The sequence below is a fragment of the Aquipuribacter nitratireducens genome (genome assembly GCF_037860835.1).
GTDB classification, from domain to species: Bacteria; Actinomycetota; Actinomycetes; order Actinomycetales; family JBBAYJ01; genus Aquipuribacter; species Aquipuribacter nitratireducens.
The window spans coordinates 514,882-572,552 of record NZ_JBBEOG010000002.1 but is presented as its reverse complement, the minus strand read 5'-3'; the positions used below and the strand labels follow the sequence as shown (position 1 = coordinate 572,552).

Sequence of the window (57,671 nt, the reverse complement as noted above, 5' to 3'; positions counted from 1 at the left end):
TCGATGACCTCCGGCGACGTCGACATGGAGGGTGTCGTGGTCCCTGCCCGCGTCCGCGACCCCCCGGGCCCTCGGTCGCCCGAGGTGGACGTCGCTCGAGCCATGCAGTCCCTCCCCGTCCTCACGCCCGCGGGTGAGCGCGGTGGTACGCCGCCAGGAGCCGGGCCTGCGACACGTGGGTGTAGATCTCGGTCGTCGTGAGCGTAGCGTGACCGAGCAACTCCTGTACGGAGGTCAGGTCAGCACCACCGTCGAGGACGTGGGTGGCGGCGCTGTGCCGGAGCGCGTGCGGGTGCACGTCGTCGAGGCCGGCCGCCCGCGCCACCCTCGTCACCGCGCTACGGGCCTGTCTCTGGTCGAGCCGGCCTCCGCGGGCGCCGAGGAAGAGCGCGTCCGGCGACCGTGGTCCGGCCACAGCGGGGCGACCCCTGGTGAGCCACGCGTCGAGCGCCCGCAGCGCCGGGAGACCGAGAGGCACCACGCGCTGCTTGTCTCCCTTGCCCGTCACGAGGAGGGACCGCCGGCCCCGGTCGACGTCCGCGAGGTCGGCTCCCACGACCTCGCCGACCCGGGCCCCGGTGGCGTAGAGCAGCTCGACGAGGGCGTGGTCCCGCAGGCCGAGGGGGCCGGCGTCCGCGCGGGCCTCGGCGGCCTCGCACAGACGGCGGGCCTCGGCGGCCTCGAGCACGCGGGGCAGGTGCCGGGCCCGGCGCGCCGACGCCAGTCGTCCGCCCGGGTCGCGCGGCAGCAGGCCCTGCCGCGCCGACCAGGCGGTGAACGAGCGCGCCGCGGCCGACCGCCGGGCGGTCGTCGACCGCGACCAGCCGGCGCGCTGGCCCTCGGCGAGCCACGTCCTGAGGTGCGCGGTGGAGAGGTCCCTCAACCCGGCGCACCCCTGCGCGGCGGCGTGCCCGAGCAAGGACGAGACGTCGGAGCGGTAGGCCCGGACCGTGGCCCTCGAGCGTCCCCGCTCCCACTGGAGCCAGCGGAGGAAGGCCTCGAGGGCCGCGTCGCCGCCCGCGGGGACGTCGACCCCCGCCCCGGCGTGCCGCCCGTCGTCACCGCCACGCGGCCCGTGCCCGCCCACCCGGTCATGGGACCACGCCGTCACCGGCCCCTACCGCAGCGCCACGCCGCCACCGTCCCTGCGACCGCTCCACCAGCCCGGCGAGCTCCAGCCGCCCGAGGGCCACCGCGACGTCACGAGCCGGGAGCCCGGTCGCGACGACGAGCGCGCCGACGTCCCGCCAGGCGGTGCGGCGAAGCGCCTGGAGCACCCGCTCGCTGCCCTCCCTCGCGTCCTCGTCCCGGCGGGACTGCACGGGGACGCCGTCCGCGGGCGGGACCGCGACGACGTGCTCGGCGAGGTCGAGGGACTGCTGCGACCACGGCTCGACGAGGCCCACGACGTCGGCGGCGTCCCGGATGCACGGGACCGACTCGCGGAGGAGCGCGTTGCAGCCCGCGGACAGCCCCGAGGTCACCGGACCCGGGACCGCCCCGACGTCCCGGCCAAGCGCCACGGCGGAGCGCACCGTGGACAGGGCGCCTGACCGGTGGCCCGCCTCCACCACGACCGTGGCTCTCGACCAGGCCGCGATGAGGCGGTTGCGGAGGAGGAAGCGGTGCGGGGCCGGTCGGGTGCCGGGCGGCACCTCGGCGACCACGGCCCCGCCGGCGTCGAGCACGGCCCCCAGCAGCCGCTCGTGACCCGCGGGTGACGCGCGGTCGACGCCGCCCGCGAGCACGGCGACCGTCGGGAGCCCGGAGGCGGGGTCCCCACCGCCGGACGCCGCGGCGACGGCACCCCGGTGCGCGGCGGCGTCGATGCCGTAGGCCGCCCCCGACACCACCGTCCACCCGTGCTCGACGAGCCCGGCCGCGATGTCCTCGGCGACGTGCTGGCCGTACGCGGTGCACGCGCGCGCCCCCACGAGGGCGACGGCGACCGGGGCGCGGTCGGCGCCCGGCAGCTCCCCGCGGACCCACAGGCACGCGGGCGCGGCGGACCACTCGTCGAGGTCGTAGAGCCCGGCCGGCCACGATGGGTCGCCCGGGACCACGACCCGGATCCCCTGCCGTGAGGCGGTCGCGAGCAGGTCGGACGTGGCGACGTCGAGCCGGTCGTGCCGTTCCTGCCACACCTCCGGCGCCCTGCCGTCGACGAGCCGGCGCACGCAACCGCGCCACCCGTGCTCTCCCAGCAGCCGTGGCAGCGTGACGTCGCCGGGCTCGACGACACGCGACAGGTGGGCACGGGCGGACCGCTCGTCGTCGGCGAGGGAGGCGCCGCCGGCGCGGCCGGAGCCGCTCACGCCGCACCGGCGGTCGTGCGCAGCGTCAGCGCCTCCGCCACCTCGTCCTCGCCCGGGCGGTCCCGGCCGGCGAGGTCGGTGAGGGTCCACGCGACGCGGAGCAGCCGGTCGAAGCCCCGGGCGGTGAGGCTCCCCCGCTCCACCCCCGCCAGCAGGGGCGCGAGCACGGCGCGCGAGGGCCGGTAGCGGGCACTGCGCAGCACCGGGGACGGGATCTGCGAGTTCGAGCGGACGGCCCCTCCCCAGCGGCCGACCGCCGCCGCACGGGCACCGCGGACGCGACGGGCGACGACGTCGCTCCCCTCGCCGTCAGCCGCGGCCGCCCAGCGACCGACCGCCACCGGGGGGACGTCGACCTGCACGTCGATCCGGTCCAGCAGCGGCCCCGACAGCCGCGACAGGTACCCGCGTCGCGTCTGCGGGGTGCACGTGCACCGCAGGTCGCGGACCGTCGAGCCGGCGTGGCCGCAGGGGCAGGGGTTGGCGGCGAGCACGAGCTGGAAGCGGGCGGGCAGCCGGGCCGACCCCCTGGCCCGCTGCACCTCGACCACGCCCTGCTCGAGCGGCTGCCGCAGTGCGTCGAGCACGCCCTTGCGGAACTCGGGGCTCTCGTCGAGGAACAGGACGCCGGCGTGGGCGCGGCTCGCGGCCCCGGGCCGGGGCAGCCCGGACCCGCCACCGACGACCGCCGCGACGCTGGCGGTGTGGTGGGGGTCCTCGAACGGCGGGCGGCGCAGCAGCACGGGCCCCGGCAGCGTGCCTGCGAGGCTGTGGACGGCCGTGGCGGTGAGGGCGTCCTCGTCGTCGAGGTCCGGCAGGATCCCCGGCAGCCGGGAGGCGAGCATCGTCTTGCCCGAGCCCGGGGGCCCGAGGAGGAACAGGTGGTGCCCCCCGGCCGCGCACACCTCGAGCGCCCGTCGCCCCACCGGCTGGCCGACGACGTCGCGGAGGTCGGGCTGCGAGGCGCTCGGCGCGGTGACGGGCTCCGGCGCTCGTCGGGCCGGGAGCCCGCCGCGGTGCAGCAGCGCCGCCTCGCGGAGAGTCGCGACACCGTGGACGCGCACCCCCGGGACGAGGGCGGCCTCTCCTGCGGCGGCGGCGGGCACGACGACGTCACGGACACCGGCCCGGCGCAGGCCGAGGACGGCCGGCAGCACCCCCGGCGCGGCGCGGACGCTGCCGTCGAGACCGAGCTCGCCGACGTGCCCCACGCGGGCGACGCCCTCCGGCACCTCACCCATCGCCGCGAGGACGGCGACGGCGACCGCCAGGTCGAAGGTCGTGCCGGACTTGGGGAGCCCGGCCGGGGACAGGTTGACCGTCAGCCGGGCCTGCGGCGGCGTCCAGCCGCTCGCGACGAGGGCGGAGCGGACCCGGTCGCGCGCCTCGAGCACCCCCGCGTCGGGCAGACCGACGACGACCCAGTGGACGAGACCGGGGCTGACGTGGGCCTCGACGCTCACGAGGTGCCCCTCGAGACCGACGAGGGCGGCACACACGGTGCGCCCGAGGCGGGTCACCCTACACCCCGCACGTGCTCCAGCTGCGGCACGGCGCCGGGGGCGAGCTGGACGGCCACCACGTCGATCCGGGCACCGGCCCCGCGGGGACCACGGTCGTCCGGCGGCAGGGAGGACCACCACGCCGCGAACAGCCGCCGCAGCCGGCGGACCTTGCCGGGGGTCACCGACTCCAGCGCCGTCCCGCAGGCACTGCCGCGACGCGTGCGCACCTCGACGACGACGACCGCGCCGTCCGGGTCCACGGCCACGACGTCGAGCTCGCCGGGGCACTCCCGCACGGGGCTGCGCCAGTTGCGCCGCAGCACCCGCCAGCCCTGCGAGGTGAGGAGCTCGACCGCGAGATCCTCACCCAGGCGTCCCACGGCCGCCTTCTCCGCCTGCGTCGTCATGGCAGGACGGTGCCGAACGGGGCCGCACCGGGGGGGCCGCACGGACGCTTGCCTGTGGACGACGGCGGGCCTACGGGGTCTGTGGGAACGACCTCCGCCGGCGAGGACCTGGCGTCAGCGGCCGAACCCGGCCTTGGGCACCTGCAGGTCCGACTTCGCCATCTCCTCGACGTTGACGTCGCGGAACGTCACGACGCGGACGTCCTTGACGAAGCGCGCCGGCCGGTAGAGGTCCCACACCCACGCGTCGGTGAGGTGCACCTCGAACCACACCTCCCCGTCGGCGCCGTGCGGGGTGACCTCGACGCCGTTCGCGAGGTAGAACCGGCGCTCGGTCTCCACGACGTAGGAGAACAGCCCGACGACGTCGCGGTACTCGCGGTACAGCTGCAGCTCGAGCTCGGCCTCGTACTTCTCCAGGTCCTCCGCGCTCACGGGTCCATCGTGGCACCGGAGGAGCCGGTCGTCCGTCCCGCGGTCGACCACGCCGCGCGCTCGCGTGCGACGAAGTGGCGCAGGTCCCTCGGCGACCGACCCGTGAGGCGCCGGACGTCGTCGGTCAGCCCGCCGGCCCGACCGAGCCGGGCGACCGTGTAGATGCCGGACGTCACCGCCACCATGCCCCACGGCATGCCGGAGGCCCGCGCGTGCCGGGCGTAGCGGAGCAGGCCGGGCCGCGCGTACCGGATCTCGCGCCCCAGCTCCGCCGACAGGACCGCGGCGACCTCGTCGTACGTCAGCGCCTCCGGCCCGGTCGGCGTCCACGCCCGTCCGGCGTGCTCCGTCGGGTCGAGGAGCGCCGCCGCCGCGACGTCCGCGACGTCGAGCGCGTCGACGAGGGCCGTGCGACCCGAGCCGGCGGGAACCACGAGCGTGCTCAGGTCCCGGATCTCGTCCCGGTGGGTGCCGGTGAGGTTCTGCATGAAGAAGGACGGCCTCACGAAGGTCCACGGGACCCCGCTGCCGCGCATCCACCGCTCGAGCGTCGCGTGGGGGACGACCCGGTTGCCCTCCGCCCCCTGCAGGGACAGCAGGACGAGGTGGCGCACGCCGGCCTCCCGGGCCGCTGCCAGGGCCGGCAGCATGTGCGTGCGCGGGCGGCCCAGCTGCGGCGGGCGCACGACGAAGACGGAGTGCGCACCGGCGAACGCCGGCCTCCACGTCGCCTCGTCCTGCCAGTCGAAGGGCACCTCCTCGGCAGGACCCGGCGGGACCGCCGGCCCGCCCGGTCGCACCGCCGCCCGGACGTCCGCGCCCGCGGCCACGAGCGCCCGCACCACCGGGGCTCCCACGGTCCCCGTGGCGCCGGTGACGACGAGCGGGCCGTCGGCGCGGCGCGGGCTCAGGTGCCGGCTCCCTCGTGCTCCTCGAGCCAGTCGCTCTCGGCGTCGGTGAGGAGCCGCGAGCGGATGAGGAAGCGGACCCCGCGAGGGGCCTCGACGCTGAAGCCGGCCCCGCGGCCCGGGACGACGTCGATCGTGAGGTGGGTGTGCTTCCAGTAGCCGAACTGCGAGCGCGACATCCACACGTCGACGGGCCGCTCGGCGCCGATGTCGAGCGTGCCGAGGTGGACGTCGGACGGCCCGGTGAGGAAGTCGCCGTCCGGGTAGCACATCGGGGAGCTGCCGTCGCAGCAGCCACCGGACTGGTGGAACATCAGCGGCCCGTGCTCCTCGGTGAGGTCGCGCAGCAGCGCCGCGGCGGCCTCGCTCACGTCGACGCGCCGGACGCCGTCCACCTGCCCGTCGACCTGACCGGTCCGTTCCGTCACGGTGTACCTCCCCTCCGGTCGGTGGTGCCCCCCGGCGCCGGTGACCGTCACCGGCGCCGGGGGCGTGGGTCGTCGGCTCAGAAGAAGCCGAGCTTGTTCGGGCGGTAGCTGACGAGGAGGTTCTTCGTCTGCTGGTAGTGGTCGAGCATCATCTGGTGGTTCTCGCGGCCGATGCCCGACTGCTTGTACCCGCCGAACGCCGCGTGCGCCGGGTAGTCGTGGTAGCAGTTCGTCCACACGCGCCCGGCCTTGATCTCCCGACCGGCGCGGTAGGCCGTGGTGATGTCGCGCGTCCACACGCCCGCGCCGAGGCCGTACAGCGTGTCGTTGGCGATCTCCATCGCGTGGTCGTAGTCGCGGAACGACGTGACGGACACGACGGGGCCGAAGATCTCCTCCTGGAAGATCCTCATGTCGTTGCGGCCCTCGAAGATCGTCGGGGTGACGTAGTAGCCGTCGGACAGGTCGCCGCCGAGGTCGGCGCGCTCCCCGCCGGTGACGACCCGGGCGCCTTCCTGCTTGCCGATCTCGATGTACGACAGGATCTTCTCCAGCTGGTCGTTGCTGGCCTGCGCGCCCATCATCGTGTCGGTGTCGAGCGGATTGCCCTGCGTGACGTGCTTGGTCCGCTCCGTCGCGTCGGCGAGGAACTTGTCGTAGATCGACTCCTGGATCAGGCCGCGCGAGGGGCACGTGCAGACCTCGCCCTGGTTGAGGGCGAACATCGTGAACCCCTCGAGGCACTTGTCGTAGAACTCGTCGTCGGCGCGGGCGACGTCCTCGAAGAAGACGTTGGGGCTCTTGCCCCCGAGCTCGAGCGTGACGGGGATGAGGTTCTGGCTCGCGTACTGCATGATCAGCCGCCCGGTCGTCGTCTCACCGGTGAAGGCGACCTTGGCGACCCGGTTGCTGCTGGCCAGCGGCTTGCCGGCCTCGACGCCGAAGCCGTTGACGATGTTGAGGACGCCGTCGGGCAGCAGGTCGCCGATCAGCTTGACGAGCTCCATGATCGACGCCGGGGTCTGCTCGGCGGGCTTGATGACGACCGCGTTGCCCGCCGCGAGCGCGGGGGCGAGCTTCCACGTCGCCATGAGGATGGGGAAGTTCCACGGGATGATCTGCCCGACGACGCCCAGCGGCTCCTTGAAGTGGTACGCCACGGTGTCGTCGTCCAGCTGCGACAGGTGCCCCTCCTGCGCGCGCAGGGCACCGGCGAAGTAGCGGAAGTGGTCGATCGCCAACGGCATGTCCGCCGCGAGGGTCTCGCGGACCGCCTTGCCGTTGTCCCACGTCTCGAGGACGGCGAGCCTCTCGAGGTTCTCCTCCATGCGGTCGGCGATCCTGTTGAGGATCACCGCCCGCTCCGCCGGCGAGGTCCTCCCCCAGGCGGGCGCCGCCTTGTGGGCGGCGTCGAGGGCGAGGTCGACGTCCTCGGCGGTGCTCTGGGCGATCTCGGTGAACGGCCTGCCCGTGACGGGGCTCGGGTTCTCGAAGTACCGGCCCCTGACCGGGGCGACCCACTCGCCCCCGATCCAGTTGTCGTACCGGCTGTCGTAGCTCGCGACGCTGCCCTCGGTGCCGGGCGCGCTGTAGACGGTCACGTCGGTGCCTCCCATCCGGGCCGGCGCCCTCGCCGGCCTCGCGTCGCCGACGCTAGGTGGACGTCGTTGCACAGGGGTTGCACGCCCGGCGGCAGGAGCGGCTACGGCTCGCGGCGCAGCGCCTCCAGCCGCGCGCGGGCCTGCGCCCGCCGCGGTGAGGCGTACGGCAGCTCGCGGACGAGCCGCTGCCACGCCTCGACGTCGTCGTCACCGGGCCCGCTCGCCCAGCGCCACACGGTCTCCGTCGACCCGGACGTCAGCACCGTCGCGCGGAGCGTGCCCTCGAGCTCGTGGCGTGCGCTCAGGGCCACCGGTGCCTCGCTCCCGGGCAGCAGCGGCCCGTCGTAGAGCTCGAGCGCCCGCCGGTGGGCACCGCGGGCCACGGCCGCCGCGACGTCGTCGGCGTCGCTGCGCAGGGGGACGAGCAGCCGGTAGGGCCGCGTGCCGACCGCGTCGGCACCGAGCGCCCGGCGCAGGACGACCCGCAGGCGCGAGACCTCGGCGCGCACCGTCACCGGCGACAGCAGCTGCTCGCTCAACGACGCCGCGAGGACGTCGCCGCTGACCCCCGACCGCTGCCGCGACAGCAGGAGGAGGATCTCCGCATGCCGCGGCGTGAGGGCGACGGCCCGCTCCCCCACGTGCAGCCGGGGCCGGTCGGTCCCCAGCAGCTGCAGCCACGGGGCCCGGTCCCCGGCGGCCGTGCCGCCGGGCGGGGCGGGGGGACGCTGCACGAGCCGCTCCTCGACCGCGGTCACGGCGGCGCGGACGAGCGCGAGGGCGTAGCGGGAGGCGACCTCCCGACCACCGGTGAGGTCGACGGCGCCGACGACACGGCCCTCGGCGTCGTGCACCGGAGCCGCCGAGCACGACCACGGGTGCACCGGCGTCGCCCAGTGCTCCCCGGACACGATCTGGACGGGCGCGTCGACGGCCAGCGCGGTGCCGGGCGCGTTGGTGCCGGCGTGCCGCTCGTCCCACACCGCGCCCGGCGTGAACCCGAGCGCCGCCATGCGGCGCCGGACGCCGGCGTCGCCGACGACGTGGAGGAGGCGGCCGTCGGCGTCGGAGACCGCGAGCACGTGCCCCGCGTCGGCGTCGTCGGCGAGCAGCCGCGTGAGCAGGGGCATCGCCCGGGACAACGGGTGCTCCCGGCGCAGCTCGGCGAGCGTGCCGTCGTCGATGTCGACGTCGAGGTCGGGGTGGTCGGGGTCGACGCCCAGCGCGCGGCAGCGCTGCCACGACTCCTCGACCACGGGGCGCGCGGGACCGTCGAGCGGTTCGCGGGCGGCGTCGGGCACCGGGCCTCCGGCGGAGGGGACGGGACGGGCGGCGTCGGCGCCGACCGTCGTCAGTCTCGCACGGGGTCCCCCGCCTGCGCAGGGGCGTCGGTGGCGCGCTCCGCGAGGACGCGCAGGTTCCACGAGCGCCGGTGCCGCTCGCACGGCCCGTGCACGCGCAGGGCCGCGAGGTGCTCCGGCGCGCTGTAGCCCTTGTTGGCGCCCCAGCCCCAGCGGGTGTCCTCCTCCCCCCACGAGGCCATGAGACGGTCGCGCTCGACCTTCGCCAGCACCGAGGCCGCGGCGACGGCGGCGCAGCGACGGTCCGCCTTCGGCAGCAGGTCGACGTGGGGGGCGCGGGACGCGAGGCGCTCGAGCTCCCACGGCACGTCGGGCACGTGCGGGGCGGGGATGCGCCGCGGTCCGACCGGCGCCTGGGCCGCCGCCTCGCCGAGCAGGCCGTCGAGCAGGTCGCCCTGCTCGTCGAGGGGCTGCGGCCGGTGCAGCCAGTCGTAGGTGCCGTCGAGGAGGAGCCGCTCCGGCGGCACGGGGAGGGCGGCCAGCGCGCGCAGCCCCGCCACCCGCAGCGCGAGCAGGATGCCCCAGGCGTCGATCTCCTCGTTGTCGGCGTGCCCGACGGCCCACATGGGCGCCCATCGCTGCAGGTGCGGGACAAGCCGTTCGCGCTGCAGCGCGGTGAGCCGCTTCGAGTCGTCGAGGCCCGGGGGCGCCGAGCGGGTGGCGGCGTCGACGACGACGACGCCCACCGTCACCGGACCCGCGAGAGCACCGCGACCGACCTCGTCCATCCCGCCGACCCACGTGAGGGCGTGCTCGCGCAGGCTCGCGCGCGCCAGCCGCAGGGACGGCCGGGAGCCGGGTGCCGGCGGGCGGGACGTCACGAGACGCCGTCGAGCCCGCCGACCTCGTCGAAGACGTCCGCGGGCGTCGGCAGGGTCGTGAAGCGGTCGAAGGGCCACATGACGAGGACGGCGCGTCCCACGACGTTCTGCAGCGGCACCATCCCGCCGCCGGGCTGGCCGAGCTGGTAGCGGGAGTCCTCGGAGACCGAGCGGTGGTCGCCCTGCACCCACAGGCGCCCCTCGGGGACCTCGACGGCGAACTCCAGCGACGACGGGTCGTCGCCGGGGTACAGGTACGGCTCGTCGAGCGGCTCCCCGTTCACGAGGACACGACCCTCGTCGTCGCAGCACTCGACGGTGTCGCCGGGCAGCCCGATGACGCGCTTGATGAGGTGCTCGCCGGAGTTCGCCGGGAGCAGCCCCACGAACGTGAGCAGCCGCACGTGGAGCGCGGGCTCGGACGCCTGGGGCGGCAGCCAGCCGCCCGGGTCGACGAAGACGACGACGTCGCCGCGCTCGAGCGTGCCGGGGCCCGGCTCGAGCTTGGAGACGAGGACCCGGTCGCCGACGAGCAGCGTCTCCTCCATCGACTCCGACGGGATGAAGAACGGCTGGACGAGGAAGGTCTTGACGACGACGGCGATCGCGAGGGCGACGAGGACCGTGGCGCCCACCTCGGCGAGGTCGCGGCGCACACGCGCCCCGAGACCGCGGGGCGGCTCTGCGGCGGAGCGGCGCCGGGGCCGCTCGCGCGGCGCCGACGGGTCGGGGACCGTTCCCACCGGCGCGTCCTCCCTGCCTGGCTGGTCGCCCAGCGCTCGACTGCCCCCCTCGGCGTGGCCCGTCACGCCTGCGTCCCCCCGACCGGGCCCGCCCGCCTCAGGACGTGCTGTCGCGACGCTCGCGGATGCGCGCGGCCTTGCCGCGGCGCTCGCGCAGGTAGTACAGCTTCGCGCGGCGGACGATGCCGCGGCTGGCGACCTCGATGTGGTCGATGACCGGGGAGTGCAGCGGGAACGTCCGCTCGACGCCGACACCGAAGCTCACCTTGCGGACCGTGAAGGTCTCGCGCACGCCCCCGCCCTGGCGGCGGATGACGACGCCGGCGAAGACCTGGATGCGGGAGCGGTTGCCCTCGACGACCTTCACGTGCACCTTGACGGTGTCGCCGGCGCGGAACTCGGGGACGTCGGTGCGCAGCTGGGCGCTGTCCAGGGCGTCGAGGGTGTGCATGGCTGCCTTCCCGGTCGGTGCCGCAGGCCACCGGCCTCACCGGGCGGGGCCCGGCTCAGGGTGCTGACGTGGTGTGGGTGCGGGCCACGCGGGCCCGGGTGGTGGCCGGCTCCCCCTGCGGCAGGCGGACCGGCGACCACGGAAGGATGCCACAGCCGCACCCCCTGTCGTGAATCCGCAGGTCGGCGGGGCCGCGCGCTCAGCGCGCGCGCGCGAGGACCCCGTCGACGACGTCCCAGCCCAGCTCCGCGAGCACCGCCAGGTCGTGCCGGTCGAGGTCGGCTGCGGAGCGGCCGCCGAGCAGGTCGGGGCGACGGGCGGCGGTGCGGCGCAGCGACTCGTCGCGGCGCCAGCGGGCGACGCGGGCGTGGTCCCCGCTCGTGAGGACGTCCGGGACGTCGAGGCCCCGCCACGACGCCGGTCGGGTGTAGGCGGGCGCCTCGAGGAGCCCCTCGCTGTGGCTCTCCTCCACGACGCTCGCGCTGTTGCCGAGGACCCCGGGCAGCAGCCGCCCGACGGCCTCGACGACGACGAGCGCGGCGGCCTCCCCGCCGGCGAGCACGTAGTCGCCGATGCTGACGGGCGTGACGCGGTGGTGCCGGGCGGCGTCGGTGAGGACGCGGTCGTCGATGCCCTCGTAGCGCCCGCACGCGAGGACGAGCCACGGCTCCCGGGCGAGGTCCTCGGCCATCGCCTGGTCGAAGCGGACCCCGGCGGGGGACATGACGAGCAGGTGCGGCTCGACGTGCTCGCCGAGCTGGGCGCGCCCCTCCGCGCGGACGTGGTCGAGCGCCTCACCCCACGGCGGCGGTGTCATGAGCATGCCGGCGCCACCGCCGAAGGGGGCGTCGTCGACGGTGCGGTGGACGTCGTGGGTGAAGGCCCGCAGGTCGTGGACGCCCAGACGCAGCCGCCCGCGGGCCACCGCCCGGCCGATGAGGGACAGCCGCAGCGGCTCCAGGTAGTCGGGGAAGACGGAGACGACGTCGACGCGCACGTCAGGCGTCCCCGGGTCCGTCGAACAGCCCGCCCGGCGGGTCGAGGGTGACGGTGCCCGCGTCGACGTCGACGGCGGGGACGAGCGCGGCGACGAACGGCACCCGGACCGGGGGTCCCCCGGCGACGGGCCGCACGACGAGGAGGTCCTGGGCGGGGCCGTGCTCGAGGTCGCGCACGACCCCGAGGTCGTGGCCGTCGACGTGGACGGCGCGCAGCCCCACGAGCCGCGCGACGGGCCAGGCGTCGGCCTCGGGCTCCTCGCCGGCGACGTCGACGAGGAGCGTGACGTCGCGCAGCGCCTCCGCCGCGTCCCGGTCCGTCACGCCGTCGAGGGTGAGGAGCCAGCGCCCCTGGTGGGTGCGGGCCCGCACGAGCGCGACGCGCCCCACGTCGGGGTCCGTGGCGAACTCTGCCCCGGGTGCGAAGCGGCCCTGGGGGTCGTCGGTGCGGACGAGCACCGTGAGCTCGCCCCGCAGGCCGTGGGGACGACCGAGGCGGCCGACGACGAGCCACTCGGGCTCGTGGTCGGCCGCCTCGGGCGTACCGGTGGTGCTCAGCGTCCCAGCGGCTCAGCGGCCGTCGAGGTCGACGATGTCGACGCGCACGGGACCCTCGTCCGACAGCGCGTTGACGACGGTGCGGATCGCCGTGGCGGTCCGCCCGGCCCGGCCGATGACGCGGCCGATGTCGTCCGGGTGCACCCGCACCTGGACGAGCGGACCGCGGCGGGTGCTCCGCTCGACGACGGTGACGTCCTCGGGGTGGGACACGATGCCCGTCACGAGGTGCTCGACGGCGTCGGCCAGCACGTCAGGCGTCCTCGGCCTTCGCCTGCTCCTCGGTGGCCGGGGCCTCGGCGGTCGCCTCGGCCGGCGTCTCGGCCGGCGTCTCGGCCGGCGTCGCGGCCGGCGTCTCGGCGGACGCCTCGGCGGGCTTCCGGTCCTTCGACCGCTGGGTGGTCGCCTCGGGCGCCGGCGGCTCGGCCTTGGCGTCGCGCATGGCGGCCTCGTAGGCGGCCTTCTTGTCGGCCTTCGGCGCCGCGACCCGCAGGGTGCCCTCGGCACCGGGCTCGCCGCGGAACTTCTGCCAGTCGCCCGTGATCTTCAGCAGCGCGGTGACCTGCTCGGTCGGCTGCGCGCCGACACCGAGCCAGTACTGCGCGCGCTCGCTGTCGATCTCGATGCGCGACGGCTCCTCGGTCGGGTGGTACTTGCCGATCTCCTCGATCGCGCGGCCGTCACGGCGGGTGCGCGAGTCGGCGACGACGACGCGGTAGTAGGGCGCGCGGATCTTGCCCAGGCGCTTGAGTCGGATCTTGACTGCCACGTGCGGAAGGTCTCCTGAGTCTGGTCTGGTCGCGCACCTGGTCCGCGGGTGGGGGCCGGGCCGGGTGGGCAGGTGGACTCGCACCCCCGCGGAGAGAGGGGCCGCGGGCGGGCGGGTACAGCCGACCAGTGTGCCACGCCCGGGGCCCTCACCCGGACGCGTGCCGGGTCAGCCGCGGACGACCCGGCCGCGCAGCACGACCGCGACGGGTGCGTGGAGGGTCGCCGGCTCGAGGACCGGGTCGGCGCCGAGGACGAGGAGGTCGGCCGGGGCGCCCTCGCCGAGGCCGTCCCGGCCGAGCCAGCGGCGGGCGTCCCACGCGCCGGCGCCGACCGCGACGACCGGGGGCAGCCCGGCCCCGACGAGCTCGGCGACCTCGTGGGCCACGAGACCGTGCGGCAGGCTGCCGCCCGCGTCGGTGCCGACGTAGAGGGGGACGCCGGCGTCGTGGAGGTCCCGCACGTTCTGCAGCCGGCGGGCGTGCAGCGCCCGCATGTGGGCCGCCCAGCGGGGGAACTTCTCCTCGCCGCGCTCGGCGAGGCGCGGGAAGGTCGCGATGTTGACGAGCGTCGGGACGACGGCCACCTGCTGGTCGGCGGCCGCCGTCACGGTGTCCGGGCCGAACCCGGTTCCGTGCTCGATGCCGTCGATGCCGGCGGCGAGGAGGTCGGGCAGCGCGTCCTCGGAGAAGCAGTGCGCGGTGACGCGGGCACCCTCCTCGTGGGCGGCGTCGATCGCGGCGGCGACGACGTCGCCCGGCCACAGCGGGGCGAGGTCGCCGAGGTCCCGGTCGATCCAGTCCCCGACGAGCTTGACCCACCCGTCACCGCGGCGGGCCTGCCGGCGGACCTCGGCGACGAGGTCGGCGGGCTCCACCTCGGCGGCGTAGTTGCGGATGTAGCGTCGGGGCCGCGCGACGTGCCGGCCGGCGCGCACGACCCGCGGCAGGTCGTCGCGGTCGTCGAGCCAGCGGGTGTCCGCGGGAGAGCCCGCGTCCCGGGCCAGGAGGGTGCCGGCGTCCCGGTCGGTGAGCGCCTGCTGCTCCGTCGTCGCCTCGTCGACGGCGCCGTGCGCGTCGAGACCGATGTGGCAGTGGGCGTCGACCAGCCCCGGCACCGCCCAGCCGTCGAGCACGCGTGCCTCGCGCCCCGAGGCCAGGGCGGCCGAGGGCCGCTCGAACGTCACCCGCCCGTCGACGACCCACGCCTGCCCGCGGACGTCGTCGGCATCCACCCGGACGGGACCGGTGAGGTGGAGGACGGGTGAGGCCACCCTCAGCGCCCGCGGAAGGCGTCGGGCAGCTGTGCCGGGTCGAACGCCTGGTCCTCGCCGCCGCCGAGACCGAACGCCGCACCGGAGCCGGCCGCGGGGGCGCGGGTGGCGACGCCCGCCTCCTCGGCGGCGCGACGGGCGGGGTTGCCCGACTTCGAGCCCTTGCGCTGGTTCTTCGCCTTCTTGCCCTTGCCGCGCTTGCCGGGGCCGATGCCCCCGGGCATCCCGCCGGGCATGCCGCCCATCCCCGGCATCCCCGGCATCCCACCGCCGGAGCGCATCTGGCGCATCATCTTCTGGGCCTGGGTGAACCGCTCGACGAGCCCGTTGACGTCGCTCACCTGCGTTCCGGAGCCGCGGGCGATGCGGGCGCGGCGGGAGCCGTTGAGGATCTTGAGGTCGTCCCGCTCGGCCGGCGTCATCGAGCGGACGATCGCCTCGACGCGGTCGAGCTCGCGCTCGTCGAACTGCTCGAGCTGCTCCTTCATGTCACCCATGCCGGGGAGCATCTTCAGCATGTTCTTCAGCGGGCCCATGCGGCGCACGGCCTGCATCTGCTCGAGGAAGTCCGACAGCGTGAAGTCCTCGCCGCGCTCGACCTTGCCGGCGAGCTTCGCCGTCTGCTCGGCGTCGAAGGCCTTCTCGGCCTGCTCGATGAGCGTGAGGACGTCGCCCATGTCGAGGATCCGCCCGGCCATGCGGTCGGGGTGGAACACCTCGAAGTCGGTGAGCTTCTCGCCGGTGGAGGCGAAGAGGATCGGCGAGCCGGTGACGGTGACGACCGACAGGGCCGCCCCGCCGCGGGCGTCGCCGTCGAGCTTCGTCATGACGACGCCGGTGAGGGAGACACCCTCGTCGAACTGCTTCGCGGTCTCGACCGCGGACTGCCCGATCATCGCGTCGAGGACGAAGAGGACCTCGTCGGGCTGCACGGCGTCGCGGATGTCCGCGGCCTGCCGCATGAGGTCCTCGTCGATGCCGAGCCGGCCGGCGGTGTCGACGACCACGACGTCGTGACCGCGGGCGCGGGCGTGCTCGACGCCGCGCCGGGCGACCGACACGGGGTCCCCGACCCCGTTGCCCGGCTCGGGCGCGAACACCTGGACGCCGGCCCGCTCCCCCGTGACCTGCAGCTGAGTGACGGCGTTGGGGCGCTGGAGGTCGGCGGCGACGAGCACCGGCGAGTGGCCCTGCTCCTTGAGCCAGTGCCCGAGCTTGCCGGCGAGGGTCGTCTTCCCCGCCCCCTGGAGGCCCGCGAGCATGATGACCGTCGGGGGGTTCTTCGCCAGGTGCAGGCGCCGGGACTCCCCGCCGAGGACCCGGACGAGCTCCTCGTGGACGATCTTCACGACCTGCTGGCCGGGGTTGAGGGCCTTGCTCACCTCCTCGCCGAGGGCACGCTCCCGGATCGCGGCGGTGAACTGCCGGACGACGGGCAGCGAGACGTCGGCGTCGAGGAGGGCGAGCCGGATCTGCCGGACGGTCGCGTCGACGTCGGCCGGCGAGAGCCGGCCCTTGCCGCGCAGGGTCTTGAACGTCGAGGTCAGGCGGTCGGAGAGGGAGGCGAACAAGCGGCGGTCCTCACGGCTGGGACGGTCGTGGCGTGCCCGCCAGGGTAGCCGTCGGCTACGTGCTGGCGGCCAGGTCGGGGTCGGCGGCCTCGACGAGCGCGGCGACGACCTCCCCGACCCGGGGCGGTGCGAGTGCGCCCGACCCGTCGGCCTCGGCGACGTAGAGGACGTCGACGGCCTGGCCCGCGTGGGTGGCGACGTGCGCCGAGCGGATGTCGACGCCGCACCGCACGAGCGCGCGCCCGAGGGAGTGCAGGAGCCCGGGCCGGTCCGCGGAGCGCACCTCGAGCACGGTGGCGGCCTCGCTTGCGCCGGGTGCCACCACGACGACGGGGCGGTCGTGCCCGGGCCGGCCGGTCGAGGGCCGCCGCAGGAGCGCGGAGGCGTCGCGGCGCTCGAGGCGCTGCAGGAGGGCGGTGTCGCCGTCGGCGAGGCGGTGCAGGTCGGTGCGGAGCACCGCGGTGTCCGGCACCGCGCCGGACGCCTCCACCCACCACGTGTCGACGGCCGTCCCGTCGACGGTGCGGACGAGCGCGGACCGGACGCCGAGCCGGTGCACTGCGAGCACCCCGGCGATGTCGGCGAACAGCCCCGGACGGTCCGGCGCGACGACCGTGACGGTCGTGAGGCCGTCGACGGCCTGCACGGACAGCCGGCTGCTGCCGTCGGCGGCCGTCCGCTCGACGAGGGCGCTCTCCGCCTCCGCGAGCGGCGCGGGCCCGCGGGGCGGCTCCCCGCGCATCGAGGCGAGGGCCCGGCGGACGAGGTCGTCGACGAGCCGGGCCCGCCACGGGCTCCACGCGGCCGGGCCGGCCGCCCGGGCGTCGGCCTCCGTGAGGGCCCGCAGGAGCTGGAGGACGTCGGGCCGCCCGTCGACCGCGGCGACGAGCTCCTCGACGGTGCGGGGGTCGTCGGGGTCGCGCCGGGTGGCGAGGTCGACGAGGGCGAGGTGCTGCTCGACCAGCCGCACGACCGTGTCGCGGTCGGCGGGGACCAGCCCGAGCCGCTCGACGACGCGGCGGGCGAGCGGCCCCCCGGCGCGCGCGTGGTCCTGCTCCCCCGGTCGCTTGCCGAGGTCGTGGAGCAGCGCGGCGAGCAGGAGGAGGTCGGGACGGGACACGTCGCGCAGGAAGCGCTGGGCGGCCACGCACGTCTGGACCTGGTGCCGGTCGACGGTCCAGCGGTGGACGGCGTTGCGCTGGGGGCGGTTGCGGACGGCGTCCCAGCCCGGCAGCCAGCGGACGACGAGCCCCTCGAGGTCGAGCGACTCCCACACCCCCGGCAGGTGCTCCCCGGCCCCCAGCAGCTCGACGAACGCCTCGCGGGCGGCCGCGGGCCACGGCTCGGGCAGCGGCGCGCCGTCGACGGCGAGGTGGTGCGCCGTGACCGGGCTCAGGGGCAGCCCGGCGCGGGCGGCCGTCGCGGCGGCGCGCAGCGCGAGGGAGGGGTCGTCACCGGGGTGGGTGCCGACGCCGAGCACGACCTCGCCGTCGTGCTCGACGAGCCCGTGGCCGAGCGGGCGCAGCCGCGGCCGCCGCGGCCCCGGACGCCAGCGGCGCTGCGGCAGGGACTGCCGGGCCCGGCGGACGGTGACGTCGACGGCGTAGGCCACCGTCCGCCCCGCGTCGGCCACGCGGGCGAGCAGCCGGTCGGCGTCGTCCTCCCCCACGACGGCGGCGACGGCGTCCTGCTCGGCGAGCGCGAGCCGGTCGCCGGGCCGCCCCGTGACGACGTGGAGGGCGTCGCGCACGTCGAGCAGCCACGCGTGGCTGTCGTCGATCGCGGGCCCGTGCGGGCGGTCGGTGAGCCAGCTCGCGGCGAGCGCGCGCAGCGTCGTGACGTCGCGGAGGCCCCCGCGGGCCTCCTTGAGGTCCGGCTCGAGGAGGTGGGCGAGGTCCCCGTGGCGCTGCTGCCGCTCGGCGAGCCCGTCGAGGACCTGGGGCAGTCGGCGCCGCGCCCCCTGCCGCCAGTCCTGCAGCAGGACCGTCCGGGCGTGGGAGACGAGCTGCTCGTCGCCCGCGACGAGGCCGAGGTCGAGGAGCCCGACCGCGGCGGCGAGGTCGCCCGCGGCGACCTCGCGGCACTGGGCGATGGTGCGGACGGAGTGGTCGAGGCGCAGGCCCGCGTCCCACAGCGGGTACCAGAGGGCGTCGGCGAGGGCCGCGAGGCGCTCGGTCGGCAGGCGACGGCCCTCGTGGAGCAGCAGGAGGTCGACGTCGCTGGCGGGACCGAAGTCCCCGCGGGCGAGGCTGCCCACCATCGCGAGGGCGACGCCCGGCGGGCCCTCGGGCGGGAGGTCGGTGGCGGCGAGGGCGTCGGCCCACACCTCACCGAGCCGCTCGACGACGAGCTCGGCGTGCTGCCGGCGTCGCTGCGGGCCCGGCAGGTCGGGTCGGACCGCGCGGCGCATGATGTCGCGGCCGAGGCCCCGGGCGGACGTGCCGTCCGGTCCGGGACCGGGTCGAGAAGGCGGGTCGGTGGTCGGTCTCGCGGTGGCGTCCACGTCGTCGTCCCCCGGTGGGCGGGCAGGTGCCCCCGGACGCGGGGTCCGGGGGCACCTGCTGCTGGCGGTGCGGTCGGGTGGTGCGTCTCGGTGCGCGGGTCCGGACGCCTCAGACGGCGTCCGCGCCCCGCTCCCCGGTGCGGACCCGGACGACCTCGTCGACCGGGCTCGCCCACACCTTGCCGTCGCCGATGCGTCCGGTCTGGGACGCCTTGACGATGACGTCGACGACGTCCGCCGCGCCCGCGTCGTCCACGAGCACCTCGACGCGGACCTTCGGCACGAGGTCCGAGGTGTACTCCGCACCCCGGTAGACCTCGGTGTGACCGCGCTGCCGGCCGTAGCCGGACGCCTCGGACACCGTCATGCCCTGGATCCCGAACGCCTCGAGGGCGTTCTTCACGTCGTCGAGCTTGTGCGGCTTGATCACTGCGGTGACGAGCTTCATGCGGAGACCTCCGTCTTCGACGAGGTGGCGGACTTCGGGGCGAAGCCGCCGGTGCCGATGCCGCTGAAGGTGTACGCGGCCTCGGCGTGCTCCGTCGAGTCGATGCCCTCGGCCTCGGCCTCCTCGCTGATGCGGAAACCGATCGTCTTCTCGATGAGGAGACCGATGAGGTAGGCGAGGACGAAGGAGTACGCGAGGACCGCGAAGGCACCGCCGGCCTGGCGCGGCAGGAGCTCGAGCCCGCCGCCGTAGAAGAGCCCGGCGGGGTAGCCGTCGTACGCGGCAGCGGCGGACGGCGCGGCGAACAGGACGATGAGCAGGGTGCCGACGAGGCCGCCGACGAGGTGGACGCCGACGACGTCGAGCGAGTCGTCGAAGCCGAGCTTGTACTTCAGCCCGACGGCGAAGGCGCAGACGACACCGGCGATGAGGCCGATGAAGATCGCGCCGACCGGCGTCACCGCGCCGCAGGCGGGGGTGATGGCGACGAGGCCCGCGACGACGCCGGAGGCGGCGCCCAGCGACGTGGACGCGCCGTCGCGCAGCTTCTCCACGACCAGCCAGCCGAGGACCGCGGCGCCGGTCGCGACGAACGTGTTGACCCACACGTAGGCCGCGATGCCGTCGGAGGTGAGGAAGCTCGCGCCGTTGAAGCCGAACCAGCCGAACCACAGCAGGCCGGCGCCGAGCATGACGAGGGGGAGGTTGTTGGGCCGCATGGGCTCCTTGCCGAAGCCCTTGCGCTTGCCGAGGACGAGCGCGAGCGCGAGTGCCGCCGCGCCGGCGTTGATGTGGACCGCGGTGCCGCCGGCGAGGTCGATCGCCTCGATGCCGTCGGCGATCCAGCCGCCCTCGCCGTCCTGGAACGCGAACACCCAGTGCGCGACCGGGAAGTACACGACCGTCGCCCAGATGCCGGCGAAGATCATCCAGGAGCCGAACTTCGCGCGGTCGGCGATCGCGCCCGAGATGAGGGCGACCGTGATGACGGCGAAGACGCCCTGGAACGCCGCGAAGGCGATGTCGGGGTAGGAGCCGGACGCGACGTCGCCGATGGCCTCGGCCTGCAGCTGCTCGGCGCCCGGCATGAGCCCTGCGAAGCCCCAGTACTCGGTGAAGTTCCCGATGAAGCCGGAGTTGCTCGTGCCGAACGCGACGGAGTAGCCGTAGAGCACCCACAGGACGCTGATGAGCCCGAGGGCGCCGAAGCTCATCATCATCATGTTGAGGACGCCGCGGTGGCGGTTCATGCCGCCGTAGAACATCGCGAGGCCCGGGGTCATGAGCAGCACGAGCGTCGCGCTGATCAGGATCCAGGCAGTGGTGCCTGTGTCCACCATGTGGTTGTCACCTTCCGAGTCGCGGGACGGCGGGAGGACCGCCCCGTGCCGATCAGTGGCTCCACCGTGGGGTGACGGTGTTTCCTCACCGCGCGCCGTCCGTTACAGGCACGTGACGAGCGGCCCCGTCGTGTGAAAGGTGTGTGTCGGACCGCGCGGTCGGGAACTCCGCGGCGCGGAGGGGGCGCGACGGAGCGTCTCAGCGCGGCGCGTGCTGCTCGAGGAACTCGTACACCTCGGTGTCGTCGACGCCCGGGAACGTGCCCGGCGGCAGGGTCGCGAGCAGGTGGGAGTGCGCGCGTGCGCTCGGCCACGCGTTGCCCGCCCACCGCTCCGCGAGGGCCGCGGGCGGCTGCCGGCAGCACGTGGGGTCCGGGCAGCGGGAGCGGGAGCGCTCCGTCGTCTCCCGGCCGCGGAACCACCTGACGTGCGCGTACGGCACGCCGACGGCGACGGAGAAGTCGCCGTCGGCGCCGTCGGCCCCGGGACGGCGGTCGAGGTGCGCCGTGCACCAGTACGTGCCGGTCGGGGTGTCGGTGTACTGCCGGTACGGGGCGGAGCCGTCGCTCGCGCCGAACACGACCCGGACCGTCCAGTGCCGGCAGACCGTCTGGCCCTCGATCGCGCCCGTGGCGTCCGTGGGGAAGCGGACGCCGTCGTTCTCGTACGCCTTGTGGACGACGCCGCTGCGGTGCACCCGCATGAAGTGGACGGGCAGGCCGAGGTGGCGGGTCGCGAGGTTGGTGAATCGGTGCGCGGCGGTCTCCTGCGACACCGCGAAGTGGTCGCGGAGGTCCTCGACGTCGAGCTCGCGGTGGGCCTTCGCCCCCTGCAGGAGCGGGACGGCCGTCCGCTCCGGCACGAGGAGCGCGGCGGCGAAGTAGTTGACCTCGACGCGCTGGCGGAGGAAGTCCGCGTAGCTCGTCGGCTCGGCGTGCCCGAGGACCTGGTGCCCGACGGTCTGCAGCACGACGGTGCGGGCGTCGTGCCCGGCGAGGCTGCCCTCGAGCGGCACGTAGAGCCGGCGGTGGCGCATGTCGGTGACCGAGCGCACCGACCGCGGCAGGTCCTCCACCCGGTGGACCGTGAACCCGAGGTGCGCCGCCAGCTCGCCGATCACCCGCTGGCTCAGCGGCCCGGCGCCGTGCCCGACAGCGCGCAGCAGGTCGTCGGCGGCGGCCTCGATGTCGGGGTAGTAGTTGTCGCGCCGGCGCATCTCCTCCCGCAGCTCGCGGTTGGCCCGGCGGGCCTCCTCCGGGGTGGCGGCGGTCTCGGTCGCGCGGCGGACGAGCTCGCCGTGGAGGCCGAGCAGCGCCTCGAGGACCTCGGTCGGCGTCCGCGGCCCCACCCGCACCTCCGGCAGGCGCAGCGCCGCGTACGACGGGCTGCGCTGCACGCGCTCCCACGCGATCTCCAGCGCCGCACGCCGGCTCGGCGGTTCGGCGCCCACGAGCTCCTGCACCTGCACACCGAGGGCGTCGGCGAGCGCGCGCAGGAGCGACAGCTTCGGCTCCCGGCGGCCGTTCTCCACCAGCGACAGCTGTGACCCCGCGCGCCCGACCCGGGCGCCGAGCTCGTCGAGCGTGAGGCCGCGCTCGCGCCGCAGGTACCGGATGCGTCGACCGACGGCGATGGCGTCGGCTGTGTCGGGCGTCACGTCGAGGTCGGCCACGAACCTCACATTAGCGAAAGAACCGCGATTCCTTCGAGGAAAGTCCTCTGGATCCTCCGTTCCGTCGGCCGTCACCGTCGTCCTCACAGCGGGCACGGCGCCCGTGTCGACACCGAAGGAGCCCTCCGATGACGCAGACCCTCCCCTCCCCGACCGACGAGCGCACCGCGGCCGACGTCGCGGTGGGCCGGGTCCCCCGTCCCGCGGCACCGGGCAGCGAGCTGCCCGACGCCGCGGCGCTCGCGCACGAGTGGGCGACCGACCCGCGCTGGGCCGGCGTCGAGCGCACGTACTCCGCGGAGGACGTCGTCCGCCTCCGGGGCCGTGTCGTCGAGGAGCACACGCTCGCCCGGCGGGGCGCCGAGCGGCTGTGGGACCTGCTGCGCACCCGCACGCACGTGCCCGCCCTCGGCGCCCTCACCGGCAACCAGGCCACCCAGATGGTGAAGGCGGGGCTCGAGGCGATCTACCTGTCGGGCTGGCAGGTCGCGGCCGACGCGAACCTGTCCGGGCACACGTACCCCGACCAGTCGCTGTACCCGGCGAACTCGGTGCCGGCCGTCGTCCGCCGCATCAACAACGCCCTGCTGCGCGCGGACCAGATCGCGCACGCCGACGGCGAGACGGACGGCCCGCAGGAGTGGCTCGTGCCGATCGTCGCCGACGCCGAGGCCGGCTTCGGCGGCCCGCTCAACGCCTTCGAGCTCATGAAGCAGATGATCGCGGCGGGCGCCGCGGGCGTGCACTGGGAGGACCAGCTCGCCAGCGAGAAGAAGTGCGGGCACCTCGGCGGCAAGGTGCTCGTGCCCACCCAGCAGCACGTGCGGACCCTCAACGCGGCGCGGCTGGCCGCGGACGTCTCCGGCACGCGGACCCTCGTCGTCGCGCGGACCGACGCCCTCGCCGCCGACCTGCTGACGAGCGACGTCGACGAGCGCGACCGCCGCTTCTGCACCGGCGAGCGCACCGCCGAGGGCTTCTTCCGGGTGCAGAACGGGCCGGAGCCGGTCATCAGCCGGCTCCTCGCCTACGCGCCGTACGCCGACCTGTTCTGGGTCGAGACGGGCACCCCGGACCTCGAGCAGGCCCGCGTGTTCGCCGAGGCGCTCACGGCCGAGCACCCGGACAAGATGCTCGCCTACAACTGCTCGCCGAGCTTCAACTGGCGGGCCCACCTCGACGACGACGAGATCGCGCGCTTCCAGCGCGAGCTCGCCGCGATGGGCTACCGCTTCCAGTTCATCACCCTCGCCGGCTTCCACGCCCTCAACCACTCGATGTTCGACCTCGCACACGGCTACGCCCGGCGCGGCATGAGCGCGTACGTCGAGCTGCAGCAGGCGGAGTTCGCCGCGGCCGACCGCGGCTACACGGCGGTCCGGCACCAGGCGGAGGTCGGCACCGGCTACTTCGACGCCGTCGCGACGGCCCTCAACCCCGGGGGCTCGACGCTCGCGCTCGCGGGGTCCACCGAGTCCGAGCAGTTCCACTGAGCCCGCGCAGCGCTGCGCGGGACGACGAGACGACACGACGACCAGACCACGAGGAGACGACCATGACACCCGTCAGCACCCAGCGAGCGAGCACCCGCGTCACCCTCACCTCCTCCGGTGCGGAGGTGCAGGTCCTCGGTCCCGTCCGCGAGGGCTACGAGCGCGTCCTCACCCCGGAGGCGCTCGCCTTCGTCGGGCGGCTCGACCAGGCGTTCGCCGAGCGACGCTGCGAGCTGCTCGAGGCGCGCGCGGCCCGCCGTGCCGAGGTCGCGTCGGGCGCCGACCTCGGCTTCCGCTCCGACACCCGGTGGATCCGCACGGACCCCAGCTGGAAGGTCGCCCCGCCCGCGCCCGGCCTGGAGGACCGCCGAGTCGAGATCACCGGCCCCACGGACCGGAAGATGGCGATCAACGCGCTCAACTCCGGCGCGAAGGTGTGGCTCGCGGACCAGGAGGACGCGACGAGCCCGACGTGGGACAACGTCGTCGGCGGTCAGCTCACGCTGCTCGACGCGAGTCTCGGGACGCTCGAGTGGACGTCGCCGGACGGCCGGCACTACCGGGTGACGGGGGACGCCGACGGTGCGACGCCGACGGTCGTCGTCCGGCCCCGCGGCTGGCACCTGCCGGAGAAGCACCTCCGGGTCGACGGGCGGCCGATGTCGGGCAGCATCGTCGACTTCGGGCTCTACCTCTTCCACTGCGCGCGGCTGCAGCTCGACGCCGGACGCGGGCCGTACTTCTACCTGCCGAAGCTCGAGAGCCACCTCGAGGCTCGGCTGTGGAACGACGTGTTCGTCCGCGCCCAGCAGATGCTCGGCCTGCCGCGCGGCACGATCCGCGCGACGGTCCTCGTCGAGACGCTGCCCGCCGCCTTCGAGATGGAGGAGATCCTCTACGAGCTCCGCGAGCACGCCGCGGGGCTCAACGCGGGCCGCTGGGACTACATCTTCAGCGCCATCAAGACGTACGGCACGCGGGGGCACGACTACCTGCTGCCGGACCGCGCGGACGTCACCATGACGGCGCCCTTCATGCGCGCCTACACCGAGCTCCTCGTCGCGACGTGCCACCGGCGCGGCGCCCACGCCGTCGGCGGCATGGCGGCCGCGATCCCCGACCGCGGCGACCCCGAGCGCACCGCCGCGGCGGTCGCGAAGGTCCGCGCCGACAAGGAGCGGGAGGCCCGGGACGGCTTCGACGGGTCGTGGGTCGCCCACCCCGGCCTCGTCGGGACGTGCCGCGAGGTCTTCGACGCCGTCCTCGGGAGCCGTCCCAACCAGGTGCACCGCCACCGCCCCGAGGTCGCCGTGACGGCGGCGGACCTCCTCGACCTCGGCGCGACACCGGGCGAGGTGAGCGCCGAGGGGCTCCGCACGAACGTCTCCGTCGCGCTGCACTACCTCGAGGCGTGGCTCGGCGGGCGGGGTGCGGTCGCGCTCCACGGCCTCATGGAGGACGCCGCCACCGCGGAGATCTCCCGCTCGCAGGTGTGGCAGTGGCTGCGCGAGGAGGTGCGGCTCACCGACGGCCGGGCCGTGAGCCGGGACCTCGTCGAGCAGGTCCTCGCCGAGGAGCTGGCCGCAGCGCGGGAGCCGGTCGCCGGCGACGACGCCCGCACCGCGCGGTTCGTCGACGCCGCCGAGCTGCTGCGGGAGGCGCTCCTCGCCGAGCGGCTCCCGTCCTTCCTCACGACGACGGCGTACGCCCGGCACCTCGTCACGCTCGCGGAGCCGCCGAGCAGCGTCGGTCGCGACGAGGCCGTCGACGTCCGCGACCTCAGCGGCTGCGCTGCGGCGCGCGTGGACCCGGCCGCCTGACGCGGGACGCCCGCCGCGGGGGCGCGGCTACGGCAGCCGGCCCCCGCGGTGACGCACCCGCAGGACGCGCCAGCCGACGGTGAACGCGACGACGGCGACCCCGACCCCGGCACGGGCGACGGCCCAGCCCGGGCCGTCGGCGAGGGCGACGAGCAGGACCGCCGCCACGAGGCCGAGCACCGCGCAGCCGGCCACGAGCCGGAGCATCTGCCCGCGGGGGGCGCCGCCGAGCAGGGGCTCGCTCTCCCGGCGGGAGCCGAGGACCTCACCCGGCACCGGCGGTCGCTCGGGCCGACGGTCCGGCTCGCCCTCGCCCACGCCGGGCCGCGCTCAGCCGGCGGGCTCGAGGATCGCGTCGACGAACGCGTCCGGCTCGAACGGGGCGAGGTCGTCGGCGCCCTCGCCGAGACCCACGAGCTTGACGGGCACCCCGAGCTCCCGCTGGACGGCGACGACGATGCCGCCCTTGGCGGTCCCGTCGAGCTTCGTGAGGACGATGCCGGTGATGTCGACGGCCTCGGCGAACACGCGGGCCTGGTTGAGCCCGTTCTGCCCGGTGGTGGCGTCGAGGACGAGGAGGACCTCGTCGACGGGGCCGTGCCGCTCCACGACCCGCTTCACCTTGCCCAGCTCGTCCATGAGGTCGCGCTTGTTCTGCAACCGGCCGGCGGTGTCGACGAGGACGACGTCCGCGCCGAGGTCCGCGCCCGCCTTGACGGCGTCGAAGGCGACGGACGCGGGGTCGGCGCCCTCCACGTCCGAGCGGACCGTCGGGACCCCCACCCGCTCCCCCCACGTCGACAGCTGCTCGGCGGCCGCGGCGCGGAAGGTGTCGGCGGCACCGAGGACGACGTCCTTGTCCTCCGCGACGAGCACCCGTGCGAGCTTGCCGACGGTCGTCGTCTTGCCGACGCCGTTGACGCCGACGACGAGGACGACGGCGGGGCGGTGCACGCCCGCCTCGGTCGCGGTCGGCGCCACGGCCAGGGAGCGGTCGAGCGTGGGGTCGACCGCGCGGAGGAGCTCGTCGCGCAGGACGGCGCGGGGGTCCCCGCCGCCGTCGACGCCGATCCGGGTGCGCAGCCGCTCGACGATCTCGAGGCTCGGCCCGGTGCCGAGGTCAGCGGCGATGAGGGTCTCCTCGATCTCCTCCCACGTCGCCTCGTCGACGGTGTCGCGGCTCAGCAGCTGGAGCAGACCGCGCCCGAGGGCGGTGTTGGACCGGGCGAGGCGGGCACGCAGCCGCGCGAGGCGCCCGGCGGCCGGGGCCGGGCGCTCGACCTCCGGGGCGACCGGCACGTCCTCGACGGCCGGGGGCTCGGTGACGGAGTCCGGCAGCCGGACGGTCTCGACGTCGCGGACGAGGGTGTCCCGCGGCTCCTCGGCGTCGTCGCCGACACCCGGCCGGTAGTCGACGCCGGGCTCCGGGCGCCGCTGCTCCGGCGGTGCCGCCGTGTCGGGACCCCGCCGGCCGCGCCGCAGGAGACCGACGACAAGACCGACGAGGATCGGGACCCCGAGGGCACCGCCGACGACGACCCACGTCGTCTCGTCCGGGCTGAGCGCGGACAGGGCGAGGACGGCCTCGGCGGTGCTCGGGTCGGCGAAGGGGGTCGCTGTCACCCGCCCAGTCTGTCGTGCCCCGGCGGGTGGGCACGAACCCCCGGGCGACGCGGCGACGGCCCGGCGCCCTCGGGGGCGCCGGGCCGGGCCGGTGGGAGGTGGGCTCAGGCGTCCCGGGCGCCCGTGAGGTGGGGGGCGCGGAGCAGGACGAGACCGAGGACGACGTAGCCGACGAGGACGTGACCCCCGGCGACGAGGTCGGCGACCGGTGCGCCGCCGGTGGCGCCGAACACCGGGATGCACACCGGCGCCCAGCTCTCGGCGACGGCCGGCCACGCCCGGGCGGTGCCGCGCCAGCGGCCGGCGACAGCGATCTTGATGCCGATGACGGCCATGCCGAGCATGGACACGGGCCAGAACACGTCGAGGACCGCCAGCCAGAAGTCGTCGCGGAAGGACGGGACGAGGCCGTGGAGCACCGTCCACGCCATCGCGAGGGCGAGGAACCCGAGCTCGACCCGCATGAAGCCGACCGTCCCGCGACCGAGGCCCGCGGCGCGCGTCCGCAGCTGGTGGACGACGAGCGCGACGAGCGACAGCTGGAACGGCAGGGCCATGAGGTCGCCGACCGTGACGCCGAGGGACGTGTCCGGCGTCGCGCCGACGAGGAAGAAGCTGCCGGCGAACGACAGCGACCCGACGGCGACGGCCGCGCCGGTGAGCCGGGCGTGCCGCAGCGGGACCGGCGGCAGCGCCGCAGCCCGCTCCGCCGTGACGCGGGCCCGCTCGGCGCGGCGGGCCTGCCGCGGGGTGACGGGTGCCGGGGCGGTCGTGCGGACGTCGTCGCGGGCGGTGCCCGTCGACGTGCCCGTCGACGTGCCCGTCGACGTGACGGTGGTGACGAAGCCGGTCGTGCTGCTCACGGGGAGCCTCCTGGGGTGTGGTGGGTCCGTCGCGGGCACCGGTCGGTGCCGACGAGCAGGACGGTGCCGTGGCCGCGTCCCGGGCCGGCAGGGGCGCAGGTCCCGTCCGGTGTCACGACCTCGAGGCGGCGCGCCCGGGACACGAGCCGGGACACGGGTCGGGACACGACCAGGGACACGTGTCCCTGCCCCCGCGGAGCCCCCAGCCGTCACACTGCCTGCGTGCCGGACGACGATCGCCCCGCGGGCCCACGACCCCGGGCGGGAACCCTCTCGCGGTGGCTGCCGTCCCCAGGGGTGGCCGCCGCCGTCGCCGCCACGGTCGCGAGCGCCGGTCTCGACGCCGGCAACGACCCCGCGCTCGCCGCCGCGCTCACCGACGGCCCCGCGTGGCCCGCCGGCGTGTCCGGCAGCCTCCTGGCCGTCGCCGGGCTGCTCGTCCTGCGCCGGGCGCCCCGGCACCTGCTTGGGTGGGTGCTCGTCGTCGCCGGCGTGCACTGGGCCGGGGACGCCCTCGCCGCGGCGTGGCTCGTGCGGGCCGTCGAGCCGGTCCTCGCCGGTGGCGACCCGCTGCCCGGGGCGGCGCCGGCGTTCTGGGTGTTCCAGCGGCTCGGCGCGTGGCTCCTGCTGACGCTGCCGCTCCTGCTGCTCCTGTTCCCCGACGGCAGGCTGCCGGCAGGACGGGCGTGGCGGGTGGGCGCGCTCGCGAGCCTCGCCGCGACGTGCCTGCTGCCGCTGCTGCTGCTCGTCGTCCCGGCGGCGGTCGCCGACCGCGCCGCGGGCGGCGCGGAGGGGATCGGCGCGACGGCCCTCGGCCCGGTCGACCGCGACCTCACGAGCCTCGTCGGGGTGCCGGAGCCGGTGTGGTCGGCGGCGCTCGGCGTCGCGTACGCGGCGGTGCCCCTCAGCCTCGTCGTGCCGTTCGCGGCGCTCGTGCAGCGCTACCGGCGGGGCGGCGCGGAGGAGCGCCGCACGCTGCGGTGGCTGCTGTGGGCGGGTCTGGTCGCGACGCTCGTCATGCTCGCGACGCTCGTCCTGCCCGACGCCCTCACGTCCGCTGCGCTCGTGGTCGCCGTCGGGGTGTGCGCCCTCGCGGTCGCGGCCGGCATCGTCCGGCCGCGGGTGCTCGACATCGACGCGCTGCTGTCGGGCACCGTCGTCTACGCCGCCCTCGCCGTGGCGCTCGTCGCCGTCGACCTCGGGGTCCTCACCGCCGCCGGGGCGCTGCTGTCCGGCGGGCTGGGCGAGCGGGAGGCGGCGGTGCTCGCGCTCGCCGTCGTCGCCGCGGCCTACCTGCCGCTGCGCGACCGGGTGTTCCGGCTCGCCCGGCGCCTCGTCCTCGGCGAGCGGGAGGACCCGTACCGGGTGGTGTCGCGGCTGGCGGAGCGCCTCGAGGCGGCCCCGGACGTGGGCCAGGAGCTGCGGGCACTCGTGGCCGCGGTCGCGGACGCCTTCCGCCTGCCGTACGTCGGGGTCGTCCTCGACGCCCCCGACGGCACGTCGGTCGAGGCCCACCACGGGGAGCGGGCGCCGGGCGCGCTCGCCGAGCAGCCGCTGGTGTACCGCGGCGAGCCCATCGGACGGCTCCTGCTCCCGGCCGGCACCGGCGGGCCGAGGCCGGGCAGCCGGGACGCGCGGCTGCTCGCGGACGTCGTCCGGCAGGGCGCGGCCGCAGCGCGCGCCGCGCTGCTCGCCGGGCAGCTGCAGCGGCACCGCGAGCTGCTCGTGGGCGCGCGCGAGGAGGAGCGCCGCCGGCTGCGCCGAGACCTCCACGACGGTCTGGGACCGCTGCTCGGCGCCGTCGTCCTGCGGGTCGACACCGCACGGCGGCTCGCGGCGGCCGGGCGCACCCAGGAGGCGGACGCGACCCTGCGGGAGGCGCGGGACGAGGTCTCCGGCGGTCTCGCGGAGGTCCGGCGACTCGTGCACGACCTGCGCCCGCCCGCGCTCGACGACGTCGGTCTCGTGGGGGCGCTGCGGCAGCAGGCGAGCCGCCTCTCGGCGGCGCCCGGCGGTCCCGAGGCCGCAGTCGTCGTCGAGGGGGCACCGGAGGAGCTGCCCGGGCTGCCCGCGGCCGTCGAGGTCGCGGCCCTGCGGGTCGCGGGCGAGGCGCTCGTCAACGTGGCCCGGCACGCCGACGCGCAGCACGTGCGCGTCACGCTCCGCCGCCTGCCGGACGCCCTCCACGTCCTCGTGGTCGACGACGGGCGGGGCATCCGGCCCGACGCGCCCGCCGGCGTCGGGCTGCTGTCGCTGCGGGAGCGGGCGGCGGAGCTCGGCGGCACCGCGCACGTCGCGTGCCCGTCCTCCGGCGGCACCACGGTGCACGTCGTCCTCCCCACCGGCCCTGCCCCCACCACGAGCCCCGAGCCGGGCCCGGAGCCCGCTGCCGAGGCCAACCTGTCCCGCGAGACCCGCGAGGTGCCCTCGTGACCGACACGCGGCTGCGGGTCCTCGTCGTCGACGACCACCCCGTCTACCGGGACGGCCTGGCCGCCCTCCTCGCGACCGTCGAGGAGGTGGTCGTCGTCGGGACGGCCGCGGACGGCGCCGCAGCCCTCGACCGGGCCCGGGAGCTCGCACCCGACGTCGTCGTCATGGACGTCCAGATGCCCGTCCTCGACGGCGTGGAGGCGACCCGGCGGCTGACGGCGGAGTCGCCGTCGACCGGGGTGGTCGTCCTCACGATGTCCGAGGACGACGACACCGTCTTCGCGGCCCTGCGGGCCGGGGCCCGCGGCTACCTGCTCAAGGGCGCCGACGCCGACGAGGTCGTGCAGGCCCTGCGCACCGTCGCGGCGGGCGGGGCGGTGTTCGGCGCGTCGCTCGCGGTGCGGATCGCGGAGTACTTCGCCGGGCGCGCCGCCCCGGCGCCGGACGCCGGGACCGGCGACCCGTTCCCGCACCTCACGGCGCGGGAGCGGGAGGTGCTCGACCTCGTCGCCGCCGGCCGCTCGAACCCCCAGATCGCCGAGCTGCTGTTCCTCAGCCCGAAGACCGTGCGCAACTGCGTGTCGAACGTCTTCGCCAAGCTCCACGTCGCCGACCGGGCCGAGGCCATCGTGCGGGCGCGGGACGCGGGCCTCGGCCGGGGGTAGCGCCCACCGGTCACGGGTCGAGCAGCGCGGCCTGCCGTTCGACGTCCGCGGGCAGCCGGCGCCTGGCACGCAGCGCGGCCGGGAGACGGGGCAGCGTCGCCGCCACGCCGCGCCGGCGCGGCCCGCCCGCGCGCCACGCCCGCACCGCCCGTCGCACGACCACCCGCCACGGCCGGCGCATCACGGCGGTGAGGACGTCGTTGCGGGCCTCCTCCGCGAGCGCCGCCGGGCGGGGAGCGCGACTGGACGACGGGTGGTGGTGGGCGACGACGTCGTCGACGTACGCGCACGCCCAGCCGGCCGCGGCGAGGTCGAGGGCGACCCGCTCCTCCTCGCCCCGGAAGAAGACGACGGGGTCGAAGCCGCCGACGGAGAGGAACGCCTCCCGCCGTACCACCGCCCCGCACGCGAGGAAGCCGAGGACCGCGGGACCGGGCAGCACGTCGCCGGCGCGCGTACGGCCCAGCGGGGAGGCGGCCATGACCGCGTTCACGGGGTCGGGTCGCTCCTCGGGTCCGACGAGGACCCGGGCGGCGAGCAGCCCGAGCCGCGGGTGCGCGGCGAAGTGCTCGGCGGCCCGGGCGAGGGCACCGGGCGCCCACCACGAGTCGTCGTCGGCGAAGGCGACGAGCTCGGTGCCGGCCGCCCGCGCACCGACCGTCCGCGCGGTCGCCCCCCGGTTCTCGCCGAGCGCGAGCACCCTGACGCCCTCGCGGCCCGCGAGCGCCTCCACCGTGCCGTCGCGGGAGCCGTTGTCCACGACCACGACGGGACCCTCGTGGTGCGGCAGGGACCCCTCGAGGCCGGGCAGCCTGTCGCGCGTCATGACGACGACCGTCCACGGCGGCGGGCCGTCCCCGCTCGACCGCGTCGCCGTCGCCGGTCCGTAGCTCCGGTGCGTCACACGAGACCCCTACCCAGGGTCACCGGACCCGACACGTGGGCCGCCCGGGCGGGGGGCCCCGGGCGAGAAGCGCTACTCAGAGAAGCGACTCGGCACGTTTGGTCGACCGCTGCCGGGGCAGGAGCACCCGGAGAGACGGGCGTGACGTGCGCCCGGGAGGAGGAGCACGGGTGCGGGTTCTCGGTGTCAACGCGGTCTTCCACGACCCGGCCGCCGCCCTCGTCGTCGACGGCGAGATCGTCGCCGCCGCCGAGGAGGAGCGCTTCAACCGGCGCAAGCACGGCAAGGAGAACGTCGCGTTCTCCGGCTGGGAGATGCCGTCGGCCGCCGCCCGGTGGTGCCTCGAGCGGGCCGGGCTCACCCCCTCCGACGTCGACGCCGTCGCCTTCTCCTTCGACCCGGCCCTGTGCGAGCCGGCGGTGCAGCTCGGGCTCGACGACCCGTGGGACCACCTGCGGCAGGAGTACGCCCGGCGCGCGCCGTACCTGCTCGCGACCGCGCTGCCGGGTCTCGACCCCGACCGGGCGCACATGGTCGCCCACCACGTCGCCCACGCCGCCTCGGCGGCCCTGGCCGGGCCGTACCGGACGAGCGCGTGCCTCGTGCTCGACGGGCGCGGCGAGCGGGCGAGCCACCTGTCGGCGCACTACGTCGACGGGGAGCTGACGCCCCTGGCGGCCCAGCGCCTGCCGTCGTCGCTCGGGCTGCTGTACGAGGACCTCACCGCGCACCTCGGCTTCCACCGCTCCAGCGACGAGTACAAGGTGATGGCGCTGGCCTCGTACGGCCGGCCCGCGCACCTCGACGCCTTCCGCGAGCTGGTGCGCACCACCCCGGACGGCGGGTTCGTCGTCGAGCCCGTCGACTGGTCGTCGTTCGCGCCCGCCCGGTCACGCCGGGAGTCCCAGGAGGGGCGGCAGGTGAGCCGGGCGCACGCCGACCTCGCCGCGACCGTCCAGCGCCGGCTCGAGGAGGTGCTCCTCGACCTCGCCCGCTGGCTCCACGAGCGCACGGGCGAGCGCCACCTCACGATGGCGGGCGGCACCGCGCTCAACTGCGTCGCCAACGCCGTCGTGCTGCGGGACGGTCCGTTCGAGGACCTGTGGGTGCAGCCGGCCGCCGGCGACGCCGGGACGGCGCTCGGCGCCGCGCTCCACGTCGCCCGAGCGCACGGCGAGCTCGGCGCCCCCATGACGAGCGCCGCACTGGGGCGCTCGTTCTCCGACGACGACGTCGAGGCCGCGCTCACCACGGCCCGCCTCCCGTTCGAGCGACCGGCGTCGCTGGCCGCCACCGTGGGCGCCGAGCTCGCCGCCGACCGCGTCGTCGCGTGGTTCCAGGGACGCGCCGAGTACGGGCCGAGGGCCCTCGGGCAGCGCTCGTTGCTCGCCCACCCCGGGCGGGCGGAGAACCTCGAGCGGCTCAACGACATCAAGGGCCGCGAGCAGTTCCGTCCCGTCGCCCCCCTCGTGCTGCTCGAGCGGGCCGAGGACGTGATGACGGGGCAGGTGCCGAGCCCGTTCATGCTGTTCGTCCACGAGGTCCACGAGCAGTGGCGGGACCTCGTGCCCGCAGTCGTCCACGTCGACGGGACCGCCCGCGCGCAGACCGTCGACCGTCGCACGCAGCCGCTGCTGGCGGCCGTCCTCGAGGAGTTCGAGGCGCGCACCGGGCTGCCGGTGCTCGTCAACACGAGCCTCAACACCGCCGGGCGGCCGATCGTCGACAGCCCGCACGACGTCCTCGAGCTGTTCGGCTCCTCCCCGGTCGACGTGCTCGTCGTCGGGCCGTTCGTCGTGCGCCGCTGGGACGTGGCGCCCGCGGAGGTGACGGTTCCCGACGTGGCGCCCGCGGAGGTGGCGACGGCGGCGCTCGAGGGCGTCGCGTGAGCGCCGCACCGGCGGGCGCGCCGACGTGGGCCGTTGTCGTGCCCACGGTCGGGCGCCCGAGCCTGGACGTGCTCCTGCACTCCCTCGCGGCCCAGCCCGAGCGTCCCGCGGCCGTCGTCGTCGTCGACGACCGGGACCCTGCCGGCGACCCGGCCCCGCTCGACGTCTCCGCCGTGCCCGGTGCACGTGTCCTCGTCGGGGGCGGACGCGGGCCGGCGCACGCGCGCAACGTCGGGTGGCGGGCCGTCGCCCCGGCGGAGGCGGAGTGGGTCGTGCTCGTCGACGACGACGTCGTGCTGCCCGACGGGTGGTCGACGGCGCTGGTCACCGACCTCACCGGGCTGCCGGACGACGTCGCCGGCAGCCAGGCGCTCCTCGCGGTCCCCCCGCCCCCGGACCGCGCCCCCACCGACGAGGAACGCGCGACGCTCGGCCTCGTCGGGGCCGACTGGATCACCGCCGAGATGGCGTACCGGCGCGACGCCCTCGTCGAGGTCGGCGGCATGGACGAGCGGTTCCCGCGGGCCTTCCGGGAGGACGCCGACCTCGCCCTGCGGGTGCAGCAGCGAGGGTGGCGGCTCGTCCACGGGCGGCGCCTCGGCGTCCACCCGCTGCGCCCCGGCCGGTTCGCGAGCAGCCTCACCCGGCAGCGCGGCGCCGCCGACGACGCCCTCATGCGGAGCCTGCACGGGCCGCGGTGGCGGGAGCGCGCGCGGTGCCCGCGCGGCCGGCTCCCGGCCCACGTCGCGGTCGTCGTCGCCGCCGCCACGACGCTCGTCGGGTCGCTCACCCGGCGCCGGACCGCCGCCCGGTCGGGCGCCCTCGCGTGGCTGGCGCTGTTCCTCGAGCTGCTGTGGCGGCGCGCGTCGCGCGGGCCCCGCACCCCCGCCGAGCTCGCCGACATGACGCTGACGACCGCGGCGCTGCCGTTCCTCGCCACGTGGCACCGGGCGGCCGGGATGCTGCGCCACCGCGGCGCGCGCCCGTGGTGCAGCCCGACGACCTCCGGCCTCCGTGCGGTGCTCTTCGACCGGGACGGGACGCTCGTCCACGACGTGCCGTACAACGGCGACCCCGCCCGGGTGAGGCCGGTCGCGGGAGCAGCCGCGGTCGTCGGCCGGGCCCGCGCGGCCGGGCTCGCCGTCGGGGTCGTGACGAACCAGTCGGGCATCGCCCGCGGGCTGCTGACGCGGGAGCAGGTCGACGCCGTCGACGCCCGGGTCGACGCCCTCGTCGGCCCGTTCGACACGTGGCAGGTGTGCCCCCACGGCCCCCGCGACGGCTGCGCGTGCCGCAAGCCCGCCCCCGGCATGGTGAAGGCGGCGGCGGAGGCGCTCGGCGTCCCCGTCGAGAGCGTCGCCGTGGTCGGCGACATCGGCGCGGACGTCGCCGCCGCCGAGGCCGCGGGAGCGGTCGGCGTGCTGGTCCCGACCTCGGAAACCCGCGCCGACGAGGTCCGGGACGCGCGGCACACCGCCCCCGACCTCGCGGCGGCGCTCGACCTGCTGCTGGCGGGTGTCCGGTGAGCGCGCCCCGCACGCTCGTCGTGCGCCTCGACAGCGACGGTGACGTGCTGCTCGCCGGTCCTGCCGTGCGCGCCGTCGCCGCCGGCAGCGCCCGGACGTCGCTGCTCGTGTCCCCGCAGGGCGAGCAGGCGGCCCGCCTCCTGCCGGGCGTCGACGACGTCCTCGTCTGGTCGTGCCCGTGGAGCGGGTTCGCCCCGCCGCCGGTCGACGCGACCTCGGTCGCCGACGTCGTCGAGCGCGTCCGGACGCTCCGCGTCGACGTCGCCGTCGTCCTCACGTCGTTCCACCAGAGCGCGCTGCCGACCGCGCTGCTGCTCCGGCTCGCCGGGGTGCCGTGGGTCGTGGGGCACAGCACCGACTACCCCGGCTCCCTCCTCGACGTCCGCCACCCACCCGGCGGCCCGCACGAGGTCGAGCGGGGGCTGTCCCTCGCCGCGGCCGCGGGCCTCCCCCTCCCGGCCGACGACGACCGCCGCCTCCGGGTCCGGGGCGTGCCCGAGCGCCACGGCGATGTCGGGGTCCCCGACGGCTACGTCGTCCTCCACCCGTGCGCGTCGGTCCCGGCCCGCTCGCCGTCGCCCGGGGTCGCGGGCCGCGTCGCCGCGGCGCTCGTCGCCGCGGGACGGGACGTCGTCGTCACCGGCGGGCCCGCCGACACCGCGACCGGCGCCGTCGTCACCGCCGCCGCCCGTGCGGCCGGGCACGCGCCGGCGGTCGACGGGTCAGGCGGCCGCTGCGTCGACCTGACGGGTCGGACGCGCTTCGACGAGCTGGCGGTCGTCCTCCGGGACGCGGCGTGCGTCGTCGCGCCCAACACCGGCCCGGCCCACCTCGCCGCAGCCGTCGGCACACCCGTCGTGTCCCTGTTCGCACCCGTCGTCGACCCCGCCGCCTGGCACCCGTGGGGGGTGCCGGTCCGCCTCCTCGGCGACGTCACGGCGCCGTGCGCGGCGTCCCGCGCGCGCACCTGCCCCGTACCGGGGCACCCGTGCCTCGACGGGCTCGACCCGGCCGACGTCGTGCGCGCCGTCGACGCGCTCGCCCCCCTCGGCGACCGCGACGTCCTCCTGGAGGACGTGGTGCCGGCGTGAAGGTCCTCCTGTGGCACGTCCACGGCTCGTGGACGACGTCGTTCGTCCACGGCCGGCACGACTACCTCGTCCCCGTGGTCCCCGACCGCGGTCCCGACGGGCGCGGCCGCGCGCAGACGTGGGACTGGCCGTCGAGCACCGTCGAGGTGACCCCGCAGCAGCTCGCAGCGGCTGCGCGAGCGGGCGGCGGGCACCCCCACCGCCCCGACGTCGTCGTCCTCCAGCGCCCGCACGACGCCGCGCTCCTCGAGGCGTGGACCGGGCTCCGGGCGGGGGTCGACGTGCCCGCCGTCCACGTCGAGCACAACACGCCCCGAGGTGACGTCGACGACTGGCGGCACCCGCTGGCCGACCAGGACCGGGTGCGGGTCGTCCACGTCACCCACTTCAACGCCGCGGTGTGGGACACCGGGCGCGCGCCGACCGACGTCGTCGAGCACGCGGTCCCCGATCCCGGTCCGCTGTGGCACGGCAGCGAGCCCCGCCTGTCCGCCGTGGTCAACGAGCCCGTCCGCCGCACGCGCGTCGCGGGGACGGACCTGCTCGCCAGGGTCGCGGTCAGCGTCCCGGTCGACGTGTACGGCATGGGCGTCGAGGCGCTGCCCGACGCGTTCCCCGCGCTGTCGACGGGGCTGCACGAGGACCTGCCGCAGGCGGCGATGCACGCGCGGGTCGCCGCCCACCGGGCGTACCTCCACGCGTACCGCTGGACGAGCCTCGGCCTCGCGCTCGTCGAGGCGATGACCCTCGGCAGCCCGGTCCTCGTCCTCGCCACCACGGCGGCCGGGGAGTCCGTCCCGCCGGAGGCGGGTCTCGTGACGAGCGACGTCGACGCCCTCGCCCGGGCGGCCCGCGTCCTCGCCCACGACCACGAGGAGGCGGCGTGGCGCGGCAAGGCCGCGCGGGCGCACGCCCTCGACAGGTTCGGCATGGAGCGGTTCCACCGGGAGTGGGACCGGGTGCTGGAAGGAGCCGCATGAGACACACCCACGACCTCGACGGCCGCCGCGGCGGTCCGCCCGCGACCCGTCCGCTACGGGTCGACCTCGTGAGCGAGCACGCGAGCCCGCTCGCGGTGCTCGGCGGGACCGACGCGGGTGGCCAGAACGTCCACGTCGCCGCTCTCGCCCGGGCGCTCGCCGCCCGCGGTCACCGTGTCGTCGTCCACACCCGGCGCGACGACCCGAGGGCGCCGGAGACGGTGCCCTTCGCCGACGGCGTCGACGTCGTCCACTCCTTCGCCGGGCCGCCCCGGCCGCTGCCGAAGGACGACCTGCTCCCCCACATGCGCCGCTTCGGGGACGAGCTCGCGCGTCGCTGGCGCGACGACGGCGTCCCGGACGTCGTGCACGCCCACTTCTGGATGTCCGCCGTCGCCGTGCGCCACGCCGTACGCCGCCTCCGCGAGGAGCACCTCGCGGCGCCCGTCACCGTCGTGACGTTCCACGCACTCGGCGCCGTGAAGCGCCGGTTCCAGGGCGGCGCGGACACGAGCCCGCCGGACCGCCTCGACGTCGAGCGGGAGCTGCTCCACGACCTCGACGGCGTCGTCGCGACGTGCCGCGACGAGGTCCGGGAGCTCCTGGGGTCGGGGGCGGAGGCCGAGCGGCTCCACGTCGTGCCGTGCGGCGTCGACGTCGCCCGCTTCGCACCGGACGGTCCCGCCGACGGTCCGTGGCGACCCGGTACCGCCCGGCTGCTGAGCCTCGGCCGGCTCGTGGAGCGCAAGGGCGTCGACACCGTCGTCGCCGCGCTCGCGCGCCTGCCGCACGCCGAGCTCGTCGTGGCCGGGGGGCCGGACGCCTCGGGGCTGTCCGACGACCCCGACGTGCGGCGCCTGCGCGCCACCGCCGCGGCGCACGGGGTGGCCGAGCGGGTGCACGTCGTGGGCCGCGTCGACCAGGGCGGCGCGGCACGGCTGCTGCGGGCCGCGGACGTCCTCGTCACGGTCCCCTGGTACGAGCCGTTCGGGATCGTGCCGCTCGAGGCCATGGCGTGCGGCACCCCGGTGGTCGCCTCCGCGGTCGGGGGCATGCTCGACACGGTCGTCGACGTCGAGGACGACCCGGTCGACGGCACCGGTGCCCTGGTCCCGCCCCGCGACCCGCACGCCCTCGCCGAGCGCATCGGCCGGCTGCTCGAGGACCCCGCGCTCCTGCGTCGGGCGGGCGCCGCGGGGGTCGACCGGGCCCGGCGGGCGTTCACGTGGGAGTCGGTGGCCGAGCGGACCGAGCAGGTGTACGCGGGCCTCGTCGGTGGCGCACCCGGGAGGGGCCCCGCCGAGGAGGCCGAGGACGTCCTCGTCCTCCCCTCGGGCCCGATCGGACCCCCTGCGACGGCGACGACCCCTGCGACGACCCCTACGACGACTTCTACGGCGGCGCCCGCGGCGAAGGCCGGCTTCGGGACGGTGCGCGAGCACGTCGCCGACCTCTCGCTGGCCGTCGACAGCCTCGTCGCGCAGGAGGCGGAGATCGAGCGGTGGGGCCGCCGCCTCGCGGCGTGCCTCGACGGGGGTCGTCTGCTCGTCGCCGGGAACGGCGGCAGCGCCGCCGAGGCCCAGCACCTCACGGCCGAGCTCGTCGGGCGCTTCGAGGGGGAGCGGCGGCCCCTGTCGGCCATCCCGCTCCACGGTGACACCTCGACCGTCACCGCCGTCGGCAACGACTACGGCGGCGACGAGGTGTTCGCCCGGCAGGTCGAGGCGCACGGGCGGCCGGGGGACGTCGTCCTCCTGCTGTCGACGAGCGGCCGCAGCCCCAACGTGCTCCGGGCCGCCGCTCGCGCCCGCGAGCGGGGACTCGAGGTGTGGGCCATGACGGGAGCGCTGCCCAACCCCCTCGCGGCGATCGCCGACCGCACCCTCGCCGTGGGTGGCCGGTCGACGTCGGCGGTGCAGGAGGGCCACCTCGTGGCCGTCCACGCGGTGTGCGCAGCCGTCGAGCGGCACCTCGCGAGCGCCGAGCGCTCGCGGGTCGTCGACCTGCGCCCGTCCGCGGAGGTCGCCGGGTGACCCGGCCGGTGCGCCTCGTCGTCGTCGGCGACACGCTGCTCGACCGCGACGTCACGGGCCGGGTCGAGCGGACGTGCCCCGACGCGCCCGACGCGCCGGTGCTCGACGTCGAGACCGTCCACGACCGACCCGGCGGGGCAGGGCTCGCCGCCCTGCTCTGCGCGGCGCCGGGCGTCGAGGTGACGCTCGCGACGGGACTGGGGGACGACGCGGCGGGAGCGCGGGTCGCCGCGGCGCTGCGGGGGCGGGTCCGGCTCCGCCCCGTGCTCCGGACGGCGACGACCGTCGGCAAGACGCGCGTCCGGCACGCCGGCACGTCCCTCGTCCGGCTCGACGACGCCGGTCACCTGCTGGGTCCCGCGTCCCCCGGCTCCACGGACTCCTCGGACTCCGACGGCTCCGACGGCTCCGCCGGGTCCGTCCGCCCGATCGGTGGTGTCGAGGAGGCGACCCTGCGGACGGTGCTGCGGGGTGCCGACGCGGTCCTCGTCGCCGACTACGGCGGCGCCGTCACCCGCCACCCGGCCGTCCGCGCCGCCGTCGAGGCCGCCGGGCGCACCGTCCCGGTCGTGTGGGACCCGCACCCGCGCGGCCTCCCGCCCGTCCCTACCGTCGCGGTCGCGACCCCGAACCGCGCGGAGGCCGAGCGGACCACGGACCTGCCCGCCGGCACCCCCGCGGACGACCTCGCCCGCGCCCTGCTGCGTCGGTGGCGGGTGGCGGGGGTGACGGTGACGGACGGCGCCGCAGGGGCCACGACGGCGCTCACCGGTCGGAACGGGACCGTCCACTGCCCCGCACCGGCCGTCGACAGCTCGGCCCCGCTCGACCCGTGCGGAGCGGGCGACCGCTTCGCCGGAGGGGTCGCCGCCGCCCTCGCGGGCGGCGCCGACACCGTCGGAGCCGTGTCGGCCGCGGCAGCCGCGACGTCACGGTGGCTGGCGGCGGGTGGTGTCACCACGCTCCCCCTCGGCCCGGCCGGACAGGACCCCCTCCCGGGCTCGCTGCCCCCGGCCCCGCGGCCCCGGGTCGTCGCGACGGGAGGCTGCTTCGACGTCCTCCACGCCGGTCACCTCGCCCTCCTCCAGGCGGCGGCCGGGATGGGCGACCGCCTCGTCGTCCTCGTCAACTCCGACGACAGCGTCCGCCGCCTCAAGGGACCGGGTCGCCCCGTCCAGGCGCAGGAGGACCGGGTGCGGCTGCTCGCGGCGCTGCGCTGCGTCGACGAGGTCGTCGTGTTCGACGAGGACACCCCCACCGAGGTGCTGGCCCGGCTCCGGCCCGACGTGTGGGTGAAGGGCGGCGACTACGACCCCGACGCCCTGCCCGAGACCCCGACCGTGCGCGAGCGGGGCGGCCGCGTCGCGGTCGTGCCCGTCGTCAGCGGCCGCTCCACCACCTCGATCCTCGCGCGCGGCGCCGCGTCCGCGCGCCCCACCCACCCCGGGGACGGCCTGGGAGAAGGAGAAGCATCGTGACCATCGACCCCACCACCCCGCCGACCGGCACCGTGCTCGTCACCGGCGGTGCGAGCGGGCTCGGCGCCGCCGTCGCCGCGGCCGTCGAGAAGGCGGGCCGGCGCCCTGTGGTCCTCGACCGCCAGCCGCCGCCGGACCGCTCCCTCGCCTGGCACGAAGTCGACCTCGCCGACCCCGAGGCCGCCGTCGCCGCCGTCGACGCGGTCGCCGCCGAGGCCGGGGAGGCGGGCGTCACCGGCGTCGTCACGGCGGCCGGGACCGACGCGTGCGGCCGGCTCGAGGACCTCGACGTCGCGACGTGGGCGCGCGTCGTCGCCGTCAACCTCGTCGGGACGGCAGCCGTCGCGAAGGCCGCGGTGCCGCACCTGCGCCGCACCCGCGGGCGACTCGTCACGGTCGCCTCGACCCTCGGCCTCAAGGGCGTCTCGGACGCGACGGCGTACTGCGCGTCGAAGTTCGGTGTCGTCGGCTTCAGCCGCGCCCTCGCCACCGAGCTCGCCGGCGAGGTGGGCGTCACGATGCTCGTGCCCGGCGGCATGCGGACCGCGTTCTTCGACGGCCGGACCGAGCAGTACCGGCCGGGGCCCGACGCGGACCTCCTCGACCCGGCCGAGGTCGCCGACGCCGTCGTGTACGCGCTGTCCCGGCCGGCGGGGGTCGAGCTCCGCGAGCTCGTCCTCGTGTCCTCGGGGGAGCCGTCCTGGCCGTGAGGCTCCTCGACAGCGGGCCCGGCGGCGGGGGTCGGGTCGCGCCCGCCACGCGGTGGCGGGCCGACGACTGGGACCGTCGCCCGCCGGGGACCCCGCTGCTCGTGCTCCGGGCGCTCGGCCTCGGTGACGCCCTCACCGCCGTCCCGGCCCTGCGCGGCCTGCGGCGACGCTTCCCCGGTCGTCCTCTCGTCCTCGCGGCCCCCGCGCCGCTCGGACGGTGGCTGCAGGGGCTCGGGGTCGTCGACGACGTCGTCGACACCCGGTGGGTGCGAGCGGTCGGTGACGTGCCCCCGGGTCTCCGCCTCGGCGAGCACGACGCCGTGTGCCTGCACGGCAGGGGTCCGCGCAGCCACGCCGCGCTGCTCGCGGCCGGGCCGCGCCTGCTCCTGGGGTACGCGACGACGACCGCCGACGGCACGCGGCTCGCGGGGCCCGCATGGGACCCCGACGAGCACGAGGTCGCCCGCTGGTGCCGGCTCGTCGCGGCGGTGGGGGCCGACGCGGACGCCGGGGACCTCCGCCTGCCCGTCCGCCCCGGGACGGGCGGCCTCGGGGACCGTCCCGTCGTCCTCCACCCGGGCGCGGCCAGCCCCGCCCGCTGCTGGCCCGTGCGGCGCTGGGCGCTGCTGGCCCGTGCGCTCGTCGCCGCGGGTCACCGGGTCGTCGTCACGGGCTCCGCGGGCGAGCGCCCGCTCGCGAACGCCGTCGTCGCGGCGGCCGACCTGCCCGCCGCTGCCCTGCTCGCCGGGCGCACCGACCTCGACGGGCTCGCCGGGCTGGTCGGCGCTGCCGCGGTCGTCGTCTGCGGCGACACGGGAGTCGCCCATCTCGCCACGGCGCTCGGCACACGGTCCGTCGTCCTCTTCGGGCCGGTGCCGCCGTCCCGGTGGGGTCCCGCCGTCGACGTCGACCGCCACACCGTCCTCTGGCGCGGCGAGGGGCTCGAGGGGCGCGGTGACCCGCACGGCACCAGCGCCGACCCCGACCTGCTGAGCATCACGCTCGACGAGGTCCTCGACGCGGCCACGGCCCAGCTCGCCGCGGCCGACGCCGTCAGGCGCTGAGGCTCTCGGTCCGACGGAACCACGCGACGGTGTCGGCGAGACCCTCGAGCCACGGCACCCGGGGCTCCCACCCGAGCGCCTCGCGGGCGAGCGTGGTGTCGGGTCTGCGGACGAGCGGGTCGTCGACGGGACGGTCGACGTGCTGGACGCGGGAGGCGGACCCGGTGACGGCGAGGACGTCCTCGGCGATCTGCAGGACCGTCCGCTCGTCCGGGTTGCCGATGTTCACCGGGCCCGGCAGGTCGCTGTCCGCGAGCGCGAGGACCCCGGCGACGGTGTCGTCGATGTAGCACAGCGACCGGGTCTGCCGGCCGTCACCGGCGACCGTGAGCGGCTCGCCCGCGAGGGCCTGCCGCACGAACGTCGGCACCGCGCGGCCGTCGCGGGCGCGCATCCGCGGGCCGTACGTGTTGAAGAGCCGGACGATGCCCGTGTCGAGACCCTCGGCACGCCGGTACGCCATCGTCATGGCCTCCGCGTACCGCTTGGCCTCGTCGTAGACACCGCGCGGACCCACGGGGTTGACGTGGCCCCAGTAGTCCTCGGGCTGCGGGTGCACCTGCGGGTCGCCGTACACCTCGCTGGTGGAGGCGAGGACGAACCGTGCGCCCTTGTCCTTCGCGAGCCCGAGGGCGTGCCACGTGCCGATGCTGCCGACCTTGAGCGTCTGCAGCGGCAGTGCGAGGTAGTCCACCGGTGAGGCGGGCGAGGCGAAGTGGAGCACGAGGTCGACCGGCCCGGGGACGTGGACGAACTCCGTGACGTCGCAGCGCTGCATGCGGAAGCCGTCGTGCTCCAGCAGGTGGGCGACGTTGTCGGCGCTGCCGGTCAGCAGGTTGTCGAGGCACACGACCTCCGTGCCGCGGCGCAGGAGCTCCTCGCAGATGTGGCTGCCGAGGAACCCTGCCCCGCCGGTGACGACGGCTCGTCGAGTGCGCACGAGCGGGCCCTACCCGGGGCCGGTCCCCTCAAACGCGACGCTCAGGAGACCTCGCGGAGCCGCTGGCTCACGACCGTGCTCACGCCGTCGCCCCGCATCGTGACGCCGTACAGTGCGTCGGCCGCTTCCATCGTCCGCTTCTGATGGGTGACGACGATGAGCTGGCTCGACTGCCGCAGCTCCTCGAGGAGGACCAGGAGGCGCCCGAGGTTCGCGTCGTCGAGCGCCGCCTCGATCTCGTCGAGCACGTAGAACGGGCTCGGACGCGCCTTGAACAGGGCGACGAGGAAGGCGAGGGCGACGAGGGTGCGCTCACCGCCGCTCAGCAGGCTCATGCGCTTGACGGTCTTGCCCGCGGGACGGGCCTCCACCTCGATGCCCGTCGCGAGCATGTCGTCGGGGTCGGTGAGGACGAGCCGTCCGACCCCGCCCGGGAACAGCCGCGGGATGATCTGCTCGAACTCGCGCGCGGTGTCGGCGAACGCCGCCGTCACCACCTGCTCCACGCGCTCGTCGACGTCGCGGATGATGCCGAGCAGGTCCTTCTTGCTCGTCGTGAGGTCGTGCTGCTGCTGGAGGAGGAAGCGGTGGCGCTCCTCCAGCGCCGTGTACTCCTCCATCGCGAGGGGGTTGACGGTGCCGAGGTCGGCGAGCGCGCGCTCGGCCGCCCGGAGCCGGCGCTGCTGCCGTGCGCGGTCGTACGGCTCGGTCGCGGGCTCGGGCTCGGGCACGGGCTCGGGCTCCGGCGCACGGGTCGTGTCCGTCGGGTCCATCGGGTCCGTCGGGGCCGTCGGGTCCGTCGCCTGCTCCTCCAGCACGGGCACCGCCACGTCGGGGCCGTACTGCTCGACGAGGGCGTCGGCGTCGAAGCCGTGCTCGTCCCGGGCGACCTCCACGAGCTGCTCGAGCCGCAGCCGCTGCTCGGTCCGCGCGAGCTCCTCCGCGTGGGCGGCCTCCACGAGCCGGGCGTGCTCTGCGGCGAGGGCCTGCTCGGCGGCGCCCGCGTCCCGCAGCGCGGCCTGGGCGGTGTCCCGGGCGGCGCGCACCGCCTGCTCCCCCGCCGTCACCCGCGACAGGACGACGGTGGCGGTCTCCACGGCAGCGGTGGCGTCGGTGAGGACGGCACGGGCCTCCGTCGCGGCGGCCGTCCGCTGCGCCCGGCGCCGGGCCGCGGCATCGAGCTCGCGACGACCGCGCTCGAGCGCCTCGCCGGCGGCCTCCGCCCGCTCCGCGGCGGTCCGGGCGCGCTCCTCTCCGGTGCGCACGGCGAGCCGGGCCTCGGTCTCCCCCTGGCGCGCCTCCCGCGCCCGCGTCGCGAGCAGCGGGAGGTCCGCGGCCGCGTCGTCGGGGTGGTCGTGCCCCGCCTCGCCGGCGTCGTCCCCCGCACCGACCCGCGTCTCGGCGGCGACGAGCGCGGCCTCGGCGGCCTCGAGCTCACGGGCGTACCCGTCACGGCGGGCAGTCACCTGCTCGTGCTGGGCACGGGCGCGGTCGGCCTCGTCGCCCGCAGCCCGGACCTGCGCCGCGACCGAGCCGAGCTCCTCCGCGAGAGCGCTCATCCGGGCGTCGAGGCCGGTGCGGACCGTCTCGGCCTCCTCGAGGGCAACCCTGGCGACGTCGACGCGGCTCCGGGCGGCCGCCACGTCGGCACGGGCGGACGCGAGCACGCGCTCCGCGTCGGCGACCCCGCGCTCCGCCTCGTCGAGGACGGCCTGTCGCTCGATGAGCGACGGGGCGGCGCTCGAGCCGCCCCGCAGGGCGTCGACCGTCAGGACGTCCCCGAGGAGGGTGACGACGACGACCGCGTCGGCTCCGGGGCCCGCCTTGCCGAGCACGTCGCGGGCCACCGCGAGGTCGTCGACGACGACGGTGCGGGCGAGCCGGTGACGGGCCCAGTCGGCGACCGGACCCTCACCCAGGACGAGCCCGGCCGCCGGGCGCACGTGGTCGGGCAGCGCCAGCCCGTCGAGCTCCCCCAGCCCCGGCAGCGTGCGCTCGCCCGCGTGGGGGGTCGCCCCGGGGACGACGAGCGCGACCCGGCCGCCGTCGGCGTCGTGGAGGCGTTCGACGGCGTCGGTGGCGTCCTCGAGGGTGCGGACGGCGACCGCGTCGGCGTCGGGACCGAGGGCGGCGGCCAGCGCGTGCTCGTGCCCGGGCTCGACCCGGAGCATGGTGGACAGGAGACCGAGGACCCCCTCACCGTGCTCGAGGACGGCGGCGGTGGCGTCGACCGGGACGGTGGTCGAGGCGAGGGCGTCGCGCCGGGCGAGGAGCGCGGCGCGCTCGCGCTCGGCGACCCGCTCGTGGCCCTCCACCTCCCGCAGCTCCTCGAGCAGCGCCGCGTGGGCCCCGAGGGCGTGCTCGTGGGCGGCGACGGCGGCCGCGACCGGGTCCTGCCCGTCGCCGGTCTCGTCGGCGTCGTCGGCGTCGTCGGCGCCGTCGGTGCCGTCGGTGCCGGGCGACGCAGCCGCGTCACGGCGTAGCCGGTCGAGCTCGGCGGCGGCCTCGGCGCGGCGGGCCTCCGCCGCCGCCAGCGTGCCGACGACGCGCTCCGCCTCCGCCTCCGCCGCCTCGACCCGGCCCCGCAGCGCCGCCACCTGGCCACGGGCGCGGGCGACCGCCTCCGAGCGCCGGGCCCGGTCGGCCGCGAGCTCGCGGGCGGTTCGGTCCGCCTGCTCGTGCGCGTCCTCGGCCGCGGCCCGCGCAGCCGTGGCAGCGGCGAGCCGGTCCTGGAGCACGACCACCTCGGCGGCGAGCCGGTCGGCCTCCGAGCGCGCCTGGGAGGCAGCCTCGCCGAGGGCGTCGAGGTCGGCGTCGGGACCGTCGACGGGCTCGGCGAGGAGCCGGGCCCGCTCGTCGGCGACCCGGGCGATCGCGCGCAGCCGGTCGGTCGCGGTGCGGGCGCGGCCCAGCTGCTCGGCCCATGCCGCCGCGCGGGGCCGCACGCGCGCGAGCTCCGCCTCGGCGCGGCTGCGGGCGACCCCGGCCGCGGTGAGCCGGGAGGCCACCTCGGTGAGACGTCGGGCCGAGGGCCCGGGACCGTCGGAGCCGCCGAGCGCGGCACGCGCGGTCGCGATGTCGTCGGCGAGCAGGCGCAGCCGCGCGTCCCGGGCGTCCGCGGCGATCTGCCGCGCGCGGCGCGCCGTCCGCGCCTGCCGGCCGAGCGGCTTGAGCTGCCGGGAGATCTCCGAGGTGAGGTCGGCGAGCCGGACGAGGTTGCCGTCCATGGCCGCCAGCTTGCGCAGGGCCTTCTCCTTGCGCTTGCGGTGCTTGAGGACGCCGGCCGCCTCCTCGACGAAGGCCCGCCGGTCCTCCGGGGTGGCCTGGAGGACGGCGTCGACGCGACCCTGCCCCACGACGACGTGGAGCTCGCGTCCGATGCCGGCGTCACCGAGCATCTCCTGGACGTCGAGCAGGCGGCAGGAGCGTCCGTTGATGGCGTACTCGCTGCCGCCGGTGCGGAACATGGTCCGGGTGACGGACACCTCGGCGGTGCCCTCGCCGATGGCGCCGTCGGCGTTGTCGAACGTGAGGACGACCTCGGCCCGACCCAACGGGGCGCGTGTGGCGGTGCCCGCGAAGACGACGTCGGCCATGCTGCCGCCGCGCAGCGACCGCGCCCCCTGCTCCCCCAGCACCCACGCGATGGCGTCGACGACGTTCGACTTGCCCGAGCCGTTCGGCCCGACCACGCACGTGATCCCCGGCTCCAGCCGCAGCGTCGTCGACGACGCGAACGACTTGAACCCGCGCAGGGTCAACGAGGACAGGTACATCGTCGGCAGGCTAGCCGCCGGCGAGGGCGCCACGGGCGAGGCGGGGCCGACCTACCCTGCCCTCGTGGTGAACGACCAGCTCGTCCGCGTCGTGTCGCAGATCGCCGAGGGTCTCGACCTCCCGGTGGTGCTCGACCGGCTCATCGACGCCGCGCGCGAGACGACCGGGGCCCGGTACGCCGCCATCGGCGTCCTCGGACCGGACGGGCTGCACGAGGAGTTCCGCCACGTCGGGATGAGCCCCGAGCAGGTCGCCCGGATGGGGCACCTGCCCCGTGGGCACGGTGTCCTCGGTCTCATCACGCGGGAGAGGACGGCCGTCGTCACCGACGACATCGCCTCGCACCCGGCGTCGGTGGGCTTCCCGCCCGGGCACCCGCCGATGCACACGTTCCTCGGGGTGCCGCTCAAGGTCCGCGGCACGGTCTTCGGCAACCTCTACCTCACGGACAAGCCCGGCGGCTTCACCGAGGCCGACCAGGGCACGGTGGAGGCGCTCGCCGCCGCCGCGTCCGTCGCCGTGGACAACGCCCGGCTGTACCGCAGCGCGCGTGACCGGCAGCAGTGGGCCGAGGCGGCTGCCGCCGTCACGAGCGCGCTGCTGCGCGGCCTGGACGAGGAGGAGGCCCTCGAGGTCGTCGCCTCGCACGCCCGCCGCGTCTCCGGCGCCGACGTCGCGGTCGTCGCCCTGCCCGGCATCGAGGGGACACCGGTCGTCGAGGTGGTCGTGGGGGACGTCGGGGGGCACGACCTCGTCGGGCTGGGCCTCGCGGCGGTGCGGGCGCTCGGCGACACCGTGTCGTGCCCCCTCGCCGACGGGGACGGCGAGGCCGGTGTCCTCGCCCTCGTCCGGGTGGACGGCGGCGGCCGCTTCGGCCCGGACGCGGTGACGGGCGCCGAGGGCTTCGCCGCGCAGGCGTCGTTGTCGCTGCGCCTGGCCGCCGAGCGGCGGCGCGGCGAGGGCCGGGTGCTGCTCGACGAGCGCGCCCGCATCGCGCGGGACCTCCACGACCTCGCGGTGCAGCAGCTGTTCGCCGTCGGCATCGAGCTCGGGCGCCTCAAGGAGCGTGACGACCTCGCCGAGCCGGTCCGCGCGCACGTCGACTCCGCCCTCGACGGCCTCGACACCGCCGTCGACCACATCCGCGCCACCCTGCGCCCGCTCAAGCCCGCGCCGCGACCGGCGACCCCGGGCGAGCAGGTCGCCCGCACGGTGCGGGAGTCCGCGGTCGCGCTCGGCTTCACACCCTCGCTCGTCGACACCACGGACCCGGCCGCGGCGGCCGCCTGGGACGCCAACCTCGTCCACGACCTGCTCGCCGCGCTCGCCGAGGCGCTCGCCAACGTCACCCGGCACGCGCACGCCACCTCGGTCCACGTGCGGCTCGCGGTCCACGACGACCGCCTCCACCTGGTCGTGGAGGACGACGGCGTCGGCGTGCCGGAGCGGCCGCAGCGCTCCTCGGGCCTGTCGAACATGCACGCGCGCGCGGTGCTCCACGGCGGTGGCTGCACCGTGGCCCCGCGCGAGGACGGTGGTACGAGGGTGGAGTGGGTCGTGCCGCTGCGCTGAGCCGCCCGCGCACGCCGGGACCGGGTGCGGTGCGGCCGATCCTGACCGCCGGCGTCAGAGGTCGCGTCAGTCGCGTCTGCGGTGGGCGGCCACCCACGCCGCGGCCTGCGTGCGCCGCTTGAAGCCGAGCTTCGCCATGACCGCGGTCACGTGGTTCTTCACGGTCTTCTCGCTCACGCCGAGCCGCTCACCGCTCTCGCGGTTGCTGAGCCCGTCGCCGATGCACTCGAGGACGAGCCGCTCGGTCGGTGTCAGCACGGCGAGGGGGTCCTCGTGCGACTCGCGTCGGCGTTGGAGCGCGCGGTCGTCGAGGAGCACACGGCCGCCCGCGACGGCGTGGACGGTGTCGGCGATCTGGCTGCCGCGGACGGTCTTGAGCACGAAGGCCGCCGCCCCCACCTCGAGCGCCGCCTCGGCGTAGTCGTCGTCGTCGAAGCTCGTCAGCACGACGTAGCGCGTGTGGGGGGTCACGTCGTGGAGCCCGCGCATGAGGTCGATCCCGGTGCCGTCGGGCAGGTGCAGGTCCACGAGGGCGACGTCCGGACGCACGGCCGCCGCCCGCCGCAGCCCCTCGGCCACGCTCGCGGCCTCGGCGACGACGTCGAGTCGGTCGTCGGCGTCGCACACGTCGACGACACCACGACGCACCACCTCGTGGTCGTCGATGACCATGACGCGCACGGGACCGTCACCGTCGAGAGCCACGGCCCCTCCTCCGAGTCCGACAGTCTGTCCCCGCCCACACTAGCGACGAGCCCGCGGGCGACGCCCGCGTCACGTCAGAAGGGCGGTGGGTCCGGGTCGGTGGTCGGCTCGAGGGCCGGCGACGCGGGCGGGGGTCGAGCGACCGACCCGGCCGCAGGGCCGACGTCACGGCCGACGTCACGGCCGACGAGAGCGCCGGGCTCCGGACCGGTCGACGGGGCGCGGAGCCAGCACGTCGGCGGCTCGACGTGCACGCTTCCCGTCGGCGTGGTCCACGTCAGCGTGCCGTCGGGGGCGAGGGACGCAGTGAACCCGCTGCCGGCGTGGCGGGCGTGCTTCACCCGGTGGTGGCAGCGGCAGCCGCCCCGCAGGTTCTCCTTCGTGGTCTCACCGCCCGCGGCGAACGGCACCACGTGGTCGAGGTCGAGCGACCTGGGCCCGGCCCGACGGCAGTGCGGCATGCCGCACCCGCCGTCGCGAGCCCTGACGAAGCGGGCGACGGCCGCGCTCGGTCGGTAGGTGCGGCGCCCGACCCCGGTGACGTGGCCGTCGTGCGGGTCTGCGAGCCAGCGGCGCCACGACGTCGTCGTGGCGAGCTCGCGGACGAGCGGCGCCGGCAGCGGGCCGACACCGAGCAGCTCACCGGGATCCTCGTAGTGATCCGGCCCCTGCGTGCGGGCCTCGCCGAGCACCGTGGCCGCCGGGGCGACGACGGCGAGCTCGACCTGCACCCCGCGCGCCCGGGCGAGGGTGTCGGACTCGCCGAGCAGCATCGCGGTCAGCACGTCGACGCGGGTCTGGTCCAGGGTGCGCCTCGGTCCGCCCGCCGCGGCCACCTCCCGCTGGAGCTGTCGGGCCGTCCCGTCGAGGCGGGAGTACGCCGCGGCCATGAGGTCCGCCCGACCCAGCACCTGGAGCAGCGCCATGCCGTCCTCGACCGGGACGAGGGTGCAGCGGCGGCGCTCCTGCGCCTGCTCGCAGCGCTCGGCGGCACCGGCGGCGTCGGCGCGGTGGACGAGACGGGCCAACCGCGCGGTGAGCTGCGGCGGGCTCAGCTCGCCGGCGGGCCGACCGGGTCGGGCGTCCGCGAGGGCAGGGACGCTGCCCGGTTCCAGGACCTCCGCCTCCACCGCCTCGGCGAGGGTCTCGTGGCCGGCCATGCCCAGCGCCGCGTCACCACGCACGGGCGTCAGCGGCAGGTGCCGCACGGCGTCGCAGACCCGACGGGCACGGACCAGGTCGACACGGCCGGCGAGCATCGCCGCGAAGGTCGCGGGCCTGCGGCGCAGGAGCTCCTCCGCGAGCGCCACGCGGCCCCGGGCGCCGCCCTGCGACAACGACAGGGCGAGCGACACCTCGGTGGCCACGCACTGCTCGACGAGCTCCAGGTCGACGCGCGGGTCCTCGGCCAGCGCCTGCTCGCGACGGACGCGGACGAGCGTCGCGAGGGCCTGCAGCTCGGCGGCCTCGACGGCGGCTCGCGCCCGTACCGACGCGCTCGCGGTCCGCAGGGCGCCTGCTGCGACCGAGTCGGCGAGGTCGTCGCCGTCGACGACCGGCCCGTCGAGGACCGGCCCGTCGACGACCGGGCCGTCGACGACCGGCACCGCGACGCGTGCACCACCCGTCATGCCTCACCCCCGCGGCCCCGTCCGACGCCCTGCCGGACACCACGGACGCTCCCCCACCCCCCGGACACAACCCCCGCCGGCGCCGAGGAGCCGCCGGTCAGGGACGCGCGCGCCGCGGGCGCGGCTGGCACGCCGGGCACGTGAAGGACGAGCGGTTCGTCCACGCGTCGCGGCGCACCGGGGAGCCGCAGCGCAGGCATGGCTGCCCCTCGCGGCCGTACACGGCGAGGTCGCGCGCGTAGTACCCCGACTCCCCGTTGACGTCGACGTACAGCGCGTCGAACGACGTCCCGCCCGAGGCCATCGAGGCGCTCATGACGTCGCGGACGTGCCCCAGCAGCTCCCGCGCCCGAGCGCGCGGCAGCGTCTCGGTGGGCCGCGCCCAGTGGAGCCGCGAACGCCACAGCGCCTCGTCCGCGTAGATGTTGCCGATGCCCGAGGCGAGCGTCTGGTCGAGCAGCGCCCGCTTGAGACCGGTACGACGCACGCGCAGGCGCTCCACCCACGCGGCGTCGTCGAAGGCGGGGTCGAGCGGGTCCCGACCGATGTGGACGGCGAGCGACGGCACGGTGTCGCCCACGACGTCGACCGTCGGGACGAGCTCGTCCACCTCGAGCCGACCGAACATCCGCATGTCGACGAAGCGGAGCCCGGCGCCGTCGTCGAGCCGCACGACGACGCGCGTGTGGGGGTGCACGGGGTCGTCGGCCGGGACCACCCGCACCTGCCCCGACATCCCCAGGTGGACGACCAGCGCGTCGTGCCGGCCCGACGACCCGTCCGGCCCGGTCGGCGACCCCGTCCCGTGCCCGGGCCGCAGCGGCAGCCACAGGAACTTGCCGCGGCGCCGCGGCTCCCCCAGCGCCCGACCTCGCAGCAGCCCGGCGAACCCCGCCGGACCCTCGGGCTGGCGGCGCACCAGCCGCGGGTGCAGCACCTCGACATCGACCACGCGGCGACCGACCACGAGCCCGGCGAGGCCACGCCGGACGCTCTCGACCTCGGGCAGCTCCGGCACGTCAGTCCGCCGCGCGCAGCGCCGCCACGGCCGCCGCGGCCGCCCTCTGCTCGGCGACCTTCTTGCTGCGCCCCTCGCCCACGCCGAGCGGGTCGGCGTCGTCGCCGCAGCGCACCTGTGCGCGGAAGCGCGGGTCGTGGGGCGGGCCCTCGTGCTCGAGCTCGTAGCGGGGTGGGGTCAGCCCGCGCTCCGCCGCGAGCACCTGCAGGGTCGTCTTGTGGTCGTGCTCGACCCCGGTGTCGTGGGCGGTGGCGAGGAGCGGCGCCATGATGCGGAGCACGAGCTCGCGGGACGCCTCCCGGCCGCGCTCGACGTGCACCAGCCCGATGAGCGCCTCCACGGTGTCGGCGAGCAGCGAGTCGCGATCGCGTCCCCCGGTCCGCTCCTCGCCGCGCCCCAGGAGCATGGCCTCGCCGACGCCGAGGGTGCGACCGACCTCGGCGAGCGCGGGCCGGCTCACCACGGCGATGCGCATGCGGGACAGGAGCCCCTCGTCGGCGTCGGGGTGACGGGCGTACAGCTCCTCGGTGACCGCGAGCTGGAGCACGGCGTCGCCGAGGTACTCGAGGCGCTCGTTGGTGCCGGCGGGACCGTTCTCGTACGCCCACGAGCGGTGGACGAGGGCACGCAGGAGCCCCGGCGCGCTCACCTCGACGCCGAGGGCGTCGGCGAGCGACCGCTGCCCGGGGCTCAGCGTCCGGGGCAGCCCGGCGCCGTCGGGGGCCACGGCCGGCCCGCCGACCGCGCGGGGACCGCCCGTCGTCCCCTGCCTCAGGCCTGCTCGGACTCGCCGCGCAGCGCCTCCGTGTACCGGCGCTGGTCGTAGGCGCCGCACGTCGGGCACGCCTGGTGCGGGCGACGCGCGGAGCGGCACTGGGGGCACGTGGTCAGCGTGATCGGGGCCGCCTTCCAGTTGGCCCGGCGCGAGCGGGTGTTGCTGCGGGACATCTTGCGCTTCGGGACGGCCATGTCAGCTCTTCTCTTCCTGTGGGCGGTCCGGGTCGGCAGGGGCTGCCGCCGCGGTGTCGGCCTGGGCGTCGGTGCCGCCCAGTGTGTCGGTGAGGCCGGCGAGGGCGGACCACCGGGGGTCGAGCTCCTCGTGGCCGTGGTCGGGGTCGTCCTTCAGCCGGGCGCCGCAGCGGGAGCACAGCCCCGGGCAGTCCGGCTCGCAGACGGGCTGGAACGGCAGGGCGGGCACGAGCGCGTCGCGGACCGTCGGCTCGAGGTCGAGGAGGTCCCCGTCGAGCAGGGGGAGCTCGGCCTCGTCGCCCTCCTCCGGCGGCTCGTGGAGGAACAGCTCCTGCACGTCGACGACGACGTCCTCGCGGACCGGGTCGAGGCAGCGGACGCACTCGCCTTCGGCGACCGTCGACACCGTCCCGCTCACGAGGACCCCGTCCATGACGGACTCGAGCCGGAGGTCGAGCTCGAGGCTGCCCTCCTGCGGGACGCCGATGACGCCGTTGCCGAGGTCGGTGGGCGCGGGCACGGTGCGCCGGACCTCGCGCATCGTGCCCGGCCGTCGGCCGAGCTCGCGCGTGTCGAGGACAAGCGGCGCGCGCGGGTCGAGCCGCGGCTGCCGCACCGTCGGTGTCACAGTGGTGCCTTCCTGGGACGGGGGCGTCGGTGCTGGTGGGCTGCACCTCCGGCGCAGCACGTGGTGCCCCCGCGCACGTGGCAGGCGAAGGTCCAGCCGCCAAAGGTACCGCCCGGGGGGCCGACGTCCCAAACCCGTCGTCGGCGTCCTCCCGAGGTCAGGCCCGCAGCCGCTCGAGCATCGGCCGGAGGACGGGTGCCGGCACGAGGTCGGAGACGTCCCCGCCGTGCCGGGCGACCTCCTTCACGAGGGAGGACGACACGTGCTCGAACCGGGGCTCGCCCGGCAGGAACACCGTCTCCAGGCCGCTGAGGTGACGGTTCATGAGGGCCATCGGCAGCTCGTACGTGAAGTCGGTGCCGCTGCGGAGCCCCTTGACGACCGCGTCGGCCCCCACCGAACGGCAGTAGTCGACGAGCAGGCCGCCGCTGACGACGTCGACCCGGACGGCCGCGGTCGCGGCGTCCGCGCCGAGCACCTCCCGCAGCAGCGCGGCTCGCTCGTCGATGTCGAACAGCCCGCCCTTCGCGGGGTTGTGCACGACGGCCGCGACGACGACGCCGAACAGCCGGCTCGCGCGGGTGATGACGTCGACGTGCCCGACGGTCACGGGGTCGTAGCTGCCGGGGCAGACGGCGAGGCGGGGGGCGGCGTCCACGTGCGCCGACGCTACCCGTCGCCGGGCGGCGCCGACCGGTCCGCGTCCGGCGGCTCGGCGAACCACACGGTCGTCTCCCCGTACGTGCGCGGCTCGAGCGGCGTGAGCCCGGCGGGCCACGTCGGCTCGGGGCTGCGAGCGGACCGCTCGACGACGACCACGGCCCCCGGGGAACACCGCTCCGCGACGGCCCCGAGCACCGCGGCGAGCGCACCCTCGCCGAGGTCGTACGGCGGGTCGAGGAGGACGAGGTCCCACGGCCCCTCGGCCTGCGCGCCGCCGAGCCAGCGCTCCGCCCGATCGGCGACGACGACGAGCGGCAGCCCGAGACCGGCGGCGTTGTCGCGGGCCAGGCGCGCGGCGGCCCGGTCGGCCTCGACGCCCGTCGCCTCGGCCGCACCGCGGCTCAGGGCCTCCAGCGCGAGCGCCCCGGACCCGCAGAACAGGTCGAGCACCCGGGCCCCCTCGACCGCTCCCCATGCGTCGAGCCGGGCGAAGAGCGCCTCCCGGGTCCGGTCGCTCGTCGGGCGGGTGCCCGAGCCCCGTGGCGCGGCCAGCCGCCGGCCGCGCGCCGTGCCCGCGACGATCCTCATCCCCTCGCCAGCCACTCCTCGCGCCCGCCCGCGAGCGCGATGTCGACGGCCTCGCGCAGCTCGGGGTGCCGGTCGAGCTCGGGGTCCTCGACGAGCAGCGCGGCCACCTCCTCGCGGGCCGTCGTGATGACGTCGACGTCGTCGACGACCCGCAGGAGCCGCAGCGACGAGCGCGCCCCCGACTGCGCGGAGCCGAGCACGTCACCCTCCCGGCGCGCCTGCAGGTCGAAGCGGGCGAGGGCGAAGCCGTCGGTGGTCGAGGCGACGGCGTCGAGCCGTTCACGCCCGTCGGACGGCGCCGGGAGGCCGGTGACGAGGAGGCAGACCCCGGCGTGCCCCCCGCGCCCGATCCGGCCGCGCAGCTGGTGGAGCTGGCTGACGCCGAAGCGGTCGGCGTCGAGCACGACCATGACCGAGGCGTTGGGGACGTCGACGCCGACCTCGACGACGGTCGTCGCGACGAGCACGTCGACCTCACCGGCGAGGACGGCGGTCATGACGGCGTCCTTGTCCTCGCTGCTCATGCGCCCGTGCAGCAGACCGATCCGCAGACCGGCGAGCGCGGGCTCGGCCTGCAGCGCCTCGTGGACGTCGACGGCCGCGGCCGCGGGCGGCCTCGGCGCGTCGTCCTCGTCGTTCTCGTCGCGCTCGGCGCGCTCGCCGCGCTCGGCGACCGCAGGCTCCTGGTCGCCGTCCTCCACACCGCCGTCGGCGCCGATGCGCTGGCACACGACGAAGGCCTGCCGGCCCTCGTCGACCTCCTCCCGCACCCGGGCCCACACCCGCTCGATCCACGCCGGGTGGTCGGCGACGGCGACGACGTGCGTGGCGACCGGCTGCCGCCCGGCCGGGAGCTCGTCGAGGACGGAGGTGTCGAGGTCACCGAAGACCGTCATCGCGACGGTCCGCGGGATCGGGGTGGCCGTCATGACGAGGACGTGCACGCTCACCCCGCGGGCGCGCAGGGTGTCGCGCTGCTCGACGCCGAACCGGTGCTGCTCGTCGACGACGACGATGCCGAGGTCGGCGAACTCGACGGTCTCCGACAGCAGCGCGTGCGTGCCGACGACGATGCCCGCCTCGCCGGTGACGATCTCCAGCAGCGCCTTCCGCCGGGCGGCGACGGGCATCGACCCCGTGAGGAGGGTGACGCGGGTGCCGTCCGGGTCGCCGTCGAGGGTGCCGGCGCGCCCGAGCGGGCCGAGGAGGGCGGTGAGGGACCGGTGGTGCTGTGCGGCCAGCACCTCGGTGGGCGCGAGGAGCGCCGCCTGTCCCCCCGCCCCCACCACGGTGAGCATCGCCCGCAGTGCGACGAGGGTCTTCCCCGAGCCGACGTCGCCCTGCAGGAGCCGCTGCATGGGCGTGCCGGACGAGAGCTCCGCCTCGAGGTCGTGCCCGACCCGCTCCTGCCCCGCCGTGAGCGGGAACGGCAGGGCGGCGTCGAAGCGGGCGAGGAGGTCGTCGGCGTGGCGCCCGTACCGGGTGGCCGGCACGAGTCGCGCCCGGGCCCGGGCCCGCAGCAGGCCGGCCTGCAGCACGTAGGCCTCGGTGAACCGCAGGGTGCGCTCGCCGGCGTCGCGCTCGGCCTCGTCGGCGGGTCGGTGGATGGCCCGCACCGCAGCCGCCCGCGGCAGCAGCCCGTGACGGGCGCGGACGTCGGCGGGCACCGGGTCGGGGACGTCCTCGTCGCGCAGCGTGTCGAGGACCTGCCCGACGGCCTTGCCGATGTGCCACGTCTGGGCCCGGGCGCTGGCCGGGTACACCGGCGCGAGCCCGCCCGCGAACGCCGCAGCGAAGGCGTCGGCCTCGCCGTCCGCCGCGCCGGCGGCGCCCCGACCGAGGAGGAGGTCCGGCTGCAGCAGCTGCAGCCGGCGGGCGCGCCGGCTCACCTTGCCGGAGAAGAAGCCGACCGTCCCCGCAGCGAGCTGCTCCTTCCGCCAGCTCTGGTTGAAGAACACGAGGTCGATCTCGCGACCCGCACCGTCGCGGACGACGATCTCCGTGATCGTCCCCCTGCGGTGGCGCATCGCCCGTGTCGACGCCTTCGCGACCGTCGCCTGGACCGTGACGTGCTCTCCCTCGCGCAGGCCGTCGAACGACGTGAGGTCGCCCCGCCGCGTCCAGCGCCGCGGGTAGTGCTCGAGCAGGTCGGCGACGCTGCGCAGCCCGAGGGTCTCCAGCCGGTCGGCGGCCTTCTTCCCGAGCTCCCGGGACAGCGGCGTGTCGAGCCGCGAGCGCGGCGGGCCCGGGGCGGCGGACGCGCTCACTCGGCTCCCGCCCACAGCAGCGGCCCGGGCGGGGCCGGGTGGCCACCACCGAGCACGTGGACCTCGACCTCGCGCCCCACGCGGACCGCGTCGGCGACCGCGTCGGCCAGCTCGCGCCGCCCCTCGGCAGGGACGAGGACGACGAGCTCGGCGGCCGGGCCCTCACCCGGCAGCAGCGAGGCGACGAGCGCCGCCGCGGCGTCGACGTCGTCGGTGTCGACGCGCGCGTGGCGCG

General features: G+C 76.6%; 52 protein-coding genes (2 of these 52 only partly in view). 13 read left to right on the top strand and 39 right to left on the bottom strand.

Annotation, left to right across the window (positions count from 1 at the left end; genetic code table 11):
* The 23 genes from whiG to WAB14_RS05955 all read right to left on the bottom strand — a co-directional run.
* Positions 1-26 carry the 5' portion of an RNA polymerase sigma factor WhiG gene (gene whiG / locus WAB14_RS06065; protein WP_340268366.1) on the bottom strand. It extends 907 nt beyond the left edge of the window, so the window shows 26 of its 933 coding nt (coding positions 1-26); it begins with the start codon at positions 24-26; its stop codon lies beyond the left edge, outside the window.
* A gap of 95 nt (positions 27-121) precedes the next feature.
* Positions 122-1,087, bottom strand: a complete 966-nt coding sequence (locus WAB14_RS06060) for a tyrosine recombinase XerC (RefSeq protein WP_340268364.1) — start codon at positions 1,085-1,087, stop codon at positions 122-124.
* Between the two features lie 4 nt (positions 1,088-1,091).
* The gene (locus tag WAB14_RS06055) at positions 1,092-2,315 is read right to left on the bottom strand and encodes a DNA-processing protein DprA (protein ID WP_340268362.1); all 1,224 of its coding nucleotides are present in this window, start codon (positions 2,313-2,315) and stop codon (positions 1,092-1,094) included.
* On the bottom strand, positions 2,312-3,814 hold the full coding sequence (locus WAB14_RS06050; protein WP_340268509.1) for a YifB family Mg chelatase-like AAA ATPase: 1,503 nt from the start codon (positions 3,812-3,814) through the stop codon (positions 2,312-2,314). Before WAB14_RS06050 ends, WAB14_RS06055 begins: the two co-directional genes overlap by 4 nt.
* A gap of 17 nt (positions 3,815-3,831) precedes the next feature.
* The gene (locus WAB14_RS06045) at positions 3,832-4,227 is read right to left on the bottom strand and encodes a YraN family protein (protein ID WP_340268360.1); all 396 of its coding nucleotides are present in this window, start codon (positions 4,225-4,227) and stop codon (positions 3,832-3,834) included.
* Between the two features lie 114 nt (positions 4,228-4,341).
* A complete protein-coding gene (locus tag WAB14_RS06040) occupies positions 4,342-4,662 on the bottom strand; it encodes a DUF2469 domain-containing protein (protein WP_340268358.1) in 321 nt (106 codons plus the stop codon).
* Positions 4,659-5,573 (bottom strand): NmrA family NAD(P)-binding protein, encoded by a 915-nt coding sequence (locus WAB14_RS06035; protein ID WP_340268507.1) that lies wholly within the window; start codon positions 5,571-5,573, stop codon positions 4,659-4,661. Before WAB14_RS06035 ends, WAB14_RS06040 begins: the two co-directional genes overlap by 4 nt.
* A complete protein-coding gene (locus tag WAB14_RS06030) occupies positions 5,570-5,998 on the bottom strand; it encodes a DUF779 domain-containing protein (RefSeq protein WP_340268356.1) in 429 nt (142 codons plus the stop codon). The genes WAB14_RS06035 and WAB14_RS06030 overlap by 4 nt, the downstream gene beginning before the upstream one ends.
* Positions 5,999-6,075: 77 nt before the next feature.
* The gene (adh, locus tag WAB14_RS06025) at positions 6,076-7,599 is read right to left on the bottom strand and encodes an aldehyde dehydrogenase (RefSeq protein ID WP_340268354.1); all 1,524 of its coding nucleotides are present in this window, start codon (positions 7,597-7,599) and stop codon (positions 6,076-6,078) included.
* A 101-nt stretch (positions 7,600-7,700) separates the two neighbouring features.
* A complete protein-coding gene (locus tag WAB14_RS06020) occupies positions 7,701-8,900 on the bottom strand; it encodes a GAF domain-containing protein (RefSeq protein WP_340268352.1) in 1,200 nt (399 codons plus the stop codon).
* Between the two features lie 50 nt (positions 8,901-8,950).
* Positions 8,951-9,781 (bottom strand): ribonuclease HII, encoded by an 831-nt coding sequence (locus WAB14_RS06015; protein ID WP_340268350.1) that lies wholly within the window; start codon positions 9,779-9,781, stop codon positions 8,951-8,953.
* Positions 9,778-10,524, bottom strand: a complete 747-nt coding sequence (gene lepB, locus WAB14_RS06010) for a signal peptidase I (protein WP_340268348.1) — start codon at positions 10,522-10,524, stop codon at positions 9,778-9,780. Before lepB ends, WAB14_RS06015 begins: the two co-directional genes overlap by 4 nt.
* Before the next feature lie 97 nt (positions 10,525-10,621).
* Positions 10,622-10,975, bottom strand: coding sequence for a 50S ribosomal protein L19 (rplS, locus tag WAB14_RS06005; protein WP_340268346.1), 354 nt, complete (start codon positions 10,973-10,975; stop codon positions 10,622-10,624).
* Positions 10,976-11,174: 199 nt separating this feature from the next.
* A complete protein-coding gene (gene trmD / locus WAB14_RS06000) occupies positions 11,175-11,972 on the bottom strand; it encodes a tRNA (guanosine(37)-N1)-methyltransferase TrmD (protein ID WP_340268344.1) in 798 nt (265 codons plus the stop codon).
* Position 11,973: 1 nt separating this feature from the next.
* On the bottom strand, positions 11,974-12,531 hold the full coding sequence (gene rimM / locus WAB14_RS05995; RefSeq protein ID WP_340268505.1) for a ribosome maturation factor RimM: 558 nt from the start codon (positions 12,529-12,531) through the stop codon (positions 11,974-11,976).
* A 12-nt stretch (positions 12,532-12,543) separates the two neighbouring features.
* Positions 12,544-12,783: an RNA-binding protein gene (locus tag WAB14_RS05990; RefSeq protein ID WP_340268342.1), complete on the bottom strand. Its 240-nt coding sequence runs from the start codon at positions 12,781-12,783 to the stop codon at positions 12,544-12,546.
* A 1-nt stretch (position 12,784) separates the two neighbouring features.
* Positions 12,785-13,300, bottom strand: a complete 516-nt coding sequence (gene rpsP / locus WAB14_RS05985; RefSeq protein ID WP_340268340.1) for a 30S ribosomal protein S16 — start codon at positions 13,298-13,300, stop codon at positions 12,785-12,787.
* 168 nt (positions 13,301-13,468) lie between these two features.
* Positions 13,469-14,572: an amidohydrolase family protein gene (locus WAB14_RS05980; protein ID WP_340268338.1), complete on the bottom strand. Its 1,104-nt coding sequence runs from the start codon at positions 14,570-14,572 to the stop codon at positions 13,469-13,471.
* Between the two features lie 2 nt (positions 14,573-14,574).
* Positions 14,575-16,143, bottom strand: a complete 1,569-nt coding sequence (ffh, locus tag WAB14_RS05975) for a signal recognition particle protein (protein WP_340268336.1) — start codon at positions 16,141-16,143, stop codon at positions 14,575-14,577.
* Between the two features lie 55 nt (positions 16,144-16,198).
* A complete protein-coding gene (locus WAB14_RS05970; RefSeq protein WP_340268334.1) occupies positions 16,199-18,646 on the bottom strand; it encodes a [protein-PII] uridylyltransferase in 2,448 nt (815 codons plus the stop codon).
* Positions 18,647-18,755: 109 nt separating this feature from the next.
* Positions 18,756-19,094: a P-II family nitrogen regulator gene (locus WAB14_RS05965; protein WP_340268333.1), complete on the bottom strand. Its 339-nt coding sequence runs from the start codon at positions 19,092-19,094 to the stop codon at positions 18,756-18,758.
* Positions 19,091-20,431 (bottom strand): ammonium transporter, encoded by a 1,341-nt coding sequence (locus WAB14_RS05960; protein ID WP_340268503.1) that lies wholly within the window; start codon positions 20,429-20,431, stop codon positions 19,091-19,093. Before WAB14_RS05960 ends, WAB14_RS05965 begins: the two co-directional genes overlap by 4 nt.
* Positions 20,432-20,633: 202 nt before the next feature.
* Positions 20,634-22,106 (bottom strand): helix-turn-helix domain-containing protein, encoded by a 1,473-nt coding sequence (locus WAB14_RS05955; RefSeq protein WP_340268331.1) that lies wholly within the window; start codon positions 22,104-22,106, stop codon positions 20,634-20,636.
* 128 nt (positions 22,107-22,234) lie between these two features.
* Here WAB14_RS05955 and aceA point away from each other — a divergent pair, with 128 nt between their 5' ends.
* A complete protein-coding gene (gene aceA / locus WAB14_RS05950) occupies positions 22,235-23,599 on the top strand; it encodes an isocitrate lyase (protein WP_340268329.1) in 1,365 nt (454 codons plus the stop codon).
* 62 nt (positions 23,600-23,661) lie between these two features.
* Positions 23,662-25,419 carry a malate synthase A gene (gene aceB / locus WAB14_RS05945; RefSeq protein ID WP_340268327.1) on the top strand — a complete coding sequence of 586 codons (1,758 nt, stop codon included), beginning with the start codon at positions 23,662-23,664 and terminating at the stop codon, positions 25,417-25,419.
* A gap of 27 nt (positions 25,420-25,446) precedes the next feature.
* Here aceB and WAB14_RS05940 read toward each other — a convergent pair whose 3' ends face one another.
* The 3 genes from WAB14_RS05940 to WAB14_RS05930 form a co-directional block, all read right to left on the bottom strand.
* Positions 25,447-25,695: a hypothetical protein gene (locus WAB14_RS05940; RefSeq protein WP_340268325.1), complete on the bottom strand. Its 249-nt coding sequence runs from the start codon at positions 25,693-25,695 to the stop codon at positions 25,447-25,449.
* 54 nt (positions 25,696-25,749) lie between these two features.
* The gene (gene ftsY, locus WAB14_RS05935; RefSeq protein ID WP_377002498.1) at positions 25,750-26,928 is read right to left on the bottom strand and encodes a signal recognition particle-docking protein FtsY; all 1,179 of its coding nucleotides are present in this window, start codon (positions 26,926-26,928) and stop codon (positions 25,750-25,752) included.
* A gap of 218 nt (positions 26,929-27,146) precedes the next feature.
* On the bottom strand, positions 27,147-27,905 hold the full coding sequence (locus tag WAB14_RS05930) for a hypothetical protein (RefSeq protein ID WP_340268323.1): 759 nt from the start codon (positions 27,903-27,905) through the stop codon (positions 27,147-27,149).
* 297 nt (positions 27,906-28,202) lie between these two features.
* Here WAB14_RS05930 and WAB14_RS05925 point away from each other — a divergent pair, with 297 nt between their 5' ends.
* Positions 28,203-30,338, top strand: coding sequence for a sensor histidine kinase (locus WAB14_RS05925; RefSeq protein WP_340268321.1), 2,136 nt, complete (start codon positions 28,203-28,205; stop codon positions 30,336-30,338).
* Positions 30,335-31,003 carry a response regulator transcription factor gene (locus WAB14_RS05920; protein ID WP_340268319.1) on the top strand — a complete coding sequence of 223 codons (669 nt, stop codon included), beginning with the start codon at positions 30,335-30,337 and terminating at the stop codon, positions 31,001-31,003. Before WAB14_RS05925 ends, WAB14_RS05920 begins: the two co-directional genes overlap by 4 nt.
* A gap of 10 nt (positions 31,004-31,013) precedes the next feature.
* Here WAB14_RS05920 and WAB14_RS05915 read toward each other — a convergent pair whose 3' ends face one another.
* Complete coding sequence (locus WAB14_RS05915) at positions 31,014-31,907, bottom strand: glycosyltransferase family 2 protein (RefSeq protein WP_340268317.1); 894 nt, start codon at positions 31,905-31,907, stop codon at positions 31,014-31,016.
* Between the two features lie 170 nt (positions 31,908-32,077).
* On the opposite strand from WAB14_RS05915, the gene WAB14_RS05910 reads away from it, so the two are divergent.
* Genes WAB14_RS05910 through WAB14_RS05875 form a run of 8 tightly spaced genes read left to right on the top strand, consistent with a single transcriptional unit; the run spans position 32,078 to position 42,678 of the window.
* Positions 32,078-33,796, top strand: coding sequence for a carbamoyltransferase family protein (locus WAB14_RS05910; protein WP_340268315.1), 1,719 nt, complete (start codon positions 32,078-32,080; stop codon positions 33,794-33,796).
* Positions 33,793-35,322 (top strand): HAD-IIIA family hydrolase, encoded by a 1,530-nt coding sequence (locus WAB14_RS05905; RefSeq protein ID WP_340268313.1) that lies wholly within the window; start codon positions 33,793-33,795, stop codon positions 35,320-35,322. Before WAB14_RS05910 ends, WAB14_RS05905 begins: the two co-directional genes overlap by 4 nt.
* On the top strand, positions 35,319-36,413 hold the full coding sequence (locus WAB14_RS05900) for a glycosyltransferase family 9 protein (RefSeq protein WP_340268311.1): 1,095 nt from the start codon (positions 35,319-35,321) through the stop codon (positions 36,411-36,413). Before WAB14_RS05905 ends, WAB14_RS05900 begins: the two co-directional genes overlap by 4 nt.
* The gene (locus WAB14_RS05895) at positions 36,410-37,393 is read left to right on the top strand and encodes a glycosyltransferase (RefSeq protein ID WP_340268309.1); all 984 of its coding nucleotides are present in this window, start codon (positions 36,410-36,412) and stop codon (positions 37,391-37,393) included. The genes WAB14_RS05900 and WAB14_RS05895 overlap by 4 nt, the downstream gene beginning before the upstream one ends.
* Positions 37,390-39,426 (top strand): glycosyltransferase, encoded by a 2,037-nt coding sequence (locus tag WAB14_RS05890; RefSeq protein WP_340268307.1) that lies wholly within the window; start codon positions 37,390-37,392, stop codon positions 39,424-39,426. The genes WAB14_RS05895 and WAB14_RS05890 overlap by 4 nt, the downstream gene beginning before the upstream one ends.
* Positions 39,423-40,904 carry a PfkB family carbohydrate kinase gene (locus WAB14_RS05885; RefSeq protein ID WP_340268305.1) on the top strand — a complete coding sequence of 494 codons (1,482 nt, stop codon included), beginning with the start codon at positions 39,423-39,425 and terminating at the stop codon, positions 40,902-40,904. The genes WAB14_RS05890 and WAB14_RS05885 overlap by 4 nt, the downstream gene beginning before the upstream one ends.
* Positions 40,901-41,614 (top strand): SDR family oxidoreductase, encoded by a 714-nt coding sequence (locus WAB14_RS05880; RefSeq protein WP_340268303.1) that lies wholly within the window; start codon positions 40,901-40,903, stop codon positions 41,612-41,614. Before WAB14_RS05885 ends, WAB14_RS05880 begins: the two co-directional genes overlap by 4 nt.
* Positions 41,611-42,678, top strand: coding sequence for a glycosyltransferase family 9 protein (locus WAB14_RS05875; protein ID WP_340268301.1), 1,068 nt, complete (start codon positions 41,611-41,613; stop codon positions 42,676-42,678). Before WAB14_RS05880 ends, WAB14_RS05875 begins: the two co-directional genes overlap by 4 nt.
* On the opposite strand, the gene WAB14_RS05870 is transcribed toward WAB14_RS05875, so the two are convergent.
* Together WAB14_RS05870 and smc are read right to left on the bottom strand one after the other, a co-directional pair.
* Positions 42,668-43,618: a UDP-glucuronic acid decarboxylase family protein gene (locus WAB14_RS05870; protein WP_340268299.1), complete on the bottom strand. Its 951-nt coding sequence runs from the start codon at positions 43,616-43,618 to the stop codon at positions 42,668-42,670. The two genes, WAB14_RS05875 and WAB14_RS05870, sit on opposite strands and share 11 nt — an antisense overlap.
* A gap of 41 nt (positions 43,619-43,659) precedes the next feature.
* Positions 43,660-47,394 (bottom strand): chromosome segregation protein SMC, encoded by a 3,735-nt coding sequence (gene smc, locus WAB14_RS05865; RefSeq protein ID WP_340268297.1) that lies wholly within the window; start codon positions 47,392-47,394, stop codon positions 43,660-43,662.
* 64 nt (positions 47,395-47,458) lie between these two features.
* Between smc and WAB14_RS05860 the strand changes: the two genes are divergently transcribed.
* Complete coding sequence (locus tag WAB14_RS05860) at positions 47,459-48,967, top strand: GAF domain-containing sensor histidine kinase (protein WP_340268295.1); 1,509 nt, start codon at positions 47,459-47,461, stop codon at positions 48,965-48,967.
* 66 nt (positions 48,968-49,033) lie between these two features.
* On the opposite strand, the gene WAB14_RS05855 is transcribed toward WAB14_RS05860, so the two are convergent.
* The 10 genes from WAB14_RS05855 to WAB14_RS05810 all read right to left on the bottom strand — a co-directional run.
* Positions 49,034-49,672: a response regulator gene (locus WAB14_RS05855; RefSeq protein WP_465251629.1), complete on the bottom strand. Its 639-nt coding sequence runs from the start codon at positions 49,670-49,672 to the stop codon at positions 49,034-49,036.
* A gap of 74 nt (positions 49,673-49,746) precedes the next feature.
* On the bottom strand, positions 49,747-51,303 hold the full coding sequence (locus WAB14_RS05850; RefSeq protein WP_340268293.1) for an HNH endonuclease: 1,557 nt from the start codon (positions 51,301-51,303) through the stop codon (positions 49,747-49,749).
* A gap of 97 nt (positions 51,304-51,400) precedes the next feature.
* Positions 51,401-52,321 (bottom strand): bifunctional DNA-formamidopyrimidine glycosylase/DNA-(apurinic or apyrimidinic site) lyase, encoded by a 921-nt coding sequence (mutM, locus tag WAB14_RS05845; protein WP_340268291.1) that lies wholly within the window; start codon positions 52,319-52,321, stop codon positions 51,401-51,403.
* Between the two features lies 1 nt (position 52,322).
* Positions 52,323-53,048: a ribonuclease III gene (gene rnc, locus WAB14_RS05840; RefSeq protein WP_340268289.1), complete on the bottom strand. Its 726-nt coding sequence runs from the start codon at positions 53,046-53,048 to the stop codon at positions 52,323-52,325.
* 44 nt (positions 53,049-53,092) lie between these two features.
* A complete protein-coding gene (gene rpmF / locus WAB14_RS05835) occupies positions 53,093-53,290 on the bottom strand; it encodes a 50S ribosomal protein L32 (RefSeq protein ID WP_336922810.1) in 198 nt (65 codons plus the stop codon).
* Between the two features lies 1 nt (position 53,291).
* The gene (locus WAB14_RS05830) at positions 53,292-53,918 is read right to left on the bottom strand and encodes a YceD family protein (protein WP_377002436.1); all 627 of its coding nucleotides are present in this window, start codon (positions 53,916-53,918) and stop codon (positions 53,292-53,294) included.
* Between the two features lie 157 nt (positions 53,919-54,075).
* Positions 54,076-54,576 (bottom strand): pantetheine-phosphate adenylyltransferase, encoded by a 501-nt coding sequence (gene coaD / locus WAB14_RS05825; protein WP_340268285.1) that lies wholly within the window; start codon positions 54,574-54,576, stop codon positions 54,076-54,078.
* Between the two features lie 11 nt (positions 54,577-54,587).
* The gene (gene rsmD / locus WAB14_RS05820) at positions 54,588-55,169 is read right to left on the bottom strand and encodes a 16S rRNA (guanine(966)-N(2))-methyltransferase RsmD (RefSeq protein ID WP_340268283.1); all 582 of its coding nucleotides are present in this window, start codon (positions 55,167-55,169) and stop codon (positions 54,588-54,590) included.
* Entirely contained in the window at positions 55,166-57,436 is a 2,271-nt protein-coding gene (locus tag WAB14_RS05815; RefSeq protein ID WP_340268281.1) for an ATP-dependent DNA helicase RecG, read from the bottom strand. The genes rsmD and WAB14_RS05815 overlap by 4 nt, the downstream gene beginning before the upstream one ends.
* Positions 57,433-57,671, bottom strand: partial view of a DAK2 domain-containing protein gene (locus WAB14_RS05810; RefSeq protein ID WP_340268279.1) — the end only. It continues 1,363 nt past the right edge of the window; only the last 239 of its 1,602 coding nucleotides appear in the window; its start codon lies off the right edge, out of view; it ends in the stop codon at positions 57,433-57,435. Before WAB14_RS05810 ends, WAB14_RS05815 begins: the two co-directional genes overlap by 4 nt.

Coding starts and splice junctions, on each gene's coding strand:
- aceA (WP_340268329.1), top strand. CDS start 22,235: ATGACGCAGACCCTCCCCTCCCCGACCGACGAGCGCACCGCGGCCGAC.
- WAB14_RS06045 (WP_340268360.1), bottom strand. CDS start 4,227: ATGACGACGCAGGCGGAGAAGGCGGCCGTGGGACGCCTGGGTGAGGAT.
- rsmD (WP_340268283.1), bottom strand. CDS start 55,169: ATGAGGATCGTCGCGGGCACGGCGCGCGGCCGGCGGCTGGCCGCGCCA.
- rpmF (WP_336922810.1), bottom strand. CDS start 53,290: ATGGCCGTCCCGAAGCGCAAGATGTCCCGCAGCAACACCCGCTCGCGC.
- rplS (WP_340268346.1), bottom strand. CDS start 10,975: ATGCACACCCTCGACGCCCTGGACAGCGCCCAGCTGCGCACCGACGTC.
- WAB14_RS05965 (WP_340268333.1), bottom strand. CDS start 19,094: ATGAAGCTCGTCACCGCAGTGATCAAGCCGCACAAGCTCGACGACGTG.
- smc (WP_340268297.1), bottom strand. CDS start 47,394: ATGTACCTGTCCTCGTTGACCCTGCGCGGGTTCAAGTCGTTCGCGTCG.
- WAB14_RS05890 (WP_340268307.1), top strand. CDS start 37,390: ATGAGACACACCCACGACCTCGACGGCCGCCGCGGCGGTCCGCCCGCG.
- WAB14_RS05850 (WP_340268293.1), bottom strand. CDS start 51,303: ATGACGGGTGGTGCACGCGTCGCGGTGCCGGTCGTCGACGGCCCGGTC.
- aceB (WP_340268327.1), top strand. CDS start 23,662: ATGACACCCGTCAGCACCCAGCGAGCGAGCACCCGCGTCACCCTCACC.